The sequence below is a fragment of the Kitasatospora sp. Xyl93 genome (assembly GCF_055383135.1).
The window spans coordinates 7137672-7193504 of the sequence record NZ_AP029185.1; the positions used below are offsets into that span (position 1 = coordinate 7137672).

The window sequence follows — 55833 nt, forward strand, 5'->3', positions numbered from 1 at the left end:
GGAACGGCGGCAGCCGTTCCCACTCGGCATCCGTGAGATCTCCCCGCCCCATGCCCGGAACAACGAGCCGGGCGAGTGGTAGTCACATGATCGACCGGCCGGACCCTAGGGCGTGTCTCGTAATTGATCTTGGCGGGGGTCATTGCTCCTCGGCTCGCAGCCACAGGATCAGCGAGGCGAGGACGACGCCGGCCCGGTAGCGGTTCGCCAGCTTGTCGAACCTGGTTGCCACTGCCCGGAATTGCTTCAGCTTGGCGAAGCACCGCTCGACGACGTTCCGCCCCTTGTAGGCGGCCTTGTCAAAGGCCGGCGGTCGCCCGCCGCGGCTTGCGCGGCGGGCGCGGCCGGCGATCTGGTCCCGGCGTTCGGGGATGGCCGCCTTGATCCGTCGGCGCCGCAGCAGGTGGCGGATCTTCCGGGAGGAGTAGGCCTTGTCGGCCACGACCCGGTCGGGTCTGGTCCTTGGCCGCCCGCTCCCGAGACGTGGGACGCGGATGGCGTCGAGGATGGCGGGCAGCATCGTGCAGTCGGCCGTGTTGCCCGTGCTCAGGACGATCGACAGCGGCAGGCCCCGGCCGTCGACCGCCAGGTGGATCTTGGTCGTCAGTCCGCCCCGGGACCGGCCGAGCGCCTCGCGGTGCGCAACTGTTGCCGGATCATCCGATTCGTCCTCGGACTGGCCCCCTTTTTGCGGGCGCCGGCCGCGTGCTGGTGGGCTCTGGCGACCGTGGAGTCGATCGAGACCGTCCACTCCACGGTGCCCACCGCGTCGTTGCGGACCTGGATCTCACGCAGGAGTGTGGCCCAGGTTCCGTCCTTCTCCCACTGGGCGAAGCGCCGGTAGACGGTCTGCCACGGACCGTACCGCTCGGGCAGATCGCGCCACGGGGCACCTGTGCGCAGCCGCCACAGCACCCCGTTGACCACCTGCCGGTGATCCCGCCAAGGACGCCCGGCACCATCCCGCTGCGGCAGCAACGGCTCAATCCGAGCCCACGCAGCATCCGTTATCTCTCCTCGACCCACCACAAGATCAATTATGAGACACGGCCTAGACGAGTAGTTCCGAAGTCGGTCAGTGGTCGTAGGCGATCAGTGAGCGGGTGACGGGTTGGCCGGTGGTCCGGTTGTGCCAGATCGCGCAGGTCATCGCCAGCAGCCGCTGGCCGACCCGGGCGCCGACGCCTTCGATGGTGCGGCCGCCGTGTTGTTCGAGTCCGAGTTGGCCTTTGAGCGTGTCGTTGACGGACTCGATGAGCTGGCGGACCGACTTCAGCAGTCCCTCGCCCGGGCGAGGGGCGAGGTTGCGGTACGACGGTCGCAGCAGCTGGATGCCGTACTGGTCGAGGAAGCGGTCGAGTTCGGCGGAGACGTAGCCCTTGTCGGCGAGGATCAGCAGGCCGGGCCGCTCGCGCACGAGACCGGGCTCGGTCTCGACGAGCGCGGCCAGGACCTCGCGCTCGTCGACCTTGGGGTTGGCGAGGGCCCAGGTGACGGGCAGGCCGGCCGGGGTGCACACCAGGTGCAGCTTCAGGCCCCAGAACCAGCGCGAGTGGGAGCGGCTGTAGCCGTAGCCGGCCCAGCCGGCCAGCGCCGAGCGGCGGACGGTGTCGCGGGAGCGGCCGCACTCCACGGGCGTCGAGTCGGTGATCCACACCGGGTCGCCCCACAGGTCGGTCGCCCGGGCCAGGTCGCGCACGGCCTGCTGGAGCAGCGGCCGTGCCGCGCGCAGGCGCTTGTTGTAGCCGGGCCTGCCGGGCAGGTTCGGGAACATGCCGCGCAGATGGGCCTGGGCGAAGCGGATCCAGCGGGCCTCTGAGTGGAAGCCGAGCAGCACCTGGGCCACGGCCAGGCAGACCAGTTCGGAGTCCGTCAGCAACGGCGGGCGGCCCAACCACCGCGTTCGGGGCAGGTGATCATCGATCTGCACGTAGAGTGCCGTCAGGAGGGTGTCCAGCTCTTCGGTCGTCACAACCCGATGCTGGACACCCTTCCTGCATGCCCGGAGCAGAACCGGCAAACCCAGCCCACTTCGGAACTACTCGTCTAGTCCCTCCGCTTCCCGCGGCCGGGCGGCGTGCTGAAGCAGCAGTCCCCGCAGAGCCCGGCCCCCGGGCCCACCCGGTAGTAGAGGCAGCAGCTGGTCCGCCGGAACGCCGTGCCGCGCGCCCCGGTGCGCAGGGTGCCCGATCCGGCCAGCGGCGGACGGGCCAGCAGCTCCGCGACCAAGGTCCGGGCGGCACCCGGCGCATGGGCGTCCAGTACCCGCAGCGTTCCGGCCAGTGCGGAGGCGGCGTTGCCGAGCAGCAGGCGCGGCGAGAGCGGGGCGGCGGCCCGGACGGCAGCCGCCAGCGGCTCCAACTGGCCCGTCAGGACGAACTGGTGGAGCTGGTCGGCGAGCGTCCCGGCGGCCGGGTGGGCGGGTTCGGCCGGGGTCCACAGGTCGAGCGGGCCCTGGTCCGGGATCCGGACCCAGGCGTGCTCCAGGGTCGGGACCGTACCCAGCAGGACGGCCGAGCCCAGCCCCACCGACCAGAAGCGGGCCGCCAGCCCCAGATGCAGGATCGAGGCGGCGACCCGGAGTTCGGCGGTGCCGAGCCGCTGCGCCACCACCCGCAGCCGCGCCGCCAGCGGCGCGTCCGGCCCGGTGCCGTACAACTCGGTCAGCGGTCGGAAGCCCTCGGGCGGCCCTCCGGCCGGGGAGGTGTCCAGCGCGAAGTACGGTCCGACGGCGGCGAGTCGGGAGAAGTCGGGCGGTCGCCGGTTCGGTGCGGGGTTCAACGGCCGTCCCCTGTTCGGTCGTTGAACCCCGCTGCCGGTGGTGGGGCGGTCTGGCGGTCGAGGGACAACGGGGCCTCCGGATCTGCGGGCACTCGGGCGGTGGTGAGCGGCTCCCGCTCGTCGCCTCGCCCGCTGCCGGAGAGGAGCCGGGCAGGCCCGGTCGGCCGGGTGTCAGCCGCGCACGGAGAAGTCACCACTGGTCGTGCGGATGAACGGTACCGTGCCCTGGCAGTCCGACACCGGCTGGCCGAACGCGCCCCAGACCCAGCCCATCCGGTCCCCGTGCCGCCCGTTGTCCTCGATCGAGAGCGCGACCTTCTGGCCGACCAGCTCCAGGCCCGGGAACCAGGGCGCCTCGCCCTTGGTGATCACCCCGGTGGCGATCGCCTCCCGGCCGCCGACGGCCAGGCAGCTGATGTCGCCCTCGAAGTCGGCGACCAGCCGGCCGTCGGTGTGCACGTGGCGGACGTGGAAGTGGCCCGCCGTGCTGGCCGGATCGGTGTTGGTGGTGGCGCGGGCGTCCACCGAGATCCTCACCGGGTCGCCGTCGAAGCCCTGGAAGGCCGCGGTGAGGACGGTGTTGCCGGTGCCGCGCACGCTCACCGGTCCGAAGTCGCCGGCCGTGGACGCCTGTTCGGCGGCAGACGTCGGTGCGGTGCCCGCCGGTTCGGCGACGGCGGCCGGTGCGGTGGTGGCGGCCGTCGCGGCCAGCAGGAGGAGCGAGACTGCGGCGGTGGCAAGGCGGCGGTTCATGGTGGTTCGTGTCTCCTTCGGCGCGGTTGTTCCGACGTCACCGAGCATGCTCCGGCCCGGCCGCGCGGACCTCCCGCTGCGGAGGGGAGTTGAGGGGCGGGCCGTTCCTTCCCGAGGAGGAGATCGTCTCCCCCTGGAGAGCTGCCCGTCGGACCGGCCGGGGGCCCGGCCGGGGGGAGCCGCCCCGTAGGCTCGACCGGGTGCGTACCGACTTCCCCCTCGTCAGCCCCGACTCCGCCCGACCGCGGCAGCGGCCGCGGCCGGCCCGGCTCCGCCGGCGCCTCGCCGCCGGGGCCGCGCTCGCGCTGCTGGTGCCCGTCGTGCTGGCGCAGCCGGACGCCCGGGGGGCGGCCGTGCTGCTCGCGCTGACGACGGTGTTCGCCGCGGTGGTGGCGCTGCTGCCGTGGCCCGCCGGGCGGATCGCGCTCGGTGCGGCAGCCGGGGCGGTGGCCGGGGTCTCGCTGCTGGTCGACCTGGTCTACCTGGGGCCGTACCGGCTGCCCGCGTTCTGGCTGCCCTTCGAGTGGCTCGCCCTGCTCGGACTGCTCTTCCGGGCCGTCCGCCGGCTGCCCGACCGCTCGGTGGCGGTGGTCGGCGGGTTGGTCGCTCTCGCGGCCCTGCTGCTGCCGCTGCGGTTCGCCCTGAGGGTGCCGCACGGTGGCGCCGCCGGGCCGGTGGGCGGGGTGCTGATCTCGCTGCTGCCGCTGCTCGGCGTCGCGGGCACGGCCCTCTACCTGCGCGTCCTGGACGCCCGGCGGGAGCGGGCGGTCGCCCGGGCCCGGTGCGAGCAGCGGCTGGAGGTGGCCCGGGGGCTGCACGACTTCGTCGCGCACGAGATCACCGGCATCGTGCTGGAGGCCCAGGCCGGCCAACTCCCGGGCCAGGAAGCGGAGGAGACCGCCGCACTGCTGCGCCGGCTGGAGGAGGCCGGGCTGCGGGCCCTGGACTCGATGGACGAGATGGTCGGCGCCCTCCGCGAGCCGAGCGGCCAGGGCGGCGAGGGCGGACGGGACGGCGGGCCGACCGGGCGCGCCGACGGTGCGACGACGCGCCGCCTGGGCCTGGCCGACCTCCCCGAGCTGGTCGCCCGGTTCGGCGCCACCGGCGGCTCCGGCGCCCTGCGTGCCACGGCCGAGCTGGCGCCCGGCACCGCCGGCCGGCTCTCCGCCGAGGCCGAGGCGACCGCCTACGCCGTCGTCCTGGAAGCCCTCACCAACATCCGCCGGCACGCCCCGCGGGCCACCGAGGTCACCGTCCGGGTGGCCCCCGGCGAGGACGGCGCCGTGGAGCTGACCGTCACCGACGGCGGCGGCCCCGCCCACAGGCCGCTGCTGCGCCGCCCGGGCGCCGGCGGCACCGGCCTGGCCGGACTCGCCGCCCGCGTCGCCGGCCACGGGGGCTCGCTGACCGCCGGCCCGGGCACCCCCGCGGGCTGGCGGGTCGACTGCTCCCTGCCGGGACTGTCGGGACCGCCGGGACCGCCGGGACCGCCGGGACTGCCGGGACCGCCGGGACTGCCGGGCCGCTGAGGCGTCGCTCCGAGCCCGGCCGCCGCCGCTTCCGGGCACGTCGGGACGTCAGTGCCCCCGGCCGCCGCCGCGGATGCCGCGCGGACGGGTCAGGGTGAAGCGGTCGACCGGGACGAGGTCCCCGTACGGTCCGCTGACGGAGTAGTAGGTGACGCCGATGGTGGTCTGCCCGTCGCGGCCGCCCGGGTCGACGTCGAAGGACGCGAAGCCGTAGGGGTTGTCGGCGTCCCGGAAGGCGGACCAGGGGGCGTCCTCGATCACGTACACCGGTGGGCGCTTGCCGGTGGCCGGGTCGGCGGCGCCGACGCCGGTGATCACCCGGGCCTTGGCGGGGCTGAAGAAGAGCTGGTTGGACGGGGCCGAGGTGCCGCCGCCGCCGATGACCATGTGGACGGTGCCCTTGGTGGTGTCGATGGTCTCGGTGCCGGTGGAGACCGGGATCGGCGTGCGGGTGTCGGTCGGCTGCTGGCCGCGGATCGGGTGGGAGCGCTCGTAGTGGTGCTCGTGGCCGCAGACCACCAGGTCCACGCCGTACTTGTCGAACAGCGGCACCCAGGTCTCGCGGATCCCGAGGTCGGCGCCGTTGAACCTGTCGGCGGTGGAGACCACCACCTGGTGCATGCAGACCACGATCCAGTCGATCCCCGGGTCCGCGTCGGCCGCGATCAACTCCCGTTCAAGCCACCGCTGCTGGGCACCGCCGGAGTAGCCGTGGACATAGCTGTTGCCGCCGTCCTGGTAGGCCACGTCGTCGTTGTTGAGGCTGATCACCCGCACCGAGCCGGCCGTGAACGAGTACCACAGGCCGCGCGTCTCGGCGTCCGAGCGGGCGTCCGGCAGCTCGAAGTAGGCCTGGTAGGCGCCGAAGCCGATCGGGCCGTTGCCCTTCTCGTTCTCGTGGTTGCCGGCCGCGGGCATCCAGGGGCGGTGGCGGGCCGAGCGGCTGTTGTTCTCGAACCAGTCGGACCAGGTGCGGACCCGGTCGGTGGCGATGTTCGCGTAGCAGAGGTCGCCGTTGAGCAGGTGGAACAGCGGGGCGATCCGCTCGACCCCGGCGGTGGTGTCGCCGGCGGCGGGGCTGCCGAGGTTGTCGTTGACGTAGCCGTTGGCGGTCTTCCGGCCGAGGGTCGGGGTGCCCTGGTCGCCGAAGCTGGTGAAGGTGAAGGCGGACCGGCCGCGCGGGGCGGTGCGGACGGTGCCGAGTTCGGGGGTGGCGCCGTCGTGGACGGCGGCGTAGACGTAGTCCGTGTCGGCGTGCAGTCCGGCCAGCCGGGCGTGGTGCACCTGGACCTCGGTGCCGGAGGCGGCGTCCCGGTAGGTGCGGGTCGCGGCCCGGACCGTCCGGCCGAAGCCGCTGTTCGAAGTCCCGTACATCACGCGCGGGTTGCCGACGGACGTGGTGGTGTGCCAGGAGACCACCACCTCGCGCGAGGCGTCCGAGCCGAACTGGAGGTGCAGGCCGGCCACCCGCGGCGCGCCGGAGCGGCCCGGCCGCTGCCAGAGCACCGGGGAGGCGGCGGCGGGGGTGGCCGGGATGCCGGAGAGGGACACGGCGCCGCCGAGGCCGACGCCGGTCGCACCGGCCAGGAGGCCTCGCCGGCTGACGGAGGGACGTCCACTGGAATCGTTCATGGCGGCCAGCCCACCGGACGAAGGTGAACCGCGCCGGTTCCGTCGCGTGAACTTTCCCGTCCGGCGGCCGTGCGCCACACTGCTGGACGTGACGAGTACGAACGGCGAGGTCCCGCGGGTGATCCGCACCCTGATCGCGGACGACCAGGAGGCCGTCCGGCGCGGTGTGCGGCGGATCCTGACGGCCCAGCCGGACATCGAGGTGGTGGGGGAGGCCGCGGACGGGCTGGCCGCGCTGGAGCTGGCGGCCCGACTGCGGCCGGACGTCGCCCTGGTGGACATCCGGATGCCGCGGATGGACGGGCTGGAGCTGACCCGGCGGCTGGCCGGGCCGGGGGCGACGGAGCCGGTGCGGGTGGTGGTGCTGACCACCTTCGACCTGGACGAGTACGTGTACCCGGCCCTGCGGCACGGGGCGTCCGGCTTCCTGCTGAAGCGTTCCGGCCCGTCCCTGCTGGCCGAGGCGGTGCGGGCGGCGGCGGACGGGGAGAGCCTGATCAGCCCGTCGGTCACCGTCCGGCTGCTGCGGCACGTGACGGCGCCGCGCCGCCCGGAGCGCTGGCAGCCGGCGCCGGTGGTGCCGCTGACCGAGCGGGAGGTGGAGATCGCCGGGCACGTCGCGGCGGGCCGCACCAACGCGGACATCGCCGCCGAGCTGTTCATCTCACCGGGGACGGTGAAGACCCACGTCGCCAGCATCCAGCGCAAGCTCGGGGTGGCGAACCGGGTCGGGATCGCGGTGCACGCCTGGGAGATGGGCTGGGCGGGCGCGCGCTAGCCGAGCGGCGTGCACGCCGGCACGGGAGAGCCGCCGGGAGGGGGCGTCCGGTCGGGAAAAGGGCGCGCACCGCAGGGCGCGCGGACGGGCGCGCGTCCACGGGGCCGAGGGGATGCTCCGTGGACGCGCGGAACCTGCGAGGCGGGGGTGGCCTCCGGACGTGACGTCCTCCGGCCGGTAGTTCGATCGTCGACCGAGGTAGTTCCAGCGGCAGACCCTGATCCGTCTCGATCCGTCGCCACTGCCTCCTGCGGTCGAACTTCCTTCAGCTACCTCGCAGGTCCATCTCCCATGATGCGCCTCCCACGGGCTGTGCACCAGGGGTGAACGGCGCGAATCGGAACAATTTTCGCAACTCCGGCCGTGGTGCTCGCCGTCAGGGGCTCGGCCAGCCGTCCACGAAGCTCAGCGTCCGCTGGTACGGCCCCTCGGGACCGGTGCTGCGGTACTCCTCGGTGCTGCTGCCGGTCCGGACGGTGCGGTCCCCGTCGTGCCGCCGCGCGGTGGGGCGCAGGGTGTGGTCGACGGTGGAGCTCCCGGTGACGTGGCCGCCGGTCGCCGCGGTGGCGTCGCGGTGGTAGCCGAGGACCATGGCCGTGGTCTGGTCGGTGTTGCCGGCCGCGTCGCGGCTCACCCGGTAGCTGACGTCCAGCGGTTCGCCCTCGTGCACGGTGGTGGTGCGGTGCGGGCCGCCGCCCCAGGTGGCGGTGGTGCGGGTGAGGTCGGTGCCGTTGTGCAGGGTGATGTCGTTGCCGCCGTCGCGCAGCCGCTGGGCGGAGCGGAAGGCGAGTTCGTCGCGGACCTCGGTGGTGATCCGGCCGTGCGAGGTCTGCACCCAGCCCCGGGCGAGGTCGTTCCGGGCGGCGGTGACCGTCCAGTCGCCGCTGCCGCCGCCGTGGTCGGCGAGATCGGTGGCGACGGCGGCCTCCGGGGCGACCCGGTGCTCGGTGAGCTGTCCGGTGGTGCGGGCGGCGCCGTGGTCGGTCTCGGCGAACAGGTTGACCTGGCCGGTCCAGACGTCGTTGCTCTGCGCCTCGGCGGTGTTCACCACGACGCCCACGGTGTGCGGCCGGCCGTCCAGCAGCAGCCCGACGTACGGGGTGAGGTCGAGCCGGTAGGCGGGCAGGTCGAAGGCGAAGACGCCGGGCACGGGCCGCCAGAGCAGCGGGTCCCAGCCGCCGGTGTAGATCACCGGGTACGGCCAGACCGCGCCGGCCACCCGGCCGTCCACGGTCAGCCGCAGCTCGCGGAAGGGGCCCTTGCCGCAGATGCCGGTGCCCGGGTTGGCGGCGGCGAAGGCGTCCGGCGCGGAGGCGTACGCGAACTCCTCGCAGGCGCCGCCGCCCCGGGTGTAGACCTCGGCGGTGAGGCGTTCGAGGTTCTGCGGGAAGGTGAGGTCGCGCCCGGCGGCGGGGGCGGCCTGGGTGAGCCCGAACGGTCCGGTGGTGAGCAGCCGGTCGGCGGTGCGGGCGGCCGGCCGGCGGTCGTCCGCGGTGTAGAAGGTCAGGCTCGCGCTGATCGTGAAGACACCGGTGTAGGTGGCGTCGGTGACGTTGGCGAGGTCGAAGGAGAACTCCTGCGGGCCGTCCGCGAACAGCGGGGCGTAGCGGGTCACGTCGCGCTCGACGCTCCAGGCGATGCCGTCCTTGGACGGCTCCGGGGTGGAGGAGAGCAGCACCTGGACGCCGCCGACGCGGACGCTGAAGATCCGGTCGAACTGCCGCCCGGCGACCTGTCCGTGGAGGTCCAGGACCACCGCCGACCACGGCCCGGCGCAGTCGGCGGGCGGGGTGAGGGTGGCGTTGTACGGGGTGTCCGGCGGGTTGCCGTACCCGTTGCGGAACGCGCGCTCGTGCATCACCTCGACGGTGCAGGAGCGGGTGTCGGGGCGGGTGAGCGGCTTGGTGGCGGTGACCGGGTCGTGGTAGTCGGTGCCGTAGTCGGCACGGGCCGGGCCGGCGGCGGTGAGGGTGCCGGCCAGGGTGAGGACGGCGGCGCCGATCAGACCGGCGGCGCGGCGGAGCAACGGGCCCAGGGCCAAGGCGGGTTCCCGGGGTCGGGCGGCCCGCGGGGGTGCCGCGGGTCGGTCGGATGATCCGGGAATCCTTCCGGGGGTGGCATGTCGGCGTCAAGGATTTCGGGTCCAGCTCGTCGGCCTCTGGATTCCGGTGTGAACCGTCCATACGCTGAGCCCGTTGCCCCTCCGCAGCGGCACCCTCACAGAGAGTTCGCATCATGACCGGACTTCCGCCCAGCACCGCTCCCGCCGTCCAGGTCTCCGAGGAGGTCGCCCGGGCCGTCGCCGACGGCCGGCCGGTGGTCGCCCTGGAGTCGACCATCTTCACCCACGGGCTGCCGCGGCCCCGCAACCTGGCGGTCGCGCTGGAGGCGGAACAGCGGTTGCGGGCGGCGGGCGTCGTCCCGGCCACGATCGGGGTGCACGCCGGGGTGCCCACGGTCGGGCTCAGCACCGGGCAGATCACCGAACTGTCCGCCGCCGACGGCCTGGACAAGGTGAGCCTGCGCGACCTCCCGGTGGTCGCCGCGTTCGGCCGGCACGGCGGCACCACCGTCGCCGCCACCGCCTTCCTCGCCCACCGCGCGGGCATCCGGGTCTTCTCCACCGGCGGCCTCGGCGGGGTGCACTTCGGCGCCTCGGAGAGCTTCGACGAGTCGGCCGACATGACCACCCTGGCCGCCACCCCGGTCACCGTGATCAGCGCGGGCGTGAAGTCCATCCTCGACATCCGGGCCACCCTGGAGCGCTTCGAGACGTACAACGTCCCGGTCATCGGCTACCGCACCCGCAAGTACCCCGGCTTCTACGTCACCGACTCCGGCCACGAGATCAACTTCAGCGTGGAGTCGCCCGAGCAGGCCGCCAGGGTCATCGAGTCCCGTGACCGGCTCGCCCTGCCGCAGGCCGTACTGATCGCCAACCCGGTCGACCCGGCCAAGCAGTTGCCGCCGGAGGAGCTGGACGGCATCCTGGCCCGCGCCTGGGCCGAGGCCGAGCGCCAGGGCGTCACCGGCAACGCCTCCACGCCGTTCCTGCTCGACTTCATCCAGCGGGACACCGGCGGGCGCAGCCTGGAGGTCAACGTCGAGGTGTACCGGGGGAACGTCCGGCTGGGCGGGGAGATCGCGACCGCGCTGGCCGTGAGGTCGTCGGGGGCCGCGGGGGCCGCGCCGGGTGGCCCGTCGGGCGCCCCGTCGGACGCCTCCGGCGCGGCCCCGGCCGTCGCCGCCGAGACCGGGGCCTGAGTCGTGCTGGGGGTGCTCGGCGACCTGGTCGAGGACATCGTGGTCTGGGCCGACGGCCCGCTGCGGCACGGCACCGACTCCGGCGCCCGGGTCTTCCGGCGGCGCGGCGGCAGCGCGGCCAACGTCGCCTGCTTCGCCGCCGGGCAGCACCCGGCCCGCTTCCTCGGCTGCGTCGGCGAGGACGCGGCGGGGGACGGCGTGGTCGCCGAACTGACCGGCCACGGCGTCGACGTACGGGTCTCCCGGCGCGGCCGCACCGGCAGCGTGGTGGTGCTGATCGACCAGGACGGCGAGCGGACCATGCTGCCCGACCGGGGCGCCGCCACGCTGCTGGAGCGGGTCCCGGACGCGTGGCTGACCGGACTGACCCATCTGCACGTCCCCGCCTACTCCTTCGACGGCGAGCCGGTCGGCAGCACGGCGGTGGACGCGCTCGCCAGGGTGCGGCGGGCGGGCTGCACCACCTCGGTGGACGCCTCCTCGACCGGCATGCTGGAGCGGTTCGGCCGGGAGCGCTTCCTCGCCCTGCTGGCCGGATTGGCGCCGACCTTCGTGTTCGCCAACCGCTCCGAGTCGGAGTTCCTCGGGCTGCTGGTGGCCGGCCTGCCCGGGCCGGAGCGGGCCCGGCTGGCGGCCACCACGGTGGTCACCAAGGCGGGGGCCGAGGCGACCGCCGTCGACGTGCCCGGCGAGCCGCTGGTCATGGTGCCGGTGCCGCCGGTGGCCGAGGTGCGCGACCTCACCGGGGCCGGGGACGCCTTCGCGGCGGGGTTCCTGGCCGGGTTCCTGGACACCGGGGACCTCCGGCACGCGGCCGGGCTCGGGCACCGCAGCGCGGCCCGGGTGCTGGCCTCGCCCGGGGCGTCCTGCGACGCCGAGTGACGTTTCGAGGTGCGCGGCGGCTCCTGCGGGCGGGCGGCTCCGGCGGGCCGGGCGAGCAGGGCTACTTCGGCACCGCGTCCTTGCGGAGGAAGCGCTTCAGCTTCTGCCAGGTCCAGGCGTTGACCACGTCCTCGGCGGTGAGCCAGCCGCGCTGCGCCGTGCCGATGCCGTAGCGCGGGTAGGCGAGGTGGCCGGTGGCGTGCGCGTCGCTGTCGATCGTGAAGCGCACGCCGTGCCGCCTGGCCCGCAGGACGTCCTCGTCGCGCAGGTCGAGCCGCTGCGGGGAGCTGTTGATCTCGATCGCGGTGCCGGTGCGCGCGGCGGCCTCGAACACCGCGTCCAGGTCGACGTCGATCGGCCCGCGCCGGCCGATCCGGCGGGTGGTGAGGTGGCCGATGACGTGCACGTACGGGTTCTCGCAGGCGCGGATCAGCCGACGGGTCTGGGCGGCCCGGTCCAGGGCGAAGTGCGAGTGCACGGAGGCGACGCAGACGTCGAAGCCGGCCAGGAACTCGGGCGGCCAGTCCACCCCGCCGTCCGGGCCGATGTTCAGCTCGGTGCCGTGCAGCAGGCGCAACCGCTTGTGCCGGTCGGCGAGTTGTCGTAGCCGCTCGCGCTGGGCGAGCATCTTCTCGTCCGTCATCCGCTGCATCACCAGGTCCGGGGCGTGGTCGGTGACGGCGAAGTAGGAGTAGCCGCGGGCGGCGGCGGTGTCGATCATCTCCTCCAGGGTGGCCAGCCCGTCGGTCAGGTCGGTGTGGGTGTGCAGGTCGCCGCGCAGGTCGGACTCCTGCACCAGGTCCGGGAGCCCGCCGTCCAGCGCGGCCTCGATCTCGCCCCGGTCCTCGCGCAGCGGCGGCGGGATCCACGGCAGGCCGAGCGCCGCGTACACCTCCTCCTCGGTCTCCGAGACCACCTTGGCGCCGCCGTCGACCTCGAACAGCCCGTACTCGGAGAGCTTCAGCCCGGCCCGGACGGCCATCGTGCGCAGCTTGATGTTGTGCGCCTTCGAACCGGTGAAGTAGACCAGCGCCGCTCCCCAGTCCTCCTCCGGCACGACCCGCAGATCCACCTGTACGCCCTGGGTGGTACGGACCGAGGTCTTGGTGCTCCCGCTGCCGATCACCTCGGAAACATAGGGGAGTTCGGTGAGCGCGGCCATCAGCGGGGCGGAGTCCTCGGCGGTCGCGAGCACGTCGATGTCGCCCACCGTCTCGCGCATCCGGCGCAGCGAGCCCGCGTACGCGCAGCGGGTGCAGCCGGGGACGGCGGAGAGCACGGCGACCAGCTGCTCGGCCAGCTCGGTGGCGGTGTCCAGCAGGGTGCGGCCGCCGGACTGCCGCATCAGCTCGATCCCGTGCAGGATCTTCTCGCCGCTGCGCTCGCCGAAGCCGGGCAGGTCGGTGAGCTTCTCGGCGCGGGCGGCCGCGGCGAGTTCGTCCACCGAGGAGATCCCGAGGTCGCGGTAGAGGGCCAGGGCGCGCTTGGGCCCGACGCTGGGGACGGCCATCATCTCCCGTACGCCGGACGGGATCCGGGCGCGCAGTGCCTCCAGGGCCGGAACGGTCCCGGTGGCGAGGTACTCGGCGATCTTCTCGGCGGTGGACCTGCCGACGCCGGGGATCTGCTGCAGACCCTTGACGTCCAGGCCGGCCAGGTCCTCGGGGTGGCCGCCGACCGCGCGGGCGGCCTTCTCGTAGGCGCGGGCCCGGAAGGCGTCCCCGCCGGTGATGTTGATCAGGTCGGCGTACTCCTGGAGCAGTTCCCTCACCTGGTCGTTGAGCCGGGGCATGGGGCAAGTCTAGGGTCGGCGGGGCGGGGGCGCCGGGTTTGCGCCCGGTGCCGGGGTACTCCCGCGGTCGTACGCGTACGGCCGTGCGCGTTGACGTGCGCGGTCGGGCGTACGCGTTCAGGTGTATGTGGTCAGCCCGTGCATGTTCAGGCGTATGTGGTCAGCCCGTGTGTGTTCAGGCGTACGTGTTTCGTCGTACGCGTTCAGTCGTACGCGACGGTCAGCAGCAGGACCACGGTCAGCCCGCCGCCGGGGGTGGTCTCCACCGCGAGCCGACCGCCCGCGGCCACCACCAGGCTCTGCAGGGCGGGCCCCGCCGGGCCGTCCGCGATCAGCCACTCGCGTGCCTCGGGCAGCTCGTGGGCGCCCCGGTCGGAGACCCGGATCTCCACCCGGCCGCGGGTCGCCGCCGCCCGCCCGGGTGCCCGGCCGGACGCCCGCGGTGCGGACGCGCCGCCCGCCACGTCGGCCCGGACCAGCACCCGGCCGCCCAGCGGGCTGCGCCGGATCGCGTGGTCGACCAGCCCGGCGAGGGCGGCCTCCAGCCGTCGGGCGTCCCCGGCCACCACCGGGAGCCCGGGCGCCACCCGGACGGTGACGGCCGCCGCCCGGCCGCCGCCGCGCACCACCCGGCGGACCACGTCGGCCACCTGGACGTGCCGGGCCGTCGGTTCGCAGCCGGCCTGCCGGCCGGTCCACCGCAGGCGCTCCAACTCGGTGCGGGTGAGCGCCCGCGGCGCGGCCATCGTGCCGGACGGGAGGGGGCCGAGACCGTCCTCGGCCTCGGCGGTCGCCGACGCGCCCGCCCGTCCGGACCCGCCCCGGCGCCCGGCGGCGCCCGCGCCCAGGCCCGAGCCGACGGTGCCGCCGAACGCGCCGAGCGCCCGGGCCCCCGACGCGACGTAGCCCCAGAGCCTCCGGTGTGCCATCGCCTGCCCCTCGTGCTCCCCGGCGGCCGTCACCGAATCCGCGGCCGACCGGGACGGGCCGACTTGCGGGCCCTCCCTGACAGCCTGCGCCTCGGCCGCCCGGGTGACAATCCCGCTCCGGGCCGCGGTCCGTTCCGGGGCCCCCGCCGAGCGGCCGGTCGGGCACCCGCCGAGCGGCGGGGCCGGGGAGCCGCGGTGTAGTACCGATCGACGAACCGCAAAGATTCCTTCGCAAAAACCCCTTTGCAAAGAAGCCTTTGCGGTCTAGCCTCGTGCCATGACCGAAGAGCACGGCTGGAAGCACAGTGACGACCGGCGCGCCATCGCCCTCACCGCCGAGAGCATGCGGGCGATGGCCCACCCGGTGCGCCTGCGGGTGGTGGGGCTGCTGCGCAAGTACGGCCCCTCCACGGCGACGCGGCTCGCCGCGGAGCTGGGGATCAACTCCGGCGCGACCAGCTACCACCTGCGCCAGCTCGCCGCCGCGGGCTTCGTCGAGGAGGACGAGGCGCGCGGCAACGCCCGCGAGCGCTGGTGGCGTTCGGCCCACCGGGTCACGGTCTGGACGGTGGACGACATGGCGGACGACCAGCTGGGCGAGGCGGCCGGCTACCTCCGGTCCGTCCTCGCCTCGCACACCCTGGCGGCCCAGCGCTCGCTGGACGCCTTCGAGGCGATGCCGCGGGACTGGCGCAAGGCCGTGAACCTGAGCGACCTGGTGCTCCAGCTGACGCCCGGCGAGGCCGAGCGGCTGTCCGAGGAGCTGAGCGAGGTGATCCGGCGCTACCGCTGGGTGGGCGCCGAGGGGCCGGTCCCGGAGGGGTCGGAGCAGGTGTCCGTCGTCGTCCACGTCCTGCCGGACCTGCGCGACGACACCGACGAGGGGGGAGCCACATGACCGGAAGCACGACCACCACCACGAGATCCGCCGCGGGTACCGCCGTCGACGAATCCGGACGAAGCTACCGGCCGCTGGCCGGCGTGCTGACCGCCACGGCCGTCTCGGTGACCGGCACCCGCGTTTCGGCCGTCGCCCTGCCCTGGTTCGTCCTGGCCACCACCGGCAGCGCCACCATGACGGGCCTGGTCGCCTTCGCCGAGATGGCGCCGTACGTGGCGGTCAAGGCGCTGACCGGGCCGGTGGTGGACCGGCTCGGGCCGCGGGCGGTGTCCTGGACGACGGACGCGGTCAGCGCCGTCACGGCCGGGCTGGTCCCGCTGCTGCACGCACGGGGGCTGCTCCCGTTCTGGGTGCTGCTGGTGATGGTCGCGGTGATCGGGGCGATGCGCGGCCCGGGGGACTTGGCCAAGTCCGTCATGGTCCCGGAGGCGGCCGACCACGCGCGGGTGCCGATGGAGCGCGCCACCGGGCTGTCCGGCGTCACCGAGCGGCTGGCCTCCACCGTCGGCCCGGCGGTCGGTGGCGGGCTGGTCGCCGCGACGGGCCCGCTGGCCGGCCTCGCGGTCAACGCGGGCACCTTCGCGCTCGGGTCGCTGATCATCGCGGTCGCGCTCCCACGCGGCATGGGGCGCTCGGCGGTGCCCGCCGCTCCCGCCGGTCCGTCCGAGGGGGAGCGGCCCGCGGGCTACTGGGGGATGTTCCGGGAGGGCTTCACCTTCCTGCGCTCGGAGCCGCTTCTGCTCACCGTGATCGTGATGATCGGGATCACCAACCTGATCGACGCCGGGTTCGTCACCGTCCTCGTCCCGGTCTGGGCACGGGAGTCCGGCAACGGCCCGGCCGCCATCGGGCTGACCGCCGCCGTCATGGGCACCACCGCCGTCGTCGGCAGCCTGATAGCGGCGGCCGTCGCATCCCGGCTGCCCCGGCGGACGGTCTTCTTCACCGGCTTCCTGCTGTGCGGCGCGCCGCGCTTCCTGGTGCTCGCCCTGGGCGCGCCGATGTGGCTGGTGCTCACGGTCTTCGCGATCGGCGGTTTCGGCTCCGGCTTCCTCAACCCGATCCTCGGCGCGGTGCTCTTCGAACGGGTGCCCCGCCAGTTGCTGGGCCGCGTCCACGCCCTGAGCGACTCCCTCGCCTGGGCCGGCATCCCGCTCGGCGGGCTGGTCGCCGGCGCGGCGGTCGCCATGGTGGGGCTGATACCCGGCCTGATCGCGGCCGGAGCCCTGTACTTCGCCACCACGACCCTGGCCGGGCTGCGCCCCGAGTGGCGCGAGATGGACCGCCTCCGGGGGCGCGCGGGCGGCACGGGCGGCACGCCCGTCGATCCGGACCCGGAGCATGGCGGGTAGGGCAGGCCCTCGGGGCGGTCAGCGGGCCCGACCGGCGGCGCGGGCGGGCACGTCCACCGGCCGGTGGCCCGCCCAGTGGAGCAGCAGCAGGCTGGCCAGGGCGGCGAGGGCGCACCAGGTGGAGACGAAGGCCAGGCCCCAGAGCAGGGCGCAGGCGACGGCGCCGGCGCCGACGAGGAGACCGAGACGGCGGAGCAGGTGGTCGCCGCTCACCAGGAGGGAGCCGACAGTGGCGAGGAGATAGCCGGCCAGCAGGAGCGCCGGGTACGGGATGCCGAGGGCGTAGCGGAGGGTGTGGCCGCGCACGGCGGCCGTCACCGGGTGGGAGCCGACGGCCACGGCCAGCGGAACGGCGACCACCGCCCCGAGCATGGTGAGCGCGGCGAGCGCCCGTCGTCGTGGCCCGCTGGTCGCGCACCACACGGCGGCCGGAACCAGAACGGGCAGCAGCGGCAGGGCGACCAGCGCCCAGGCGGTGCGGGCCGCTCCGGCGAGGCCGTCCGGCAGCCCGCCGTCCGTACCGAGCCAGACCAGCGCCTCGATCAGCTGGTGCGTGCCCAGCACCACGGGGAGCGCGGCGAGCGGCAGGCGCTCGGGCCGGCCGGCCCGACGCGCGCGGACCAGGCACGCCACCCCGACGCCCGCGACCAGCCCACCGGCCACGGCGTCCGCCTGCGCGCTCCAGCACATCGCGGCCTAACCGGTGCTCCCGGGGCGGTCGTCCTCCGCGGACCCGCCCGGCGGCTTCTCCTCCGCCCCGTCCTCGGACTTCTCCTCCGCCCCGTCCTCCGGGGACGCCCCGATGCTCTCCAGGGTGTCGCCGATGGTCCCCGGCATCGCCGGATGGCGTCCGATCACGATCACCCCGGTCACGATCGCCACCAGCCCGACGGACTGCCAGACCAACGCCCCCGGGGTCACCCGCAACCGGTCGCCGAGGAAGCCCACCGCGCAGGCGATCCCGGACAGCGGCTGGGCGGCGGTCAGCGCCGGCAGGGACATCCGCAGCGGCGCGGCCTCGAAGGCGCTCTGCACCAGCAGCAGTCCGACCACACCCGCCACCACCACCGCGTACGGCTGCCAACTGCGCAGCACCGCCGCCAGGCCGTCGTGGTCGAGCCGCTGGGTGGTGGTCCGGGTCAGCGCGTCCTGGAGGCCGTAGAGCAGTCCGGCGGCGAGCGCCAGCAGGGTCGCCTCCTCGAACAGCGGCAGCCGCCGGGCCAGCGAGACGAGCAGCACGACCAGCCCCATCACGGTGCCGACCACCAGCCAGTGCCGAAGCTCCCCGGCGGGCGGCCCGCCGCCGGTCGGCTGCCCGGCCACGATGAAGGCCGTCACCCCGAGGGCCAGCAGCAGGACCCCGGCCCAGCCGGAGCGGCCCAGGGTCTGACGGGTCAACACCCGGGCCAGGGCCATGGCGAAGATCAGATTGGTGGCCAGCAGCGGCTCGACCAGCGACACCTCGCCCTGGTTGAGCGCGAGCGCGGAGAGGATCAGCCCGCTGACCATGAACCCGGTGCCGAGCAGCCACTGCGGCATCCGTACCAGGTCCAGCAGCAGCCGCCAGCGCAGCAGATCGGAGCGCGGGGCTTGCTGTGCCGCGTGCTGCTGGAGGACGAAGCCGAGCCCCAGACAGCAGGCCGCACTGAGAGCGAGGAGGAAGACCGCCACGGAGGGACCACCCGGTTGTCGCTGCCCGCGCCGCGCCGACGGGTCCGAGAGGTGGGTCGGGCGTCGCGGCCGCTCCCGTCAGCCTACCGCCGGGCCGGTGCCCGGGCCGATCGCACGACACGCGCGCGGCGTGGTCGGCACCGCCCCGTCCGGCAGCGCTTGCCGCCACCGGCGGGACAGGCGCACGCTGGTGTGAGCGGCCGCCACGGGTCACCGTCCGTGCCGGTCCGGACCGGCGTGACGGGGGCCTGCGCCAGGAGGTGTGGCATGCACAACCAGTGGGACGTGGAGCTGAGCTTCGAGGAAGACGGCGTGCACACGACGTGTGAGGCCAGGCTGACCGGCGCCAGGGCGCCCGGCCTGAGCGCCCACGGCGAGTCCGTGAAGAGCGCGGACGACCGTCCGCTCGCCAGGATCGGCGAGGAGGTCGCGGCCTCCCGGGCCCTGGAGGAGCTGTCCGCCAAGCTGCGGACCCAGGCCACCGGGGAGATCGACGACGAAGGGCGACGCCCGGATTACCTGATCTACTGAGTCCACCGGTGCCGCGCCGGTTACTCCAGCTCGTGCGGGCTGCCGGACGTACGGTTCTGGTGGCCGCCGCGGCGTTCTCCGTCCGCCAGGGCGGTCCTAACGGCGCCACCAGGGGTCGCGCAGCACGTCGTCCGGGTCGACGGCGCAGTTGGTGCCGCTGACCACCTCGCGGGCGGGCACGTCCCAGCCGACGACGCCCGCGGCCTGCCGGTCCAGCTCGACCAGCCGGGCCCGCTGCGGTCCGCCGCCGGTGTCGACGTCGCACACCAGCACGCTCGTCCACGACCGGCCGTCAAGGGCGGCGACGACCGAGAGCGCCGGAAGCACCACCAGGGAGAGCAGCAGCGCCGCGACCCTGACCGCCTCGACGGCCCGGGCCCCCAAGGCCACGGCCGGCTTCCCGGTGCGGCGGCCGGTGGCGGTCGAACGCGCGCCGGTCCGGTACTCGGCCACCACGCCGAGCCGCAGCAGATAGCCCAGCACCCCGGCCGCCACACCCCACCACAACCCGTTGAACGCCCCGACCACCACCCCCAGCGCCCCCGGCACGATCGCCGCCCGCGCCGCCGTCTCCGCCAGGGCCCGCCCCTGGTGCCGGGCGGCCCCGCCGTGGGCGGCCCGGTAGGCGTAGCCGATGTAGGAGAGCACCGCGGCCAGTACGACCGCCAGCACCGGCTCGGCGAAGAACATCCCGATGACGACGTCCACCCAGTTCGCCGGCCCCATCGCCAGCAACGCGTCCCGAGCCGCGTCCCCGCCCCCGAGCGTCCACGCCAGCTTCAGCACCGGAACGGCGAACACCACCGCCGGCGCCATCACATGAGCCGCACTCACCTGCGCCGCCCCGCCGCCCCGCATGGTCTCGGTCATCCGGCAACGCTACGCACGCCCCGGCGCCCCCCGAGCCCCCGACACCGCCCCGTGCACCTCGTGGCCTAACCCCCAGCGGCCCACCGCCGGCGCCGTCACATGAGCCGCACTCACCTGCGCCGCCCCGCCGCCCCGCGTGGTGCCGGTCGTCCAGCAAGGCTACGCACGCCCCCGACGCCCCGGGCCCCGCCAGCGCCCGGTGCACCCAACCGCCACGCCCCGGCTCCTCCGGTGCAGTAACGCCCCCGTGCATGGTTGGCCGTGGCCTGCGAGCGGTCGGCTCGTTGGGCCGTCCGTGGTGGGGATCGCGACACGCACACTGATCGTCTCGGAGCGTGGGATCACGGCCCTGTCGCAGGCAGTGATCGCTGACCGGGTGGCCCAGTTGGGGCCGGTCTGGTCGGCCCGGCGTGACGCAGAGCCGCTCGACCGGCCGCGGCGGCGGGCGGTCGACGCGCCGGAGCGAAGTACAAACTCGTCTTCGTCGACCGGCTCCTGGCCACGCTCGTCCACCTGCGCCACGGCGTGGACCGCTCCACCATCACTCGCGCCATCGGTGAGATTCGGCCCTGCTCGCCGAGCGCGGCTGCCGCATCACTCCCGGCCTTCGGCATGGGCCTCCGCCGACGTGATCGCACACCTGGGCGCGACCGGGCAGACCGGGATCATCGACGCGACCGAGATCCGGGTGCGGCGTCCGGCCGCCAACCAGCCCGGCCGGAGCCGGTACGTCCCGGGAAAGACCCGGATGAACGTCATGAAGGCCCTGGTGGTCACCGACGACCGCGGCCGCGTCCTGTTCCGCGGCGAGGTACGGGCAGGGTCGCCGACATCACCCGGGCCCGCGATGCCGGCCTGGTCGACCTGCTCGCCGGCACCGTCCACCCGGAGATCCTCGCCGACGCCGGCTACCAGGGCCTGGGCGCACAGACCTGCGGCCAAGTGGTCACCCTGCCAGAAACGCCGCGGCAAGTACCTCGAGCAGGACCAATGGCTCATGGCCCACCACGAACAGGACCGCTTCGAACACTCCTCACACCGCATGCCGGTCGAGCACGGCACCGCCCACCTCAAGAACTGGCGGCCCCTCGCGCGACACAATGGCCGCCGCGACCACCTGCCCGACACCGTCCGAGCCATCGCCGGACTTCTCTCGAACCAACAAGCTGCACCCAAGTACCAGTTCGCGGCGCTCCGGCGGGTCGAGCCGCATGATCAGCAAGCCCATCCATCTGCCGAGCACGGGCCACGGCTCACCATGCACGAGGGCAGAGGGCGCGGGGTCGTGGTCCCGCCGCTTCGGATGGGGGCCTTCTCCGGAACGTATCGCCCGCATCCTGCTGCTGGCCGGCTGTTGCCCGCGTAGGAAGTCGGCCAGGCCGACTTCCTACGTCAGCCAGTCCGGCGGGTCGACCTCTTGCGGGGCGCGGGGTGTTGGTTGTTGTGGGTGTGGCGGGCCGGTCTGTCCTTGTGTGGCGCGGTCGTGTCGACGGGGCGTGCGGTGTGGGAAGTCGGGAGGGCCGACTTCTCGCGCGGGCAGTGAGCTGTTGGTTGTTGTGACGGCGGCCTGTCGGCCTTGCGGTGTCCGGAGGCGGGGGCCGTGGTGTGGGACGTCGGCCCGGCCGACTTCTTATGCGGAGGGTGCTGCGGGTGTGGCGGGGCGCGGGTGAGCACCCGGGGGATCAGTCCGGAGATCTCGGCCAGCTCCGGCTTCCCCATCCCCTGGCTGGTCACGGTGCCCGTGCCGAGCCGGATCCCGGAGGGTTCGGCGACCGGCGCCGGGTCGTACGGCAGCGCGCACTTGCCGAGCAGCAGCCCCGCCGCCGCGCGGTGGTGTGCCGTGGTGTGAGAAGTCGGGAGGGTGCTGCGGGTGTGGCGAGGTGGTCTGCGGTTGTGTGGTGCGGTCGTGTGGGTGGGGCGTGTGCGCGAGAAGTCGGTAGGGCCGACTTCTCGCGCGAGGTGCGGAGTGTTGGTTGTTGTGGGGTGGTTGGGGGTGGTCCGGTCGCCGGGTGGCCTGCCCGTGTGATGGCGGGTGGTGGCGGGGAGTGGTGTGGGAAGTCGGCCTGGCTGGCTTCTTATGCGGGGACGGGTGTGACGCCGGTCTGTCGTCGGGTGGCGCGCGGTGAGCACCCGGGGGATCAGTCCGGAGATCTCGGCCAGCTCCGGCTTCCCCATCCCCTGGCTGGTCACGGTGCCCGTGCCGAGCCGGATCCCGGAGGGTTCGGCGACCGGGACCGGGTCGTACGGCAGCGCGCACTTGCCGAGCAGCAGCCCGGCCACCGCGCAGAGGTGTGCCGTCGTTGGGAAGTCGGCCAGCCGGGCTTCTCATGCGGAGGGTGCTGCGGGTGTGGCGGGGCCGGTCTGTCGTCGCGTGGCGCGCGGTGAGGACCCGGGGGATCAGTCCGGCGATCTCGGCTAGCTCCGGCTCCCCATCCCCTGGCTGGTCACGTGCCCGTGCCGAGCCGGATCCCGGAGGCTTCGGCGACCGGCGTCGGGTCGTACGGCAGCGCGCCCTTGCCGAGCAGCAGCCCCGCCGCCGCGCGGCGGTGTGCCGTGGTGTGACAAGTCGGGAGGGTGCTGCAGGTGAGGCGAGGGGGTCTGGCGTTGTGCGGTGTGGTCGTGTGGGTGGGTGTGCGCGTGAGAAGTCGAGCGGGTCGACTTCTCACGCGAGGTACGGAGTGTTGGTTGCTGTGGGGATGGCTGGTGGTGGTCCGGCCGCAGGGTGGCCTGCCCGTGTGATGGCGGGTGGTGGTGGGTCGAGGTGTGGGAAGTCGGCCTGGCGGGCTTCTCATGCGGGGGTGCTGCGGGTGTGGCGGGGTCGTGTGCGTGGGGCGTGCCCTGTGGGAAGGGGGGTGGGTCGACTTCTCGCGCGAGGTGCGGAGTGTTGGTTGTTGGGGGCCTGGTGGGGTGGTCTGGCCACCGGGTGGCGTGCCCGTGTGATGGCGGGGGTAGTGGGTTGTGCCGTGGGAAGTCGGCCTGGCCGACTTCTCGTGCGGGGGCGGGTGGTCTGTCGTGGTGCGGTGCGGTGCGGTGCGGTCGTGTCGGTGGGGCGTGGGGGAAGTCGGGCGGGCCGACTTCTTGTGCGGGGGTGGGATCAGGTGTGGGGGGTGGGGCTGAGGAAGGTGGTGAGGCGGGGGTTGAGGTCGGGGGCGGCGGCCATGGGGAGGTTGTGGTGGGAGGCGCCGGGGAGGATGGCGACCTCTGCTGCGGGGAGGGTGCGGCGGGCGGTTCGGGCGATGTGGTGGGGGTCGTGGGTGCGGCTGTGCTCGGCGAGGAGGGTGAGGACGGGGGTGGTGAGGGTGCGGAGGCGTTCGGGGGTGGGGCGGGGCCCGGTGATGACGCGGGAGTCGGGGAAGTCGGCGTAGCCGAGGGCGTAGAGCTCGCGCCAGGCGGGGTCGAGGCCGGAGGTGCCGCCGGTCTCCCAGTCGAGGAAGGCACGGGCGCGGGCCGGCGTGCGGTGGGGGAGGAAGAGCGGGACGGCGCGCAGCAGGTAGCCGGGGCGGAAGCCGGCGAAGCACTGGGTGGGGTCGAGCAGGGCGAGCCGGCCGACCCGGTCGGGCGCGTGCAGGGCGTACTCCAGGGCGATCCAGCCGCCGTACGAGTGGCCGCAGAAGTCGGCCCGGGAGACGCCGAGTCCGTCGAGGACGGCGTCCAGCCAGCCGAGCAGCCCGGGGACGCCGTCGAGGGCGGCGCCGTCGTGGACGCTGCGGCCCGGGTCGCCGATGAGGTCGACGGCGAGGACGCGGTGTCCGGCCTCGGCCCAGGCGCCGGCGTTGGCGAACCACATGGTGGAGGTGGCGCCGCCGCCGTGGAGCAGGACGAGCGGGCGGCCGTCGGCGGGACCGCAGGCGTTGATCCGGGTGGTGCCGTGGGCGGTGCGGACGGTGAGCGCCTCGACCGGGACGGGCCAGCGGGCGAGCAGGGCGTCGTAGGCGGCGAGGAAGGGAGCGGTGCGGGCGGACATCCGGGCCTCCGCGGGTGTGGTGTGATGGCGGCCGAGACGGCCGGGCCACTCGGTGGACAAGTATCACGTTGAACAAGTATCTCGCTGAGCGAGAGAATAATGGCACATGCCTACCCGAGGAAGGACGACAGGGTGTCCGAGGTTGTGGAGCCGATGCGGCTGGTCCACCTGCTGCGCGGTCTGACGGTCGAACTCGATCTGTTCGGCGCCGAGTTCGCCGCCGCCAATGGTCTGCACCCGACCGATCTGCGGGCGCTGATCCACCTGCTGGACGCGGCCCGTGCGGGGGAGGTGGTCACGCCGGGCCGGCTCGGTGAGGCGCTGGGGCTGAACTCGGCGGGCACCACCGGTCTGGTGGACCGGCTGGAGCGGCTCGGGCTGATCCGGCGCGAGCGGGACCCGGAGGACCGGCGCCGGGTGCGGCTGCTGGTGGAGGAGCGGGCGATGGAACTGGGGGAGGGCTTCTTCGGCGGGCTGATCGGCGATCTGGTCGCGGCCATGCGGCAGTTCGAGCCGGGGGAGCTGGACACCGCCCGGCGCTTCCTGGCGGCCATGACCGGGGTGGTGGCGGCCGCCAGGGAGAAGTGACCGGCCGGAACTACGCGGGCCCGAGGGTCCAGCTGATCACCGAGAGCGTCGCCATCGACGTCAGCGTCGACCAGAGCACCGCGTCCCGGGCGAGGGCGGTGCCCTGCTGGTACTCGCGGGCGTAGGTGTACACGTTCTGCGCGGTGGGCAACGCGGAGAACAGCACCACCGTGAGCAGTTGGTGGGCGGGCAGGTGGAGCACGGGGCCGGCCACCACGAGTGCGACCAGGGGCTGCGCCACGGTCTTGAGTGCGACCGTCAGCCCGACCTCGGGGCGGCGCGGTCGCCCGTCCGCCGGCGGGCGGTTGTGCAGCGAGATGCCGAGGGCGATCAGGGCGGTCGGGACGCCGGCGGCGCCGAGCAGTTCGCAGGAACGATTCAGCTCGGCGGGCAGGTGCATCCCCGTCGCCGAGGCGACCGCGCCCAGCGCGGTGGCCAGCAGGATCGGGTTGCGGACGGGCAGGGTGAGCAGCGCCCGGCGGCCGGCCGCGCCGCCGTCCAGGACGGCCAGGACGGCGGGGGTGACCAGCAGGATCTGGAACAGCACCACGGGTGCCACGAAGGAGGCGTCGCCGAGGACCTGCACGGCCACCGGGATGCCGAGGTTCGCCGAGTTGACGTAGCCGGAGGCCATCGCGCCGATGGCCAGTTCGCCGGGCTTGCGGTGGAACAGCAGCCGCCCGGCGAGCAGCCCGAGGCCGGTCGCGACCACGGTGCCGGCCGCGAAGGCGAGCATCGAGGCGTTGGCGAAGCGGTCCAGCGGGGTGCGGGCGATCATCAGGAACAGCGCGGCCGGCATCGCCACGTGGAAGACGAACCGGTTGAGCACCGTCTCGGCCTGCGGTCCGAGCAGCCCGGTGCGGCCGACGACGTAGCCGACGCCGGTGAGCGCCCAGATCGGCGCGAAGGCGGACAGCAGGGGGTGCAGGGCTGGCATGGTTCCTCGGATCGCTCGGACGGATCTGCCGGTTCGGCGGGGGTCTCCCGTCGGGGGCGTCGACTCCCGAGCGTGGTGACCCCCCGAAGCCCATGAACCCCCGGGGCAGTAAACCAGTGGCCGTCGGCGGGGTGATCAACGGGCCGGGCGCGGCCCCGCCACCCGGCAGGATCGTCCAGGCCGGTCGTCCGTACGGGGGGAGGGCCGCCAGTGCCGACCGCCCGGGCCTACGATGAGCCGATGGACGACCACTACCTGAGCCTGTCCGAGGTGGAGACGATCGCGCGCCGGGCCCACCGGGGGCAGGTGGACAAGAACGGCCACCCGTACGGCGAGCACATCGCGGCGGTCGCCCGGGGGACGGCGGCGCGCGGCGGCAGTGCGGCGCAGATCGCGGCGGGCTGGCTGCACGACACCGTCGAGGACGACCGGCTGAGCCGGGAGTGGCTGGCCGGGGCCGCGCTGCCGGCGGAGACCAAGGCGATCGTGGAGGCGCTCACCCGGCGCCCGGACGAACCGGTCGAGGAGTACGCCGCGCGCATCCTGGCCACCCCGGGCGCGCTGCTGGTCAAGCGCGCGGACCTGGCGCACAACTCCGATCCGGCCCGCCTGGCCACCCTGGACCCGGCGACCGCCGAGCGGCTGGTCGCCAAGTACGCGCGGATGCGCGAGCTGCTCGGGCTCACCGGCGAGCTGTAGTCCGCGACGGGGAGTCCGCGACCGGGAGACCGCGACCGGGAGTCCGCAACGGGGAGTGCGCGACCGGGAGTCCACGGGCAGCCGTCGACGACCAGGAGACCACGAGCCGGGCCGCCGGAGAACCGCGAGAGGGCCCGGACCACGCGGGTCGCGCGGGTCCGGGCCCTCTCGGGCACCCCGGTGGTCCCTGTCCGACCCCCGGGGTGTGGGGGGAGTGGTCAGGTGACGGGAGGAGGCAGGTGAGCCGACGGGGCCGGCTTAGTACCAGTGGTTGGCCTGCCAGAAGGCCCAGGCGGCGTTCGGGCTGCCGTAGCGGGTGTTCATGTAGTCCAGCGCCCACTTGATCTGGGTGGCGGCGTTGGTCTTCCAGTCCGCACCCGCCGAGGCCATCTTGGAGCCCGGCAGCGCCTGGGCCAGGCCGTACGCGCCCGAGCTCGGGTTGGTCGCGGTCACGTTCCAGCTGGACTCGTGGGCGATGATCTGGCTGAAGGACGACAGCTGGTTGGCCGGGACGATCTGGGCGGCGACGGCCTGCGGGGAGGCGGTGGCGGCGTTCGCGGTGGCGGGCAGGACACCCGCGCCCAGGGCGGTCAGACCGGCGGTGCCGGCGAGAATCGCGGCGGAAGTGCGCATACGGAGCTTGAAAGCGGGCATGAAGAACAAGACCTCAATCAGGTTGGGCCGGGTCACACCCCGCCCTGGACCACGGCCGGACAGGGGCCGGAACGGTCGCGGGGCGTGACTCGGCAGCAAGCCGTTCACCGGCGGGACAGGAGCCGGTGCGGCTGACGACGGAAGCCATTGTTGGCAGACCGGATCGGCCGTCGCCAAGACCCCCTCGTTACGACCCGCGGTCGTACGCGGCGGGGCGCCGTGGATTCGAAGGGCCGGTTGCGCGGAGCGCGCCGACCGGCGCTGAGCTGCGCGAACGCGAGGAGTGCGGGAACGGGTCGGGTGTTCGGCGGGTGTCTACTACGGTCCGTCGTTGGGCTTGATCACGTGTGAGCGCACTCACCGCCCGGGGGTAGGCGGCCGTCACTCGGCGACCCGGGGGCGGCACTTTGGGTGCAGGGGATCAAGCCCGCGCTGAGACCGGCGCCACACTTCGCGCTCTGACCGTCGCGGCCGGCCTCGCGGCCGCCGCCGTCCTCGCCCTCACCGGCGCCACCGCCGCGTCGGCCGTCGACTGACCGGGCCCCACCCCCGGCGCGAACGTCACGGCCAACGGGTGGCCGTAACCCGGCCCGGGCAGCGGCGCGGAGCCCGGGCCGTCGGCTGACCGCACGCTGGGGCAGCCGTCGCCGGATGGCACCGACCGGGCCCGCCGCCGAGTGGCCGTGAAGACGAGAAGAGGCGCCCGTCCGGACACGTCCGGACGGGCGCCTCGCCGTTCTGCCCGGGAGGAACCGGGCTCCTTCTCAGATCCGGCAGCGGGCGGACCGTGCTTGCGGCCCGGCGGTCGAAGGCGGGCAGGCGCCGATCCGATGGTCGGGGAAGCGGCTAGCGCAGGTCGCCCAGCCGCCGGTGCCGGACGGCCCGGGCCGTGAGCCGGTCCGCTTCGGTGGCCGCCGCCAGGGTGTCGAGCGCCGCGCCGACGGCCTGCCCGAGCCGGGTGCAGAAGGCCTCCGGCTCCTCTGCGGCGTCCGGCAGCTCCGGGACCACCTCGTCGACCAGCCCGACCTCCGCCAGGTGGTGCGCCCCGATCCCCTGGGAGCGGGCCAGCTCGGCGGCGTGGGCGCCGTCCCGGTGGACGATCGCCGAGGCGCCCTCCGGCGGCAGCGGCGCCAGCCAGGCGTGCTCGGCGGCGATCACCCGGTCCGCCGGTAGCAGCGCGAGCGCCCCGCCGCCCGAACCCTGGCCGAGCAGCACGGCCAGGACGGGCGTGCGCAGGGCGAGCAGGGTGGTCAGGCAGTGCGCGATCTCCACCGCGATGCCGTCCAGCTCGGCCTGGGCGGACAGCTCGGCGCCGGCCGTGTCCACCACGGTGACCAGCGGCAGCCCGAGCTGTTCGGCCCACCGCGCGGTGCGCCGTACGGCCCGCAGGTCGGCGGCGGTGAAGGGGCGCTCGTGGTCGGGGGTCCGCCGCTGCTGCCCGACGACCAGGACGGGCCGGCCGCCGAGCAGGGCCAGCGCCCGGACCAGTGCGCCGGCGCGTCCGCCGGGGGCGTCCAGCAGCACCAGTTCCTCGGCGGTGTGCCGCAGCAGCTCGCGGGTGCCGGGGCGGTCGGGGCGCCGGGTGCGGCGGACGGAGTCCCAGGCGTCGGGGCGCTCGGGGCCGGCCGGAGCGGTCGCGGGAGCGGGGGAAGTGGAAGGGGCCGGAGGACCGGAAGGGGATGGAGGAGTGGAAGGGGATGGAGGAGCGGAAGGGTCTGGAGCAGCGGAACGGGACGGCGGTGCGGCGGTGAGGACGGCGAGCGTGCGGCGGAGCAGCTCGCGCAGCTCCTGCGGCGGGACGACGGCGTCCACCAGCCCCTGCCCGGCGAGCGTTTCGGCCCGCTGGACGTCCGGCGGCAGCTCCACGCCGCGCAGCTCCTCGTACACGCGCGGGCCGAGGAAGCCGAGCCGGGCGCCCGGCTCGGCGAGGACCAGCTGGCCGAGCGTGCCCCAGGAGGCGAAGACCCCGCCCATGGTGGGGTTGCGCAGGTAGGTGAGGTAGGGGAGGCCGGCGGCGCGGTGCGCCTGGACGGCGGCGGTGATCCGCAGCATGCAGAGGAAGGCCGCCGAGCCCTCCTGCATCCGTGTCCCGCCGGAGACCGGCAGGGCGAGCAGCGGCAGCCGCTCGGCGGTGGCGCGCTCGACGGCGCGGGTGATCCGCTCGGCGGTGGCGACGCCGATCGAGCCGCCGAGGAAGCCGAACTCGGAGGCGACCAGGGCGACCGGGCGGCCGTCGATCAGGCCCGCGCCGGTGAGGACGGCCTCGTCCAGGCCGGTGCGCTCGCGGGCGCGGTCGAGCGAGGCGCGGTAGTCGGGGTCGGTCCGGTCGACGGCCGGCGGCTCGTCCCAGCCGCGGAAGCCGCCCGGGTCGACCAGCAGGCCGATCAACTGGTGGGCCGTCAGTGCCGTGCCCGAGCCCGTACCCATGCCCACCCCGTCAGAGATCGTTCCGGTCCGCGTCCGCCGTGATCCGCCGCGCGACGCGGCGCTCTGTCCGGCACTCTATGCGGCACGGTTCGGGCGGGACAGCTCCGGCATGAGTTCGATGACGGTCGATCCCTGTGCCGGACATGCGGTCCGTGGGCTTCCTGTGGACGCCGGGCGCGCGTCGCCCGCGTCGCCCGCGTCGCCCGTACGACGTCAGGGACGCGTACGGAAGCACGGGCCCCGCGTCAGAGCGGCGTCAACGGGGCGGGACCGCAGGGGCGCGGACCGCTTTGCTGAGGTGCATCGGCGGAACGCCGTCCGGTGCGCCGGCACGAGCGCCTTCGGGCGTACGGGCCTTCGGGCGTATGGGCCTTCGGGCACACGGCACACGGGCACGCAGGCGCGTGGGCGGGCGGAGAGGCAGGGGCGGGGCCATGACGGACAGTGGTGCGGGACAGGGCCGGATCGTGGTCGGCGTCAGCGGCTCGCTGGGCAGCCTCACCGCACTGCACCGCGCGGTGGCCGAAGCCCGCCGGACGGAAGTCGAGGTGCTCGCGGTGCTCTGCTGGACCCCGCCCGGAGACGAGCTCGGCTACCGCCGCACCCCCTGCCCGCCGGTGGTCGACGCCGGTCGCAACGCCGCCGTGGCCCGGCTGCGGCGGGCCCTCGACGAGGCCTTCGCCGGACGCCACGCGGGCGTCCGGCTGCGCTGTCAGGCCGTCCGCGGCGACACCGGCCACACCCTGGTGCGGTGCGCCGACCGGCCCGGGGACCTGCTCGTGCTCGGCGCCGGACGGGAACGCGGCCGCCTGGCCCGACTGGTGCACCCGTCCGTCACCGCCTACTGCGTCCGGCACGCCACCTGCCCGGTCCTGGCCGTCCCGCGCCCCCCGCTGCAGCGCGACCTGGAGGCGCTGGAGCACGGCCACGGGCTGTGGGAGCCGGCGGGCGGTCGCTAGGACCGCAGTCGCCACAACCGCAACGGTGCTCAGGACGGCAGCCCGGCCGCCTCGGCGAGGACGGCGGCGGTCCGTCGGCCGGCGGCCAGGGTGGCGGGGTCCGTGGCCGGGAGGCAGCGGCGGGCCTCGGGGCGGTAGACGGTCATCACCACACCGGCGTGGTCGGTGGGGAGTTCGAGGGTGCGTACCGCCGACATCTGCCTTGTCAGAACAGCGCTCAACTGCCGGGTGTGCTCGACGGCCACGACGTCGTCCGCCGTGCCGTGGACCAGCCGGAGCGGGACGGGGGAGGGGGCCTGCGCCAGGTGGTCGAGCGGGGCCCCGCCGGTGGTGACGGCCCTGGTCGAGTAGGGGGACGCGATGCCGACGGCGGCGGTGGGGCGCAGCTCGGCGGGGGTGTCCGGGTGGGTGGCCACGGCGATCGCCTCGCGGCCGCCCATCGACCAGCCGGCCAGGACGAAGCGGTCCGGGTCCCCGCCGTGCTCGGCGGCGATCCCGCGGGCGCGGGCCAGCGAGGCGAGCAGTTCGGCCCCGCCGCCGTCCGGCTGCTCGGCGCTCCAGTCCGGGACGAGCACCAGCAGTCCCAGCCCGGCGGCCTCCTGGGCCAGCGGCCGCAGCACGTCGCGCTCGTTCGGGCCGCTGCCGTGCCAGAGCAGCACCACGGGGGCCGGCCCGACGGCGTCGGCGACCGGACGGTGGACGTCCATCAGCCGCCCGGCCGCGTACGGGACGACGGCCGGACCGGCCTCCGGCCGAGCGTTCGTCATGCGGGCTTCCCCTCCGGTTCGGCGAATGATCACGGAGCTGGTACTGTACTTCTCGTCGCGAGGGAGTGATTCCTCGTCAGGCGTCAGTGGTGCTACCAGAGCACGTCCTACTTTCAGTAGGAAGAGTCCGTGCGACCCGGGCCTGGCGCTCCGAGATCGGACAGGGTCCGGTGCCGTGGAAACGGCGCCGGGCCCTGTCCGCGTTTCCGGGAGCGGGACGACGGCCCCGGAACCCGGGAGACCGCCGGGCGCTCAGGGCACCGGGCGGTCGGGAGGCCCCGAGGGACGCCCGGAGGAAACACCGGGCGCTCAGGACACCGGGCGGTCGGAGCCCAGTTCCCGCGAGATCCGCAGGCCGACCTGGGCGACCACCGGGCCGAGGGCGCGGACCCGGGCGGCGGTCATCCGCGAGGTGAGGCCGGAGACGGACAGCGCGGCGGTGACCTCGCCGGTGTGGTCGAAGATCGGGGCGGCGACGCAGCGGACCTCGGGCTCGTTCTCGCGGTCGTCGATCGAGTACCCGCGGGCGCGGATGCGGGCGAGGTCGGCGCGGAGCCGGGGCTCGTCGGCGATGGTCCAGGCGGTCACCGGGCGCAGGCCGGCCGCGACCACCTCGGCGACGGCCTCCTCGGGCAGCCAGGCGAGGATCGCCTTTCCGGTCGCGGTGCAGTAGGCCGGGGCGCGGCTGCCGACCCGGGAGGCCATCCGGACGTTGGTCTCGTCCTCGACCTTGTCCAGGTAGACGATCCCCGGCGCCTGCCAGACGGTCAGGTGGACGGTCTCGCCCGCCTCGCGCTGGAGCCGGCGCAGGTGTTCGGCGGCGACGCTGCGCAGGTCGAGGGTGGTCAGGTAGGCCTGGCCGAGCCGCAGCGAGCCGTGGCCGAGCCGGAACCAGCCGGTCTCGCGGTCCCGGTCGAGCAGGTGCTCGTCCAGCAGGGGGCCGGCCAGCCGCAGCACCGTGCTCTTGTTGAGGCCGAGCCCGTCGGCGAGTTGGGCGAGCGGGACGCCGCGCCCGTCGCCGTGGTCGCGGACGTAGCCGAGGACGGCGAGCGCGCGGCGCAGCGAGGAGGACTGGTTGCGTTCGGTCGCGGGCTTCTTGGGCGCCGTCTCCGTCATGGGTCCGTTCCCCTGGTGATCGTTCTGCCGGTGTTCCCCCGCTGGTCGGCGGCGGTTGTCAGAACGTACCCGTTCGCGGCCGGACAGCCGCATCTTCGATACAACGTTGTGCAGTGCAAAACTTTGGCCAACTCCCTCTTGTTGGCGCCGATCGCGCCCGCCTAACGTCCCTGCCATCGAGCAGGCGACGTCGCCCCACCCGAGCGCTGCGCCCTGCCGTACCCCCACCACTTCACCCACCATCGGCCCCGGTCAGGGCCTGCTTCGACGTGCCCGTCCCCAGCGGCGGACGTCTCGGCGGCAGCTGTCGGGAGGGGAGGTCTCCACCATGCGACTCATCGGACGGTCCGCCGCGGCCGTCGTGCTCGCCGCCGGCTGCCTGGCCGCCACCGCCTGTGCCCCCGGCACCGCCTCGCCGGCGGGCGACAAGGCCGCCGACGACCGGACCGGCACCCTGCAGGTCTGGCTGTACAACGAGGCGGGCAACGCGGCCAAGGAGGCCGTGATCGCCAAGGCGGTGACCGAGTTCCAGTCCTCCCACCAGGGCGTCACCGTCAACGTCAGCTACATCGACACCGACGCCTCGGCCCGCGCGGCGAAGATGAAGGGCGCGTTCAACGACCCGAACAGCGCCCCCGACCTGGTCGAGTTCGGCAACACCGACCTGCCCGGCTACGTCGCCGCCGGCGGCCTCGCCGACATCACCGCCGAGCTGGACAAGTGGCAGGACAAGGGCGACCTCGACCCGGCGATCGCCAGGACCGCCGTCGTCGACGGCAAGACCTACGGCCTGCCCTGGTGGGTCGGCGTGCGCGCGCTGTACTACCGCACCGACCTGTTCACCGAGGCCGGCCTCACCCCGCCGACCTCGTACGCCGAACTGGTCGCCGCCAACCAGAGGATCCACGCCGCCCACCCGGACACCTTCGGCATCGCCGTCGGCGGCAAGTACACCTTCGCCGCACTGCCCTTCGTCTGGGACGCGGGCGGCGACATCGCCACCAAGGACGGCTCCTCGTTCAAGGCCGCGATCGACTCGCCCGCCTCGCAGGCCGGGATCAAGCGCTACACCGACCTGTTCGGTGCCGACGGCTGCCCCGCCCAGCAGTGCGCGGACCTGACCGGCGGCAAGACCGTCGACCTGTTCGCGGCCGGCAAGTCGGCGATGGCGGTGCTGCTGAACTCCAACCGCGGCAAGGTGGAGGCGGGCGCGGTCAAGGGCAGGTACGGCGTGGTGCCGCTGCCCGGCGAGAAGCCCGGCTCGATCGCCCCGGCCTTCGCCGGCGGCAACAACCTGGGCGTGATGAAGGCGGCCAAGCACCGCACGCTGGCCGTCGAGTTCGCCGAGCTGCTGGCGGGCCCCACGTACCAGGAGCAGATGTACGACGCGATGGGGAACCTGCCGACGCTCAAGTCCGTCAGCGGCAAGGTCGCGGCGAAGGACGCGTTCCTGAAGCCCTTCACCGACACCATCGCGGCCGGCACCAGGTTCGTCCCGCTCGACCAGGCGTGGGCGCAGATCGACGCCCAGGCGGTGATCCCGACGATGCTCCAGCAGGTCGTCACCGGCAAGGCGGACGTGGCCAAGGCCTCGGCCGACGCCGCCGCGCAGGTCTCCTCGGCCTTCGCCGCGCGCTGACGCCCGACAGAGAGACAGGTCCGCACGTGTCCGTATCCACCCCGACCGCCCCGGCGCCGCCTTCCCCGCAGAGGCGCCGAGGGGGCAGGGCGCCGGCCGCACCCCCGGGCGGTCGGCGCCGGCGGCCCCCGCTGCTGCTGCTCCTTCCGGCCGCGGTCGTCCTGATCCCGCTGGTCGCCTACCCGATCTACCAGCTCGGCCTGCTGTCCGTCCTGGACTTCGGGCAGGCCCAGGCCTCCGGCGGAGTCCCGACCTCCTTCGTCGGCTTCGGCAACTACACGAGGATCCTCGAGGACGAGCAGTTCTGGACGGTGCTGTTCCAGACCATCGGCTTCGCCGCGTTCTGCGTGGTCGCCACCCTGGCCGTCGGCGCCGCCCTCGCGGTGCTGCTCACCAAGGTCGGCCGGTGGCCGCGGCTGGTGCTGACCACCGCGGCGATGGCCGCCTGGGCGGCGCCGGCGATGACCGGTTCGACGGTGTGGAGCTTCCTGTTCGACACCAACCTCGGCCTGGTCAACCACACCCTGGAGGGGCTCGGGCTATCCGGCTTCCACGAGTTCAACTGGTTCTACGACAAGTGGACGGCGTTCCTGATCGTCGGCGCCGTGGTGGTGTGGCACTCCTACCCGTTCGTGATGGTCACCCTCTACGCGGGCATCCGGGCCATCCCGGAGGAGATCATGGAGGCCGCCGCCCTGGACGGCGCCAACACCTGGACCACCTTCCGCCGGATCACCGCGCCGATGCTGCGCCCGATCCTGACCATCGTGGTGATCCAGTCGGTGATCTGGGACTTCAAGGTCTTCACCCAGATCTACGTGATGACCGAGGGCGGCGGCATCGCCGGCCAGAACCTGGTGCTCAACGTGTACGCGTACCAGAAGGCGTTCGCCTCCTCGCAGTACGGGCTGGGCGCGGCGATCGGCGTGATCATGCTGCTGATCCTGGTGATCCCGACGGTCCTGTACATCCGCACCCTGCGACGGACGGGGAACGAACTGTGAGCCCGGTGAACTCCCTTGCCGTGGAACCGACTCGGGATTCCGACGGCCCCCGGGCCGGTGGCGGCCGAACCGGTCGCGGCCGGCCCGGCGGCCGGGGCGACCGCGGCCGGAACACCCGGGGCCGGTGGCGGCTGGCCGCCAACACCGGTGCGGTCCTGCTGGGCGTGGTCACCGCCTTCCCGATCTTCTGGATGGTGCTCTCGGCCTTCAAGCCCAAGGGCGAGATCCAGTCGCTCGACCCCAGGCCGTGGACCGCCCACCCCACGCTGGAGAGCTTCCGCCAGGTGCTCAGCGTGGACGGCTTCAGCCGCTACTTCGTGAACAGCCTGGTGGTCGCGCTGTCGGTGGTGGTGCTGTCGGCGGTCGTGGTCTTCCTGGCGGCGGTGGCCGTGACCAGGTTCCGGTTCCGGTTCCGCACCACCATCATGGTGATGTTCCTGATCGCCCAGATGATCCCGGTCGAGGCGCTGACCATCCCGCTGTTCTTCATGTTCCGCGACGCCGGCCGGTTCGCGCCGGGCATCGGGCTGAACACCCTGGCCTCGCTGGTCCTGGTGCAGCTGGCGTTCTCGCTGCCGTTCGGGATCTGGATGATGCGCGGCTTCGTCGCGGCCGTCCCGGTGTCGATCGAGGAGGCCGCGCAGATCGACGGGGCCGGCCGGACCCGCATCCTGTGGCGGATCCTGCTGCCGCTGGTGGCCCCGGGCCTGGCCGCGACCAGCGTGTTCTCCTTCATCGCGGCGTGGAACGACTTCGTCTTCGCCAAGACCTTCATCATCAGCGCCACCCAGAACCAGACGCTGCCCTCGGCGCTGCTGGTCTTCTTCAAGCCGGACGAGAACGACTGGGGCGGCATCATGGCGGCGTCCACGCTGATGACCGTGCCGGTGCTGATCTTCTTCATCGCGGTGCAGCGCAAGCTGGTCTCCGGGTTGGCGGGCGCGGTGAAGGACTGACCTCCGCCGCCCGCCGGGCCGCCCGGGAGTCCCGCTGCCGGGCCGGGACTCCCGGGACCGGCCTGGGCCGCCCGGCCCCGGGCGGCCCAGGCCCAGGGTGGCTCAGGAGACGAAGCCGACGACGTCGCCGCCCTGCCGGCTCCGGGCGAGCCGGAGCCAGCCGACGACCTCGGCGACGGCCTCGGCCACCTCGCGCTCCGGCGCCGGGGGACGACCCTCGCGCTCGGCCCGTTCGAACTGCGCCAGGGCCCGCCGGCAGTCCTCGGCCGACCAGGTGGCGCAGGACGGCACGTCGCAGTGGGGCAGTTCGGCGGGGAGGCCGCCGCCGTACTGGAAGTCCGCGACCGAGACCGCGGTGATCCCGTACGCCTTCAGGCCGTCGTCGACGACCTCCAGCCAGGTGCCCCGGAACGGGCCGAAGGAGTCGACCTCCAGCGGTTGCCCGACCAGCCAGCACAGCCGCCGGTAGGCGTAGCCGTACTGGAAGGCGTGGCCCTCGTCCCCGGAGAAGGGGCCGCCGTGCACCACGGCGCGCAGCGCCGCCAGGGCGGTCGGAGCGCCCTGCGCGATCTCGTCGGCGAAGTGCTCGTCGGACCGGTCCAGGGACGGGCCGAAGTACGCGAGGGCCTCGTCGACCGCCCCGTCGTTGCCGCTGCCGACGCGGCGCCGGAGCTCCGCGGGGTCGACCAGGTACGCGCGCAGGAAGGAACTCATGCCAGCACGGTAGCGGTCGCAACGGACAGCCGGACGGGCGGGGCCGATCGCCCCGTGCGGTGCCGGTGCGGGGCGAACGGACTTTCCGGGCAAGCAAATTGACTGACCGGAAGGGGTGGCCGCGCCCGGCACGCGGGCGTGCGGGCGCGGTCCGGGTTCAGGCCGCCGCCGCGGCGTCCCGGGCCGGGACGGCGACCAGCACGAACTCCGCGCCGGCGTCGTCCCGGACCAGCGCGGTACGGCCGAACGGCGCCGGCGCCGGCCCGGTGACGACGGTGCCGCCGAGGGCGCGCAGCCGGTCGGCCGTGCGGTCGGTGTCCTCGGTCGCGAAGTGGACCAGCCAGCGCGCGCCCGTACCCGTGGCCGGGTCGGCGGGGCCGATGCTGCACGCGGGCAGTCCGGCCACCCGGGCGAGGGCGTGGCCCGCCCGCGGCCGGTCGTAGCCGTAGCCGAAGACCCGGTGGTAGAAAGCCCGCGCGGCGTCCGGGTCGGGGGAGAGGTGTTCGTTCCAGGCGAGCACGCCCGGCTCGTCGACCAGGCCGGCGCCGTCGATGGTGCCGGCCTGCCAGAGCCCGAAGCGGGCGCCGAGCGGGTCCACGGCGAGGGCGGCGCGGCCCTGCTCGGGCACCTCGTACGGCTCCCGGGCGAGGCGGCCGCCGGCGGCCCGGACGGCGGTGAGGGTGCGAGCCGGGTCGGGGCAGGCGAGGAAGGTGGTCCAGGCGGCGGGCGGGTCGGTCGGCCGGGCCCGTACGACGCCCGCGACCTGGGCGCCGTACCGGGTGGCCACCGCCTCGGCGGGGCCGGTCGGGACGAACTCCCAGTCGAACAGCGCACCGTAGAAGGCCTGCGCCCGTGCGGTGTCCGGCGTCGTGAGCACGACCCAGCACGGGACTCCGGCGTGGTAGACGCCCGGCTTCGGCATGCGGCCTCCTGACGAGCCCGGTGGCCGGTGCCCGGCGGTCGGTTCCGGGCGGTCGATGCCCGGCGTTCGGGTCCGGATGTTCGGCGCCCGGTGGCTGTGGGGTTCGTGCCACCGGCCCACTCGCCAGCCTCCGTGCCCGGCGGGTGCACGGCAAGCCGGGGGTCAGGACACCCCCTGCGGCCGGAACTGGATGCTGATCCGCGGGCCCACCGGGCGGGCCGTCTTGGGGATCGCGTGCTCCCAGGTGCGCTGGCAGGAGCCGCCCATCACCACCAGGTCCCCGTGGCCGAGCGGGTGGCGGACGACCGTCGCGCCGCCGGACCGGGGCCGCAGCGCGAGGGTGCGCGGCTCGCCGACGGAGAGGATCGCCACCATGGTGTCCTCGCGGGCGCCGCGCCCGATCCGGTCGCCGTGCCAGGCCACGCTGTCCCGGCCGTCCCGGTAGTAGCAGAGGCCGAGGGTACGGAACGGCTCGCCCAGTTCCTGGGCGTAGTGCCGGCTCAGCGCGGCCCGGGCCAGGCCCAGCACCGGGTGCGGCGGCTCGGCCTGCGCCGGGTAGGAGGCCAGCAGGCGCGGGACGTCGACCGTCCGCTCGTACATCTCGCGGCGCTCGGCCCGCCAGGGCACGGTGGCGGCCAGCTGTTCGAACAACTCGTCCGCCCCGTGTAGCCAGCCCGGGAGCACGTCCAGCCAGGCGCCGTCGCCGAGCGGCTGCCGCCGCAGGCCGTCGAGCGGGCCGAGGCGGATGCCGACGCGGTCCGCGTCGTCGAACAGCGAGGGCTGGAGGTGGACGGTGCCGTGCATGGGACCAGCCTACGCCTTCGTTCGAACACCTGCTCGAACAAGGGGTGGCCGACGTCGAAGGTCGCCCGGCGGTGGGGCCGGGGCATGGATATGCCGGGCGATGCAAGGCCGAATTCAGTGAATGCCTTCGATTTGCAGGCCTAATGGGGATAGTGGCAACCTAATCGCAGACATCAAAGAGCTTTGGCATCGGAAAGTGAAGGATCATGTCGGACGGCGCCCGCGTCATCGTCGGAGTCAGCGGATCACTGCACAGCCTGACCGCCCTGCACCGGGCGGCCGAGGAGGCCCGGGTCCGGCAGGCCGTCCTGGTCCCGGTGCTCGCCTGGACGCCGGTCGGCGGCGAGCGCAACTACCGCGCCCGGCCGTGCCCGCCGCTGCTGCGCGCCTGGCAGGAACTCGCCGAGGCGCGGATGGAGAGCGCGCTGGAGCAGGCCTTCGGCGGCCTGCCGATCGGCGTGGCGGTGCGGCCGCTGGTCGTCCGCGGCGAGGCGGCGGCGGTGCTGACCGGGCTCGCCGACCGCCCCGGCGACCTGCTGGTGGTCAGCACCGGGGAGCAGGGCGGTGTCCGCGCCAGGGTGCGCGGGCTGGCGCGCCGCTCGGTCACCCGGCACTGCCTGAACCGGGCCCGCTGCGGGGTGCTCGTCGTCCCGCCGTCCACCCTGCACGAGGACCTGCGCGCGCTGCACCGCGGCATCGACCTGCGGGAGCTCGCCACGGCCTGACGGGCCGTCACATGCGGTGCACCATGCGCCCGTCGACCACCGTCAGGGTGGGCCGCAGCTCGCGCAGCGCGTCCACCGGGCAGTCCAGCGGATCGACCGGCCACAGCGTGAGGTCGGCGAACGTCCCCGGCCGCAGGCTGCCGCGCAGCGCGCTCTCGCCGGTCAGCCGGGCCGCGTTCACGGTGTGCAGCGCGACCGCCTCGGCCCGGCCGATCGCGTGCTCCGGCCCGACCACCCCGGCCGTGGTGCCCCGGGTGGTCATGCCCCACACCGACACCATCGCGCCGTACGGGCCGACCGGGAAGTCCGAGCCGCCGGTGATCAGCGCGCCCTCGTCCAGCCACTCGCGCAGCGGGAAGAGCGCGGCGGTGCGCTCCTCGCCCCAGGCCCGCTGCTGGGTGAGCGCGCCGTCGTGCAGCAGCGGGTGCTGGACCGTCACCGGGATGCCGAGCGCGATCGCCCGGGCCCGCTGCCCCGGGCGGGCCAGGCCGCCGTGCTCGACCACCAGCGTGCCGGGCGGCAGGCCCGGGCGGCGCTTCAGCAACTGCTCGAAGACGTCCAGCAGCACTCGCAGCCCGCGGTCGCCCCAGGCGTGCACCCCGACCCGCCAGCCGCGCTCCACCACCCGGTCCACCGCCGCGAGCAGCTCGACCGGCTCCCAGAGCAACCGGCCGTGGTAGCAGGGCTGCCCCTGGTACGGCTCCTCCACCGCGGCCGCCTCGAAGCCGCCGTCGATGCCGAACTTGACGCCCCAGAGCCGCAGCCGGTCGTCGTCCCGGCCGGCGGCGCGCCAGTCGTCCATCCGGTCCAGCAGCGCGTCCACCTGCTCCGGCGTGCGGGCGGCGAAGCCGGAGACCAGCGCCCGGACCCGGACGGCCAGGGCGCCCTCGGCCCGGGCGGCGTCCAGCACGTCGAGGTCCTCGACCGGGACCAGGCAGTCGCGGACCGTGCCGATCCCGCAGGCGGCGTAGTCGGCGGAGGCGGCGCGCAGGCCCTCGATCCGCTCGGCGAGGGTGGGGCGCGGCAGCACCCGTTCGACCGGCTCGACCGCCCGGTTGATCAGTCGGCCGGTCAACCGCCCGTGCTCGTCGCGCTCGATCACACCGCCGGGCGGCGCCTCGGTGGACTCGGTGATCCCGGCGAGTCGCAGGGCGGCCGAGTTGAGCACCATGTTGTACGCGCCGCGGCGCACCAGCACCGGGTGCTCGGCGGTAGCCGCGTCCAACTCCGCGGTGGTGGGCATCCGTTGCTCGGCCAGCAGCACCTCCTGCCAGTTGACCGTGGTGCGGATCCACTCCCCGGCGGGGGTGGCGGCGGCGCGCTCGCGGATCAGGCCGAGGAACCCGGCGAGGTCGCGGGCCCGGTGGACCGGCACGCCGTGGACGCTGTGCCCGGCCAGGATCAGATGGGTGTGGGTGTCGTCGAAGGCGGGCAGCACGGTCGAGCCCGCGGCGTCCACCACCTCGGTGGCCGGGCCGATCAGGGCGTCCAGCCCGTCGGGCGCGGCGGAGAGGGCGGTGATCCGGCCACCGGTGACGGCGACCGCCCGGCGGGGCGGCTCGCCGGGCACCAGGGTGTGCACGGCGGCGGCGCGGATCAGCAGGTCGGCGGGGGCGGTGGCGGTCATCGCGGCTCCTCGGGGTGGGGCAGCCCGGTGACCTTCTCGACGTACCGAAGGCTGGGCTCGGCGAGCAGTCCGTGCAACTCGGTGAACACCGCGCGGGCGGGCACCGCGTTCCAGTCGGCGGGCAGCAGCTGGGCGGGCAGCCCGGGGTCCAGGTACGGCAGCCGGCGCCACTGGGTGAGCATCGGCACGTAGTCGCGGAACGCCTCGGCGGGGTCCACCGGCGACCGTCCGCGCAGTTCCTCGGCGGCCGGGCGCCAGGTGTCGGCGAACGCCGCGTACTGTGCCTCGATCGCCGGGAGGTCCCACCAACTCGCCACCGCCGCAAGCGGATCAGCGAAGCCGGCGTACTCGGCGGAGAGGAACAGGTGGACGTAGGCGCTCAGCCCGAGCCGGTCCAGCAGCCGGCGGGCGTCCGGAAGCAGCCGGGCGGGCGCCAGCCAGACCCCGGGGGCGGCGTTGCCGAAGCCGAGCCAGCTCAGCCGGGAGCGCAGCTGGTGGCGGTGGGCGCGGGCGGACTCGGGCACCGAGAAGACCGCCACCACCCAGCCGTCGTCGAGTGCGGCGGGCTCCAGGCTGTGGAAGATCCGTCGGTCGCCCTCCTCGAACACCGGCTCCATCGCCGGGGCCAGCCGGTAGCCGGTCCCCGCGCGGCGCTCCTGGAGCAGGGTGCCGGCCTTCTTCAGCCGGGACGTCGCCGAGCGGACGGCCGGGCCGTCGACGTCCAGCTCGGCCAGCAGGGCGATCAGGTCGGCGATGGATATCCAGCCGCCGAGGCGGCGGACGAACTCGCCGTAGACGGTGTGGATCAGGGAGCTCGGCCGGGGTGTGCTGTCGGACATGCGGGCCCTCCTCCCCGGCGACTGGTGGCGATCATAACGAGAGTGCCGGTCCGGGGGACGCGGATTCCCGCGTTCCCGAGGCGCCCATGGGTCAGGGCCCCACGCGCGGGGCGGGCCGCGCCACGCGTCTGGCAGGCGGCCACGCGCAGGGCGGACCGCTACGCACAGGGCAAGCGGCAGCGTGCAGGGCAGGCTGCAGCGCGCGCAGGGCGGGCCGCAGCGCGTAGGCGGGCCGCTCCGCGCAGGCGCGCCGCTACGCGTAGGCCCCGGAGAGCAGGTGCCCGGCCCCGGGCGCGAAGGCGGGCAGCCCGAGGGCACGCAGGAGCTGGTGCGTGGTGCAGACGGCGGCCGAGACCACCGGCTTGCCCAGCTGCTGCTCGGCCTCCTCGACCGCGGACAGCGAGGGCAGCTGCACACAGGCCGACAGCACCACAGCGTCGGCCTCGGTGTACGCGAGGCCGCGGGCGATCGCGGGCAGCCGGGCCGGGTCGTGGGCGGCGACCTCCAGGTTGTCGGCGATCTCCAGGGCGGCGTGGTCGAGCACCTCGATGCCCTCCGCGGCGAGGTACTCGACCACCGTCCGCGCCAGCGGCCGCAGGTACGGGGTGACCATGGCGACCTTCGCCGCCCCGAGCTCGTGCAGCCCGGCGACCAGGGCGCCGGCGCTGGTGACGACGGGCGCCGGGGCGCCGTTGCGGACGGTGCGCAGGTGCAGTCGCCGTTCGGCCTCGCGGTGGTAGCCGGGGCCGGTGGCCATCACCGCGACCAGGCAGGCGTAGCCGATCACGTCCATCCGGGCGTCCGAGAGCTCGGTGGCGCAGCGGTCGGACTCCCCGTCCATGGAGCGCAGTTGCTCGGGGGTGACCCTGGTCATCCGCATCCGGCTGGAGTGGAAGGTGAACCGCTCGGGGGCGACCGCCTCGCGGGCCCGCAGCAGGGCGGGGACCTCGGTCTCCATGGTGACGTTGGAGCTCGGGACGATCTGGCCGATCCGGTAGGTGGTCATCGGGTGGACGGTCCTTTCCGGTCCGGGACGGGTCAGCGGGCGTCGATCACCGGGTTGGCGAGCGTGCCGATCCGCTCGACGGTGGCCTCGACCACGTCGCCTGGCTGGAGGAACTGCGGGGGCACCATCCCGGCGCCGACGCCCGAGGGGGAGCCGGTGGCGATCACGTCGCCCGGTTCCAGGGTGACGCCGGAGGAGATGTCGGCGATCAGCCGGGCGACGCCGAACAGCATGTGGCGGGTGTTGGAGTCCTGCCGGAGCTCGCCGTTGACCTTCAGCGAGAGGTCGAGCCGCTGCGGGTCGGGGATCTCGTCGGCGGTCACCACGACCGGGCCGAACGGCGCGTAGCTGTCCTGGCCCTTGGAGAAGAACCACTGGCCGGAGCGCCGCTGGTCGCGGGCGCTGATGTCGTTGACGATGCTGTAGCCGAACACGTACCGCAGCGCGTCCGCCTCGGCCACCCGGAAGGCCGGTGCGCCGATCACCACGGCGAGTTCGCACTCCCAGTCGAGCTGCTTGGTGAGGTCGGCGTTGTGCAGGATGGGGCCGCCCGGGCCGGTGACGGCGGTCGAGGGCTTGTCGAACAGCACCGGCCGGTCGGGCAGTTCGCGGTCGGTGTCCAGGGTGCGGTGCGACTCCGCCACGTGCTCCACGTAGTTGAGGCCGACGCCGACGATCTTGCCGGGGCGCAGCGGTGCGCACAGCGCGACCTCGGCGAGCGGCCTGGTGGGCGGGTCCCCGGCGAGCAGCTCCCGGGCGGTGGCCAGGGCCGGTTCCCCGGCGCGGATCAACCCGAGGAGGTCGGGGGGCAGTTGGGCACCGGCGGCGGTGGCGAGGGCGGTCAGGTCGGCGACCCGGTCGCCGTCCAGCCGGGCGCCGAGGCGCGGGGTGCCAGCGTGGCCGGTGCCGTCGGCGTTCCCGGCGTCGTGGGTGCGGAAGGTCAACAGGTGCATGGCGGTGGGGCTCCTGGTCAGGCGGTGGTGGTGGGCTGCTGCCCGTCCGGGTGGGCCTCCTCGCGGTGGAGGCCGAGCGCGTGCATCACCGGGAAGTCGTTGAAGGAGAACAGGCAGGCGTCCTCGCCCTGGTCGAGGTTCGCGTGCTCGTGCCACGCCCAGGACGGGACGACGAAGATGTCGCCCTGCTGCCAGGCGAAGCGCTGTCCGGCGACCACCGAGACTCCCCGGCCCTTGGCCGCGGTGTACACCACCGAGCCGGTGTGCCGGTGGGCGCGGGTGGCCTGGCCCGGGCGGAGCAGCTGGAGGTGGGCGGACATGGTCGGCATCACCGGGCCGCCGGTGACCGGGTTGGTGTACTCCATGATCACGCCGTCGTACGGCGATCCCCCGGTGGCGCGGGCGAGTTCGCGCAGCGCGTGGTAGCTGGGCTCCCAGGGCCAGCCGAACAGCGGCGAGTAGGGCCTGCTCCACTTCTCGGCGCCGTACGGCAGCAGGTTGCCGCCGTAGCTGAGCAGCGAGGAGTTGATGACCGGCCCCGGCCGCTGGTACAGCTCGGGGTGGACCTCGTAGAAGTTGGCGTCGAGGGTGTTGACCAGCGGGATGTCCAGGCCGTCCTGCCAGATCACCGGGGCGTCGTCGGCCTCGTTGCCGTGCTCGTGCCAGGTGTTGTTCGGGGTGATCGCGAAGTCGCGCGGGCCGACCCTCAGCTTCTGCCCGTCCACGATGGTCCAGGCGCCGGTGCCCTCGTGGACGAAGCGCAGCGCGGAGGCCTGGTGGCGGTGCGCGGTCATCGCCTCGCCGGGGCCCATGATCTGCAGGCCGGTGTACAACAGGCCGACGGCGGCGCTCAGTTCGCGGCGGCCGGGGTTGACCAGCATCACCACCCGGCGCCCGGCGTCGTCGGCCTTCACCAGCGGCAGCGCCTTGCGCACCAGCGGGCGGAGGTCGGCGTAGCGCCAGAGCACCGGGACGGACTTCGGCTGGGGGTACCAGGGCTCGATCTCGTTCGCGACCGTCCACAGGGCGCCGGCCTCGTGCGCGGCCAACTCCTTGTAGTAGGCGAGCAGTTCGGGGCTGTCGGTGACCCGGGCCCGGCCGATCCGGTCGTCGTCGAAGGATTCGTGGTCGTCGGAGCCGTCGCGGTGGTCGCGGTGGTCGTCGTGGCGGTCGGGGGCGGGTTCGGGGCTGGTCATGCCTCCTCCTCGGGGAACACCAGCGGCCGCAGCGGGCGCTTGTCCACGTGCAGCCGGAAGACGTCGAAGCGGTTGTAGTGGCCGACGATGTCGTGCATCTGCCGGGGCCGGACGCAGTGGCCGAGGTCGATCTCGGCGTAGACGATGCCCTCCTCGTCCACCAGCGGTTCGGTGACGGGGCGGCCGTCCGGGCCGAAGATCCCGGACAGGGCGCTGTGCGGGCGGGCGAGCTGCTTGCGGACCTGCGGGTCGTCGCCGGCGATCAGGTCCACCATCTCGGGGGAGACGGTGGAGCAGGACACGACGGAGAACACCTTGCCCTCGAAGCAGTGCGCGGCGGTGCGCAGCGCGATCGAGTCCGCCATGTCGTAGTCCTCGGGGCCCACCGGCAGCGCGATGTAGCAGGCGGCGTGGACCAGTTCGCCCTGGGCCAGCAGGGTGAAGCGGGCCAGTGGGTTGGTGTTCTCGCCGCAGGCCAGCGCGCCGAGCGGGCCGACGGCGGTGGGGTGCACCGTGAGGGTGGCGCCGTCGCCCTGCGCCCAGGTCAGCTTCTCCGCCCAGGTCGGCATCAACTTGCGGTGCGCGCTGAGCAGTTCGCCGTCCGCGTCGATGACCAGCACGGTGTTGTACAGCGGCCCGAGGCCTGGCCGGCCGCGTTCGTTGATCCCGATCACCAGCACCACGCCGGCCTGCCGGGCGGCGGCCCGCAGGGTGTCGACGTACGGGCCGGGGACGTCCACGGCGGCCCGGTACAGGCGCTCGTACCAGGGCGAGCCCTGCACCGGGTTCATCGTCCAGTTCCAGTACGGGTAGCCGGGCACGAAGACCTCGGGGAAGACGACCAGTTCGGCGCCGTGCCCGGCCGCCTCCTGGATCAGCGCGACGGCCTTGTCGACGGTGGCGGCGGGGTCCAGGTAGACCGGGGCGGCCTGGACGGCGGCGGCGGTGAAACGGGGCAGGTGGGGCACGGTTCTCATCACTCCTCGGGGGTATCGCCGGGGCGGGGTGGTGACCAGCGGCGGTGGACGGGCGCGGGCGGCTCGCGCAGCAGGTGCAGGCGCGGGGCGACCCGGTCGGCACTCGGACCCGGTGGCCTGCGGCTGCCCGCCCGCCAGGGCTCGGGCCATCGGGCGCCGGGCCCGGTGTAGCCCCGCTCGGCGGCGGCGTGCAGCGTCCAGAGCGGGTCGTACAGCTGGGCGCGGCCGACCGCGACCAGGTCGGCCCGCCCGGCCAGCAGCACGGAGTCGGCGTCGTCGGAACTCGAGATCGCGCCGACCGCGACGGTCGGCAGCCCGGTGGCGGCGCGGACCAGCTCGGCGAAGGGCGTCTGGTAGCCGCGCCCGTACGGCGGCCGCTGGTGCGCCACCACCTCGCCGGTGGAGACGTCCAGCGCGTCCGCCCCGGCGCCGGCCAGCGCGCGGCAGATCGCCACGGCCTCCTCCTCGGTGGTGCCCCCGGGCGCCCAGTCGCTCGCCGAGATCCGCACCAGCAGCGGCCGGCCGGCCGGCCAGACGGCGCGCACCGCCGACAGCACCTCCAGGGGCAGCCGCAGCCGGTGGGCGAGCGGGCCGCCGTACCCGTCGGTGCGGCGGTTGGTGAGCGGGGAGAGGAAGGAGGAGAGCAGATGGCCGTGGCCGAACTGGAGCTCCAGCACGTCGAAGCCGGCCCGGGCGGCCCGCTCGGCGGCGGCCGCGAAGTCCGCTGTGACGGCGGCCAGTTGGATGTCGTTCGCCTCGTGCGGCAGTGCGCTGTCGGCGTCCCATGGGATGGCCGAGGGGGCGAGCAGCGGCCAGCCCTCGGCGAGCGGGCGCCCGACGCCGTCCGGCCCGGGGGCGGCGGTCGCGCCCCGGCGGCCGGCGTGGGTCAGCTGGATGCCGAGCGGGGTGTCGCTCACCGCCCGGACAGCGTCCACGAGTTGACGCCAGGCGGCCTCCTGGGGGTCGGTCCACAGGCCCGGGCACCGGTCGGTGGCCCGGCCTTCGGGGCCGACCGCGGTCATCCCGGCGATCACCAGCCCCGCGCCGCCGAGCGCGTGCGCGGTCAACTGGGCCCGGTCGAAGCCGCTGGGCAGCGTGTCGGGGGAGGTGAAGGTGGCGAGCGGGGGCACCACGACGCGGTTGCGCAGCTCCAGCGCGCCCAGCTTCAGCGGCCGGAACATCGGCGGTACCCCGGGCGAGCCGCCGAAGGCGGTGTCCACGGCGTCCACGAAGGCGGGGTCGCGGGCCCGCAGGTTGCCGTAGGTGACCCGCCGGCTGCGGGTGAGCAGGTTGAAGGCGAACTGGTCGACGCCCTGCCCGGTGCGCCGACCGATCGTCTCGAACCACTCCAGGCTGGCCTGCGCGGCGCGCTGGGTGGACTCCACCACCGGGCGGCGCTCGGCCTCGTAGGCGGCCAACGCCTCGTCCAGTGACGGCTGTTCGCTCAGCGCGGCGGCCAGGGCGAGGGCGTCCTCCAGGGCGAGCTTGGTGCCCGATCCGATCGAGAAGTGCGCGGAGTGCGCGGCGTCGCCGAGCAGGACCACGTTGCGGTGGCGCCAGCCGGCGTTCCGCACCGTGGTGAAGCGGATCCAGCGCGAGGCGTTGGGGATCAGCCGGTGGCCGTCCAGGTGCCCGGCCAGCAGTTCCGCGCAGCGCCGCACGCTCGCCAGGTCGCTCTCGCCGCGCGCCGACTCCCGTGCGGCCAGGGCCTCGAAGCCCGCACGCCGCCAGGCGTCCGCGGCCGCCTCGACGATGAAGGTCGAGCGGGTGGCGCTGTACGGGTAGGCGTGCACCTGGAGGACGCCGAAGTCGTACCGCTCGACGATGAAGGTGAAGGCCTCGAAGACCTTGTCGGTGGCGAGCCACATGTAGCGGCAGTGGCGCTCGTCCAGGTCCGGGCGGAAGCTCTCCGGGTAAGCGGCCCGGGTGCCGGAGCGGATGCCGTCGGCGGCCACCACCAGGTCGTACCCGGCGGCCAGCCGGTCGACCGGCGGGGCCGGGGTGCGGTAGCGCACCTCCACCGCCAGTTCGGCGCAGCGCTCTCGCAGGACGGCGCGCAGCCGGTTGCGGTCCAGGGCGGCGAAGCCGTGGCCGCCGCTGGTGCGGACCTCGCCCGCATAACGGACGTCGATGTCGCTCCAGCGGGCGAACTCGGCGCTGATCGCGGCGAACACCCGCCGGTCGGCCCGGGCGATGCCGTCCAGGGTCTCGTCGGAGAAGACCACGCCGAAGCCGGTCTCGTCCTCCGGGGCGTCCCGTTCGAAGACGGTGATCTCCCGGTCGGGCGCCAACTGCTTGGCCAGGGCGGCGAAGTAGAGCCCGCCGGGACCGGCGCCGATCACCGCGATCCGGGCGGTGTCCGGTGCCGGGCTCATGCCAGCACCTCGGGCCGCTGCGGCCCCGACTCCGCCAGCGTGCGGCGGACCTGCGCGGGCCACGGCTCGCTGCCCCCTTCGTGCGGCGCGGAGTGCACCACCGACATCCGCCCGCTCGCGGCCAGCCCGTGCGGCCCGTGCACCTCGAAGGCGTAGTGCAGCGAGGAGCCGCCGACCCGGACCACCCGCAGCTCGGTGCGGACCAGGTCGCCGAACCAGAGCCGCTCGCGGTAGTCGGCCTCGAAGTGCACCCGGGGGATCCGCCCGAACAGGTCGGCCAGCCCGAGGCGGTGCAGCAGCGCCGCCTCCGCCGCCTCGGCCCAGCGCTGGACGGCGGAGAAGTGGTAGTGCCCGGCGGCGTCGGTGTCGGACCACTCCACCCGGCGCTCGACCGCGACGCTGGCCGGGATCGGCGCGACGCCGTCCGGGGCGGGCGCGACGCCGTCCGGGACCGGCACGACGCCGGACGCGGCGGGCGCGGCCCGTCGGCGCAGCTCGGCGCGGTGCAGCTTGCCGGTCGCGGTGCGCGGCAGCTCGGGCACGAACTCGACCGCCCGCGGGTACTTGTACGGCGCTATGGTGCGTTTGACGTGCTCCTGGAGCCCGCGCGCCGTCTCCGGACCGGCCGGGACGCCCTCGCGCAGCACCACGTACGCCTTGACCACCGCGCCGCGCCGCTCGTCCGGCGCGCCGACCACCGCGCAGTCGGCCACGTCGGGGTGGGTGGCCAGGGCCTGTTCCACCTCGGGCCCGGCGATGTTGTAGCCGGCCGAGACGATCATGTCGTCGTTGCGGGCCCGGAACCAGAAGTAGCCGTCGCCGTCCCGGACGTAGGTGTCGCCGGTGACGTTCCAGCCGTCGCGGACGTAGTCCAGCTGGCGTTCGTCGTCCAGGTAGCGGCAGCCGGTCGGGCCCTTGACGGCGAGCAGTCCGGGCTCGCCGTCGGGCACCGGGCGGCCCTGCCCGTCCAGGACCGCGGCCCGGAAGCCGGGGACGGGCAGGCCGGTGGAGCCGGGGCGGATGTCCTGGTCGGCGGCCGAGACGAACACGTGCAGCAGCTCGGTGGCGCCGAGGCCGTCGATCAGCCGCTGCCCGGTGGCCGCGTGGAAGGCCTGCCCGACGGCGGCGGGCAGCGGCTCGCCCGCCGAGACGCAGCGCCGGACCCCGGCCAGCCGGTCGGCCAGGCCGGCGGCCAGGATCGCCCGGTACCCGGTCGGCGCCGTGAACAGCACGCTCACCCGGTGCCGGCGGACCTGCTCGGCGAGCTGCTCGGGGGTGGCCTGCTCCAGCAGCAGGATGGCGGCGCCCGCCCGCAGCGGGAAGACCAGCAGGCCGCCGAGGCCGAAGGTGAAGCCGAGCGGCGGGGTGCCGGTGAAGAGGTCCTCGGGGGTGGGGTGGAGCAGGTGGCGGGAGAAGGTGTCGGCGATGGCGAGCACGTCGCGGTGGAAGTGCAGGGTGGCCTTGGGGCGGCCGGTGGTGCCGGAGGTGAAGGCGATCAGCGCGACGTCGTCGGCGGCGGTCGGGACGGCCGGGAAGCCGGCGGCCTTGGCGGCGCTGCGGGCGGTGAGGTCCTCGGGGCCGGGGCCGCCGTAGCGCAGGACGCGCAGGCCGGGGGTGCGCGCCCGGTGCAGCTCGTCGAGGAAGCGGTGGTCGCAGAGCGCGAGAACGGGCCGGGCGATCCGGTGCAGCTCGGTCAGCTCGGCGGCGCGCAGCAGCGGCACGGTGGTGACGGCCACCCCGCCGGCCTTCAGGACGCCGAGCCAACAGGCCGCCAGCCAGGGGGTGTTGGGGCCGCGCAGCAGGACCCGGTTGCCGGTGACGAGGCCGAGGTCCTCGGTCAGCAGGCGGGCGATCCGGTCGGCGTGGTCGCGCAGTTCGCCGTAGGACCACCCGCCGGTGGGGGTGAGCAGGCAGCGGCGGTCCGGGCCGAGGCGTTCGATGGTGTCGTCGAGTAGGGCGGCGGCGCTGTTCAGGCGGTCGGGGTAGATCAACTCCGGGAGTTCGAAGAGGAGTTCCGGCCACTGCTCGAAGGGCGGGAGGTGGTCTCGACAGAACGTGTCCACGTGCGCTGAGGGGGAGAGCTCCATGGGCGGGCACCTCATCGTGCGAGCGGGGAGTGAGGCCAGTATGGCGCGTCGGTGACGCCAGTCAAGAGAGCGATACATGCATTCGGGCTACGGCCCTGTCGGCCGCTCCCCGGGCGGGGCGGCTCCCCGTGGGCGCGATTCCGGGGCAGGGTCCGGCCGGTCGGGCCTGGACCGACGACGGGTGGGCCCAGCCGCACTCTTCACCCTGACCGGGGCGTCGAGAGGTGCCCGGGCTGCCGGTGCTGATCCTCTCCGAGCGCGCGGAGCAGCGGTGCGCCCGCGCGTTGCCGGCCGACGGCGCCGGCGGCATCAACCACTTCCTCAAGGAGAGCGTGTTCGACGGCGACCGGTTCGTCGGCGCCCCGGAACGGGTGGGCCCTGACCGTACGGCCGTGTTCCGCGACTGCCGCTCGGTCAGCCCGCCGCACCCCGGGCGGAGGCGTCCGGGGTGCGGCCGTCCTGGGCCTGCCGGGCGCGGTCGGCGACCAGCCGGGCGAACACGGTGAGGCCGGGTGCGGTGAGGGCGGCGCCCGGCCCCTCCTCGCGCACCAGGAGCAGTACGCCGCCGACCCGGACCAGCGCCACCGCCGACGAGGAACCGTGGGTACGGGTGGCGCTCCGGTCGCCGACCTGCGGGACGGCCACCGCCGTGGACTCCTCGCCGCCGGTGCGTTCCAGCGTGCTGTCGAAGGCCTTGGCGGCGGCCTCGGGGGAGGCGAAGGCGACCGCGCTGAACTCCACGCTCTGCACCGAGGCCGCACCGAACGTCACCGTGGCGTACGCGAGTTGTTGGTCGCAGGCGTCCGACAGCAGGCACGGCAGCTCACCGGCCGTGCCCGTCCCCGACCGGGGCCCCCGCTGCACCCGCCACCCGCGCGGCATCGCCCCCTCGTCGGGCAGCACCCCCCGCACCAGCGCCGGGTCGCCCAGCGGCGGCGCGGCGTGCGCCAGGCCCGGCCCGCCCGGCTTCAGCAGCGGGCGCGAGCCCAGGTGGACGCCGAGCGCGACCAGCGCGGCGACCAGCACCAGGACGAGCGCCACCACGATCCCGGCGCTGCTCCGCCGGGCGGCGAGCGCCCGGGCGCGGGCGGCCGCGGGGCCGGTCCGCAACTGGACGGTGGTCGGGCCCTTCGGCGGCGGCGCGGACGCCGGGCCGACCCGCAGCTGCACGGTGCCGGGCTCGCTCCGCAGCTGGACGGTCGGCGGATCGCCCGGCTTCCCGAGCCCGGTGGTGGCCAGGTACTGCGCGAAGGCCTGGTCCGCGGCCAGCAGTTGCGCGACGGCGGCGGTCAGCAGCGCCCGTGCCCGGACGTCGCCCGGGTTCGCCTCCGCCGCCGCGAGCGCCCGGGCCCCCTCCGGCACCATCCGCAACCGCGCCCGCACGACGTCCGCCACCGCCCGGTGCGGCCCGTCGCCCAGCAGCGCCGCCACCGCATCCGGTGCCAGCCCCCGGCCGTCCCCCATGGCAACTCCCCCTGCCGCACGAGTGGTCGCCCCCACGATCCCGGACCGCCCCCCGGTTCGTACCCCCGCCGAACGGAACGGAGACGCAACTGCAACCCCGCCCGGACGAACCCGCCCGGCCGGGGCCGTCCCCGGTCCGCGTGGAACGGCGGGCGGCCGGGCGGGACGACGGCTGGGCGGGACGGCGGGCGGGGGTCAGCGCAGGTCGAAGACCAGGCGGGCGGAGACCTTGCCGCTCAGGACCTCGTCGAAGCAGGCGTTCACGTCCTCGAGGCGGCGGGTCTCGCGGATCACCCGGGTGCGGCCGAGGGCGTGCAGCCGGAAGACCTCGGCGAGGTCCTCGCGGGTGCCGACGATCGAGCCGATCACCTTGGCGCCGTTCAACACCGTCTCGAAGACGGGCAGTTCGAGCTTGCCGGCGGCCGGGAGGGCGACCAGGACGAGGGTGCCGCCGCGGCGCAGGGCGCCGTAGGCGGCCTGGAAGGAGGCGTTGCTGACGGCGAGGGCGATCGCGGCGTGGGCGCCACCGAGGGCCTGGACCTCGGCGGCGACGTCCTGGGTGCGGGCGTCGAGGACGTGGTCGGCGCCGAGGTCGCGGGCGAGGGCGAGCTTGTCGTCGGTGACGTCGACGGCGATGGTCTCGGCGCCGAAGATCCGGGCGTACTGGAGGGCCAGGTGGCCGAGCCCGCCGATGCCGGAGACCAGCACCCGGGTGCCCGGTCCGGCGTCGGAGACCTTGAGCGCCTTGTAGGTGGTGACGCCCGCGCAGGACAGCGGCGCGGCGTCCAGCGGGTCGATGCCGTCCGGGACGGGGACGACGTAGTCGCCGTGGGCGAGGGCGTACTCGGCGTAGGCGCCGTCCACCGAGTAGCCGCTGTTGTGCTGCTGGAGGCAGAGCGTCTCCCAGCCGGTGACGCACTGGTCGCAGCGTCCGCAGGCGTCCGCGAGCCAGGGGATGGCGACCCGCTCGCCCACCCGGACGTGCCGGACCCGGCTTCCGGCGGCCTCGACGATGCCGACGCCCTCGTGACCGGGGACGAACGGCGGGGTGGGCTTGACCGGCCAGTCACCGTGGGCGGCGTGGATGTCGGTGTGGCAGAGGCCGGAGGCCTCGATCCGGACCCGGACCTGGTGGGCGGCCGGCTCGGGTACCGGACGGTCCTCGACGGCCAGGGGCGCGGCGAAATCGCGGACGACGGCGGCCTTCATGCGCTGCTCCTCAACCATGCGGACGGGTGGTGCCGGCGGGCTGCGGAGGGGACGCAGCCCGCCAACAGCTTCACCCGAAGGGGTGAGCGCCGCCGCTGGGGCTAGCCCGACCGGGTGAGCGCCGGTCGAGGAGAAGCGGGGGCGTGGGGCCGGTCGCCCAGCTCACCGGCATGGACATGTACACCGCCGCTCAGCTCACCGGCATGGACATGTACACCGCCCGCCGCCCGTAGCAGGCGGGCACCGGCACCTCCCGGTGCGCCCGGTAGCCGAGCAGCCGCAGCAGGATGTCGGCCCCGCGCACCGCGACCATCGAGATCCGCTCGTACCCCTGCTCCTCCGCCCGCTCCCGGAAGTGCCGGATGAACCCCAGCGCGACGTCCCGGCCGCGCAGCTCCTCGGCGATCACCAGGTCGTGCACGTGCAGGTTGTCCGACGCGTACGCCGTCGCCTCCGGCCGGTCCAGGTCGGGGCAGCGCAGCGGCGGGTACGGCAGGCTCAGCAGGTAGCCGCGGACCGTGCCGTGCTGCTCCAGCACGAAGCAGGTCTGCGGCGAGCTGAGGGCGCGCGACCGGAGCGCCTCCCGGCCCTCCGACAGGCCGTCGGCCGCGTAGGCGTCGTGTTCCAGCGCGACCACGGCGTCCCAGTCGCCCTCGGCCAGGAGCCGGATCCGGAACTCCTCGCTCACCAGGCCGCGACCTCGGACGCGGCGCCGAGCCCCTCCGCGCGGGCGGCGGCCACCATCCCCGCCCAGGCCTCCACCAGCACCGCCCAGCGCTCGGCGTCCTCCCGCGCCTCGTCCAGGAGCTGCTGCCGCTTTCCGGCCACCACGTCCGCGAGTTCGGCGTACTTGCCGCCCAGCTTGCGGTAGGAGCGGTCCAGGACGTCCAGGCAGTGCTCGTTCCCGGCCCGGTCCCAGTCGACGCTGCCGCGCACCAGGTCGAGGATCGGCTCGACCTTCAGCCCGTGCCGCTCGTCCAGCAGACCGCGGCCGAGGTCGATCATCCCGCCGTAGACCGGGTACAGGTACAGCATCGAGAGCAGGAACTTGACGAACCGCAGCTGGTAGGCGACGAAGCCGGCGCCGGTGCGGCGCTCGGGCGTGTAGTAGTTGACGATGTGGCGGTTGTGGACGACGCCGGGCATCCGGGAGTGGACCAGGGCGTGCAGCAGGGCGTAGTCGCTGCCGATGGTCTCGATCGAGGGCAGCAGCGGCAGCACCTCGTAGGCCCGGTGGTCCAGGGCGATGTTGCACATGTAGACGTCCCAGATGTCGGGCACGCCGAGGACGGACTCGTCGGTCCCGAACGGCTCGGAGCCGGCGCCCTTGAAGGAGACGTCGACCATCGCGTCCCGGTCCTCCTCGGACCACACCGGCGGGGTCCACAGGCGCACCACCTCGCGGTAGACGGCCGGGTCCAGCTCGTGGATCTCGCTGATGTCCACGTTGAGTTCGCCGATGAAGGAGCCGCTGACCAGCATCACCGGCTTGTCGGCGTCGGCCGGGTCGAGCTCGGAGCGGGACACGCCGGCCGCCGCCTCGCCGGCCGGCCGACCGATCGAGAGCAGCTCGTGGTGGATCGGGAACACCTTCTGCCCGTCGACGACCTGGAAGTCGGCGTCGTCGTTGCGCAGGTGCGTCGAGGTGCAGCCCAGGGCGGCCGCGCCCAGGAAGAGCCGGTTGACGCAGGAACCGTACGCGACGGCCCGCGGGAGCATCAGGTCGAGCAGCAGGTCGGGGTCGGCGGCGCCGGTGCGCTCGGCCACCCGGCGCAGGAAGTCCCGCTGCCGCGCCTCGCCGAGGTGGTGGACGACCACGCCGGGGGTGGGTTCCAGCGCGGCCACGGCGGCCGCGTTCTCCGCGAACCGGGTGGCGTCGGTGGTGTCGAGGACGAGGAGGTGCACCTCGACCCCGAAGTGCGCGACGGCGTAGGCCGCCTCCTCGGCGAGCTCCGTGATGGTGTCGGGGCAGGACCGCATGGTGGGCAGGGCGAGGCAGACTCTTTGCATGGTGCGGGTTTCTCCATCGGGTCGTCAGATTCGGTTCCACAGCGGTCGGTTGGGCGCGACGAGAGGCCCCGGGAACGGGCTGGCGCCGGTCCGCCGGACCACCGTGGACTAGACCACTTGTGATGTCAACGATTGACAGCGGGGCCCTGGCGGGGGTGGAATGCGCCCCCTCCGCGCGAACGGCCGCCCCCGCACGGGCGCCCGAATCGCACGCGGGCGCGAGCGCCCCCTGTGGAGTCGAACGGCCGCGCGGGTGCGGGGGGTTCACCACCCCGCATCCGCGCCCTCGGGGTCAACCCGCGAGCCGTTCCTGCCGATACCGGAAGTGATGCCCTCACGCCGTTCGGAGGAGAGCGCAATGCCCGAACCGTGGCTGCCCGGTGCCGAGATCCACGACCTCGGCGACCACGCACCGACCGACCAGCAGTACCCGCCGAAGGCCATCGCCCACATCACCTGGGACCGCAACGCGACCGCCGCCGCCCCGCAGGACTGGTGCTCCTACGAGGACCTGGTCGGATACTTCACCGGCAGCGGCGCCGGCAGCGCGCCGCACCTGGTCTGGGACCCGTTCAGCGGCCGCACGGCGCAGCTGTTCCCGGCCGACTCCCGCTCGAAGAGCCTGCTCAGCCCCGCCGAGAGCCCGACCCGCACCAACCGGGCCGGGCGGGTGGTGATCCAGATCGAGGCGGTGTTCTTCCCCTACTGCCGCTACCGGGGCGTCGTCTACCCCCGGCTGGTCGACACCCCGTGCGCGGGCTGGGACCGGATCCACGCCTGGGTCTCCTCCTGGGGCGTGCCCGACGCCTGGCCGATGGGCCGGCCCGGCGACTTCTCCGGCCGCCGCGACGAGCAGGTCTGGGAGACCCGCGGCGGCTGGTACGCCCACGCCCACGTGCCGTACAACGACCACACCGACCCCGGCTCCTGGCCCGACTTCACGGCCGGGCCCGGTTCCCCCGGCGACCCGCCCTCGCAGCAGCAGCCGGTGCCCCCGGCCGCGCCCGCCCGCTACCAGGTCAGCATCAACGGCCTGCCGTACGGCTACGGCGCCCAGGGCTACCAGGTGACGGCGGTCGGGCGGGCGCTGGTCTCGCACGGCTTCGGCGACCACTACCGCTCCGGCCCGGGCCCGAACTGGACGGACGCGGACACCCGGAACTACGCGGACTACCAGGCGAGCCTCGGCTACTCCGGGCAGGCGGCGGACGGCGTCCCGGGCGAGGGCTCGCTGCGCCGGCTGCTCGGCTACCTGCCCGGCCGGCGGACGGTCTCGGTGGCCCACCTGGTCGCGGCCGCCAGGACCGACCCGGGGGCCGAGCAGGGGCACCTGACGTACCCGGCCGAGGCGGCGATCGTGGAGCAGGCCCTCGTCGACGAGGGGCTGCTCGAACAGCGCTGGGTGGACGGCTCGTTCGGCAGCCGGACGGTCTCCGCGTACGCGGCCTGGCAGCGGCGCTGCGGGTACGAGGCGGGGGCGGCGGACGGGGTTCCCGGCCAGGCCTCGCTGCACCGGCTGGGTTCGGCGCACGGGTTCTCGGTGACCGACT

48 protein-coding genes and 2 pseudogenes (2 of these 50 running past the window's edge) are annotated in these 55833 nt (G+C 74.5%); 16 read left to right on the forward strand and 34 right to left on the reverse strand.

Going from position 1 to position 55833, the window contains the following annotated elements:
- From ACZ5GH_RS30960 to ACZ5GH_RS30980, 5 genes and pseudogenes are all read right to left on the reverse strand, one after another.
- Positions 1–52, reverse strand: a pseudogene (locus ACZ5GH_RS30960) (transposase); its annotated part reaches 134 nt to the left of the window's first position; the annotation flags it as partial.
- 87 nt (positions 53–139) lie between these two features.
- Positions 140–1026 (reverse strand): IS5 family transposase gene (locus ACZ5GH_RS30965; protein ID WP_464336903.1). Its coding sequence is split into 2 segments (ribosomal slippage): positions 140–672 and positions 672–1026, totalling 888 coding nucleotides; the frame shifts between segments, so codons are not numbered across the junction.
- A 49-nt stretch (positions 1027–1075) separates the two neighbouring features.
- Complete coding sequence (locus ACZ5GH_RS30970; protein WP_464333288.1) at positions 1076–1972, reverse strand: IS982 family transposase; 897 nt, start codon at positions 1970–1972, stop codon at positions 1076–1078.
- Between the two features lie 74 nt (positions 1973–2046).
- Positions 2047–2781 carry a (2Fe-2S)-binding protein gene (locus tag ACZ5GH_RS30975; RefSeq protein WP_464335924.1) on the reverse strand — a complete coding sequence of 245 codons (735 nt, stop codon included), beginning with the start codon at positions 2779–2781 and terminating at the stop codon, positions 2047–2049.
- 171 nt (positions 2782–2952) lie between these two features.
- Positions 2953–3534 (reverse strand): hypothetical protein, encoded by a 582-nt coding sequence (locus tag ACZ5GH_RS30980; protein WP_387760074.1) that lies wholly within the window; start codon positions 3532–3534, stop codon positions 2953–2955.
- Between the two features lie 200 nt (positions 3535–3734).
- On the opposite strand from ACZ5GH_RS30980, the gene ACZ5GH_RS30985 reads away from it, so the two are divergent.
- Positions 3735–5063 (forward strand): sensor histidine kinase, encoded by a 1329-nt coding sequence (locus ACZ5GH_RS30985; RefSeq protein ID WP_464335925.1) that lies wholly within the window; start codon positions 3735–3737, stop codon positions 5061–5063.
- 48 nt (positions 5064–5111) lie between these two features.
- Here ACZ5GH_RS30985 and ACZ5GH_RS30990 read toward each other — a convergent pair whose 3' ends face one another.
- Entirely contained in the window at positions 5112–6695 is a 1584-nt protein-coding gene (locus tag ACZ5GH_RS30990; RefSeq protein WP_387760071.1) for a purple acid phosphatase family protein, read from the reverse strand.
- 88 nt (positions 6696–6783) lie between these two features.
- Between ACZ5GH_RS30990 and ACZ5GH_RS30995 the strand changes: the two genes are divergently transcribed.
- On the forward strand, positions 6784–7473 hold the full coding sequence (locus ACZ5GH_RS30995; protein WP_464335926.1) for a response regulator: 690 nt from the start codon (positions 6784–6786) through the stop codon (positions 7471–7473).
- Between the two features lie 376 nt (positions 7474–7849).
- Here the strand turns inward: ACZ5GH_RS30995 and ACZ5GH_RS31000 are convergent, their stop codons facing one another.
- The gene (locus ACZ5GH_RS31000) at positions 7850–9514 is read right to left on the reverse strand and encodes a peptide-N4-asparagine amidase (protein ID WP_464335927.1); all 1665 of its coding nucleotides are present in this window, start codon (positions 9512–9514) and stop codon (positions 7850–7852) included.
- A 194-nt stretch (positions 9515–9708) separates the two neighbouring features.
- Between ACZ5GH_RS31000 and ACZ5GH_RS31005 the strand changes: the two genes are divergently transcribed.
- Both ACZ5GH_RS31005 and ACZ5GH_RS31010 read left to right on the forward strand, forming a co-directional pair.
- Positions 9709–10737 carry a pseudouridine-5'-phosphate glycosidase gene (locus tag ACZ5GH_RS31005; protein WP_387760066.1) on the forward strand — a complete coding sequence of 343 codons (1029 nt, stop codon included), beginning with the start codon at positions 9709–9711 and terminating at the stop codon, positions 10735–10737.
- A gap of 3 nt (positions 10738–10740) precedes the next feature.
- Positions 10741–11619 carry a carbohydrate kinase family protein gene (locus ACZ5GH_RS31010; protein WP_387760064.1) on the forward strand — a complete coding sequence of 293 codons (879 nt, stop codon included), beginning with the start codon at positions 10741–10743 and terminating at the stop codon, positions 11617–11619.
- A 61-nt stretch (positions 11620–11680) separates the two neighbouring features.
- Here ACZ5GH_RS31010 and polX read toward each other — a convergent pair whose 3' ends face one another.
- Both polX and ACZ5GH_RS31020 read right to left on the reverse strand, forming a co-directional pair.
- The gene (polX, locus tag ACZ5GH_RS31015; RefSeq protein ID WP_464335928.1) at positions 11681–13411 is read right to left on the reverse strand and encodes a DNA polymerase/3'-5' exonuclease PolX; all 1731 of its coding nucleotides are present in this window, start codon (positions 13409–13411) and stop codon (positions 11681–11683) included.
- A gap of 203 nt (positions 13412–13614) precedes the next feature.
- Positions 13615–14340 (reverse strand): histidine kinase, encoded by a 726-nt coding sequence (locus ACZ5GH_RS31020; RefSeq protein WP_464335929.1) that lies wholly within the window; start codon positions 14338–14340, stop codon positions 13615–13617.
- A gap of 277 nt (positions 14341–14617) precedes the next feature.
- Between ACZ5GH_RS31020 and ACZ5GH_RS31025 the strand changes: the two genes are divergently transcribed.
- Entirely contained in the window at positions 14618–15238 is a 621-nt protein-coding gene (locus tag ACZ5GH_RS31025) for a helix-turn-helix domain-containing protein (RefSeq protein WP_387760058.1), read from the forward strand.
- Complete coding sequence (locus tag ACZ5GH_RS31030; RefSeq protein WP_464335930.1) at positions 15235–16593, forward strand: MFS transporter; 1359 nt, start codon at positions 15235–15237, stop codon at positions 16591–16593. Before ACZ5GH_RS31025 ends, ACZ5GH_RS31030 begins: the two co-directional genes overlap by 4 nt.
- An 18-nt stretch (positions 16594–16611) precedes the next feature.
- Here ACZ5GH_RS31030 and ACZ5GH_RS31035 read toward each other — a convergent pair whose 3' ends face one another.
- Entirely contained in the window at positions 16612–17283 is a 672-nt protein-coding gene (locus ACZ5GH_RS31035) for a DUF6629 family protein (protein ID WP_464335931.1), read from the reverse strand.
- Positions 17284–17289: 6 nt separating this feature from the next.
- Positions 17290–18264 (reverse strand): DMT family transporter, encoded by a 975-nt coding sequence (locus ACZ5GH_RS31040; protein ID WP_387760054.1) that lies wholly within the window; start codon positions 18262–18264, stop codon positions 17290–17292.
- A 267-nt stretch (positions 18265–18531) separates the two neighbouring features.
- Between ACZ5GH_RS31040 and ACZ5GH_RS31045 the strand changes: the two genes are divergently transcribed.
- On the forward strand, positions 18532–18795 hold the full coding sequence (locus ACZ5GH_RS31045) for a dsRBD fold-containing protein (protein ID WP_387760053.1): 264 nt from the start codon (positions 18532–18534) through the stop codon (positions 18793–18795).
- 96 nt (positions 18796–18891) lie between these two features.
- On the opposite strand, the gene ACZ5GH_RS31050 is transcribed toward ACZ5GH_RS31045, so the two are convergent.
- On the reverse strand, positions 18892–19665 hold the full coding sequence (locus ACZ5GH_RS31050) for a hypothetical protein (protein ID WP_387760052.1): 774 nt from the start codon (positions 19663–19665) through the stop codon (positions 18892–18894).
- Positions 19666–20293: 628 nt separating this feature from the next.
- Between ACZ5GH_RS31050 and ACZ5GH_RS31055 the strand changes: the two genes are divergently transcribed.
- Positions 20294–21031 (forward strand): hypothetical protein, encoded by a 738-nt coding sequence (locus ACZ5GH_RS31055; protein ID WP_464335932.1) that lies wholly within the window; start codon positions 20294–20296, stop codon positions 21029–21031.
- 1728 nt (positions 21032–22759) lie between these two features.
- Here ACZ5GH_RS31055 and ACZ5GH_RS31060 read toward each other — a convergent pair.
- Positions 22760–23629 (reverse strand): alpha/beta fold hydrolase, encoded by an 870-nt coding sequence (locus ACZ5GH_RS31060; RefSeq protein WP_464335933.1) that lies wholly within the window; start codon positions 23627–23629, stop codon positions 22760–22762.
- Positions 23630–23782: 153 nt separating this feature from the next.
- On the opposite strand from ACZ5GH_RS31060, the gene ACZ5GH_RS31065 reads away from it, so the two are divergent.
- Positions 23783–24217, forward strand: coding sequence for a MarR family transcriptional regulator (locus ACZ5GH_RS31065; RefSeq protein WP_387760611.1), 435 nt, complete (start codon positions 23783–23785; stop codon positions 24215–24217).
- A gap of 10 nt (positions 24218–24227) precedes the next feature.
- On the opposite strand, the gene ACZ5GH_RS31070 is transcribed toward ACZ5GH_RS31065, so the two are convergent.
- Entirely contained in the window at positions 24228–25154 is a 927-nt protein-coding gene (locus tag ACZ5GH_RS31070) for an AEC family transporter (protein WP_464335934.1), read from the reverse strand.
- Positions 25155–25394: 240 nt separating this feature from the next.
- Here ACZ5GH_RS31070 and ACZ5GH_RS31075 point away from each other — a divergent pair, with 240 nt between their 5' ends.
- A complete protein-coding gene (locus ACZ5GH_RS31075; RefSeq protein WP_464335935.1) occupies positions 25395–25853 on the forward strand; it encodes an HD domain-containing protein in 459 nt (152 codons plus the stop codon).
- Positions 25854–26111: 258 nt separating this feature from the next.
- Here ACZ5GH_RS31075 and ACZ5GH_RS31080 read toward each other — a convergent pair whose 3' ends face one another.
- Both ACZ5GH_RS31080 and ACZ5GH_RS31085 read right to left on the reverse strand, forming a co-directional pair.
- Positions 26112–26486 carry an aggregation-promoting factor C-terminal-like domain-containing protein gene (locus ACZ5GH_RS31080; protein WP_387760568.1) on the reverse strand — a complete coding sequence of 125 codons (375 nt, stop codon included), beginning with the start codon at positions 26484–26486 and terminating at the stop codon, positions 26112–26114.
- Between the two features lie 867 nt (positions 26487–27353).
- Positions 27354–28934 carry a carboxyl transferase domain-containing protein gene (locus ACZ5GH_RS31085; protein WP_464335936.1) on the reverse strand — a complete coding sequence of 527 codons (1581 nt, stop codon included), beginning with the start codon at positions 28932–28934 and terminating at the stop codon, positions 27354–27356.
- Between the two features lie 434 nt (positions 28935–29368).
- Here ACZ5GH_RS31085 and ACZ5GH_RS31090 point away from each other — a divergent pair, with 434 nt between their 5' ends.
- The gene (locus ACZ5GH_RS31090) at positions 29369–29893 is read left to right on the forward strand and encodes a universal stress protein (protein WP_464335937.1); all 525 of its coding nucleotides are present in this window, start codon (positions 29369–29371) and stop codon (positions 29891–29893) included.
- Positions 29894–29922: 29 nt separating this feature from the next.
- Here ACZ5GH_RS31090 and ACZ5GH_RS31095 read toward each other — a convergent pair whose 3' ends face one another.
- Positions 29923–30660: an alpha/beta hydrolase family protein gene (locus ACZ5GH_RS31095; protein WP_464335938.1), complete on the reverse strand. Its 738-nt coding sequence runs from the start codon at positions 30658–30660 to the stop codon at positions 29923–29925.
- 309 nt (positions 30661–30969) lie between these two features.
- Entirely contained in the window at positions 30970–31776 is an 807-nt protein-coding gene (locus ACZ5GH_RS31100) for an IclR family transcriptional regulator (protein WP_387760572.1), read from the reverse strand.
- Between the two features lie 328 nt (positions 31777–32104).
- Between ACZ5GH_RS31100 and ACZ5GH_RS31105 the strand changes: the two genes are divergently transcribed.
- Genes ACZ5GH_RS31105 through ACZ5GH_RS31115 form a run of 3 tightly spaced genes read left to right on the forward strand, consistent with a single transcriptional unit; the run spans position 32105 to position 35375 of the window.
- Complete coding sequence (locus tag ACZ5GH_RS31105) at positions 32105–33415, forward strand: extracellular solute-binding protein (RefSeq protein ID WP_387760573.1); 1311 nt, start codon at positions 32105–32107, stop codon at positions 33413–33415.
- A 26-nt stretch (positions 33416–33441) separates the two neighbouring features.
- The gene (locus tag ACZ5GH_RS31110) at positions 33442–34419 is read left to right on the forward strand and encodes a carbohydrate ABC transporter permease (RefSeq protein WP_401115933.1); all 978 of its coding nucleotides are present in this window, start codon (positions 33442–33444) and stop codon (positions 34417–34419) included.
- A gap of 20 nt (positions 34420–34439) precedes the next feature.
- Positions 34440–35375 (forward strand): carbohydrate ABC transporter permease, encoded by a 936-nt coding sequence (locus ACZ5GH_RS31115; RefSeq protein WP_464335939.1) that lies wholly within the window; start codon positions 34440–34442, stop codon positions 35373–35375.
- Positions 35376–35477: 102 nt separating this feature from the next.
- Here the strand turns inward: ACZ5GH_RS31115 and ACZ5GH_RS31120 are convergent, their stop codons facing one another.
- From ACZ5GH_RS31120 to ACZ5GH_RS31130, 3 genes are all read right to left on the reverse strand, one after another.
- A complete protein-coding gene (locus ACZ5GH_RS31120) occupies positions 35478–36089 on the reverse strand; it encodes a DUF7691 family protein (RefSeq protein ID WP_387760576.1) in 612 nt (203 codons plus the stop codon).
- A 157-nt stretch (positions 36090–36246) separates the two neighbouring features.
- Positions 36247–37011, reverse strand: coding sequence for a VOC family protein (locus ACZ5GH_RS31125; RefSeq protein ID WP_387760577.1), 765 nt, complete (start codon positions 37009–37011; stop codon positions 36247–36249).
- A gap of 162 nt (positions 37012–37173) precedes the next feature.
- Positions 37174–37815, reverse strand: coding sequence for an alpha-ketoglutarate-dependent dioxygenase AlkB (locus ACZ5GH_RS31130; RefSeq protein ID WP_464335940.1), 642 nt, complete (start codon positions 37813–37815; stop codon positions 37174–37176).
- A gap of 206 nt (positions 37816–38021) precedes the next feature.
- On the opposite strand from ACZ5GH_RS31130, the gene ACZ5GH_RS31135 reads away from it, so the two are divergent.
- Entirely contained in the window at positions 38022–38540 is a 519-nt protein-coding gene (locus tag ACZ5GH_RS31135; protein WP_464335941.1) for a universal stress protein, read from the forward strand.
- 7 nt (positions 38541–38547) lie between these two features.
- On the opposite strand, the gene ACZ5GH_RS31140 is transcribed toward ACZ5GH_RS31135, so the two are convergent.
- The 13 genes and pseudogenes from ACZ5GH_RS31140 to ACZ5GH_RS31200 form a co-directional block, all read right to left on the reverse strand.
- Positions 38548–40167 (reverse strand): amidohydrolase, encoded by a 1620-nt coding sequence (locus ACZ5GH_RS31140; RefSeq protein ID WP_464335942.1) that lies wholly within the window; start codon positions 40165–40167, stop codon positions 38548–38550.
- Positions 40164–41006, reverse strand: coding sequence for a PaaX family transcriptional regulator (locus ACZ5GH_RS31145; RefSeq protein ID WP_464335943.1), 843 nt, complete (start codon positions 41004–41006; stop codon positions 40164–40166). Before ACZ5GH_RS31145 ends, ACZ5GH_RS31140 begins: the two co-directional genes overlap by 4 nt.
- Before the next feature lie 253 nt (positions 41007–41259).
- The gene (locus tag ACZ5GH_RS31150; protein WP_387760582.1) at positions 41260–42012 is read right to left on the reverse strand and encodes a maleate cis-trans isomerase family protein; all 753 of its coding nucleotides are present in this window, start codon (positions 42010–42012) and stop codon (positions 41260–41262) included.
- 32 nt (positions 42013–42044) lie between these two features.
- Positions 42045–42965: a fumarylacetoacetate hydrolase family protein gene (locus ACZ5GH_RS31155; protein ID WP_464335944.1), complete on the reverse strand. Its 921-nt coding sequence runs from the start codon at positions 42963–42965 to the stop codon at positions 42045–42047.
- Between the two features lie 17 nt (positions 42966–42982).
- Positions 42983–44161: a cupin domain-containing protein gene (locus ACZ5GH_RS31160; protein WP_387760584.1), complete on the reverse strand. Its 1179-nt coding sequence runs from the start codon at positions 44159–44161 to the stop codon at positions 42983–42985.
- The gene (locus ACZ5GH_RS31165) at positions 44158–45138 is read right to left on the reverse strand and encodes a carbon-nitrogen hydrolase family protein (RefSeq protein WP_387760585.1); all 981 of its coding nucleotides are present in this window, start codon (positions 45136–45138) and stop codon (positions 44158–44160) included. Before ACZ5GH_RS31165 ends, ACZ5GH_RS31160 begins: the two co-directional genes overlap by 4 nt.
- Positions 45138–47513: an oxidoreductase gene (locus tag ACZ5GH_RS31170; protein ID WP_464335945.1), complete on the reverse strand. Its 2376-nt coding sequence runs from the start codon at positions 47511–47513 to the stop codon at positions 45138–45140. The genes ACZ5GH_RS31165 and ACZ5GH_RS31170 overlap by 1 nt, the downstream gene beginning before the upstream one ends.
- Complete coding sequence (locus tag ACZ5GH_RS31175) at positions 47510–47971, reverse strand: acyl-CoA thioesterase (RefSeq protein WP_464336904.1); 462 nt, start codon at positions 47969–47971, stop codon at positions 47510–47512. Before ACZ5GH_RS31175 ends, ACZ5GH_RS31170 begins: the two co-directional genes overlap by 4 nt.
- 3 nt (positions 47972–47974) lie before the next feature.
- Positions 47975–49600: pseudogene (locus ACZ5GH_RS31180) on the reverse strand (AMP-binding protein); the annotation flags it as partial.
- A gap of 414 nt (positions 49601–50014) precedes the next feature.
- Entirely contained in the window at positions 50015–51064 is a 1050-nt protein-coding gene (locus tag ACZ5GH_RS31185) for a hypothetical protein (RefSeq protein WP_464335946.1), read from the reverse strand.
- Between the two features lie 195 nt (positions 51065–51259).
- On the reverse strand, positions 51260–52273 hold the full coding sequence (gene adhP / locus ACZ5GH_RS31190; RefSeq protein WP_464335947.1) for an alcohol dehydrogenase AdhP: 1014 nt from the start codon (positions 52271–52273) through the stop codon (positions 51260–51262).
- Positions 52274–52463: 190 nt separating this feature from the next.
- Positions 52464–52961 (reverse strand): GNAT family N-acetyltransferase, encoded by a 498-nt coding sequence (locus tag ACZ5GH_RS31195; RefSeq protein ID WP_464335948.1) that lies wholly within the window; start codon positions 52959–52961, stop codon positions 52464–52466.
- Positions 52958–54283: a DUF6271 family protein gene (locus tag ACZ5GH_RS31200; protein ID WP_464335949.1), complete on the reverse strand. Its 1326-nt coding sequence runs from the start codon at positions 54281–54283 to the stop codon at positions 52958–52960. The genes ACZ5GH_RS31195 and ACZ5GH_RS31200 overlap by 4 nt, the downstream gene beginning before the upstream one ends.
- A 358-nt stretch (positions 54284–54641) precedes the next feature.
- Here ACZ5GH_RS31200 and ACZ5GH_RS31205 point away from each other — a divergent pair, with 358 nt between their 5' ends.
- Positions 54642–55833 carry the 5' portion of a peptidoglycan-binding protein gene (locus ACZ5GH_RS31205; RefSeq protein ID WP_387760591.1) on the forward strand. Its footprint extends 2 nt past the window's final position, so 1192 of the gene's 1194 nt are visible here — the first part of the coding sequence; the start codon lies at positions 54642–54644; only part of the stop codon is in view: it crosses the right edge, with 1 base visible at position 55833.

What these genes read in the sequence shown, in the direction of transcription:
- ACZ5GH_RS30980 (WP_387760074.1), bottom strand. Translation starts at nt 3,534, where the DNA reads ATGAACCGCCGCCTTGCCACCGCCGCAGTCTCGCTCCTCCTGCTGGCC.
- ACZ5GH_RS31030 (WP_464335930.1), top strand. Translation starts at nt 15,235, where the DNA reads ATGACCGGAAGCACGACCACCACCACGAGATCCGCCGCGGGTACCGCC.
- ACZ5GH_RS31200 (WP_464335949.1), bottom strand. Translation starts at nt 54,283, where the DNA reads ATGCAAAGAGTCTGCCTCGCCCTGCCCACCATGCGGTCCTGCCCCGAC.
- ACZ5GH_RS31090 (WP_464335937.1), top strand. Translation starts at nt 29,369, where the DNA reads ATGACGGACAGTGGTGCGGGACAGGGCCGGATCGTGGTCGGCGTCAGC.
- ACZ5GH_RS31065 (WP_387760611.1), top strand. Translation starts at nt 23,783, where the DNA reads ATGCGGCTGGTCCACCTGCTGCGCGGTCTGACGGTCGAACTCGATCTG.
- ACZ5GH_RS31150 (WP_387760582.1), bottom strand. Translation starts at nt 42,012, where the DNA reads ATGACCACCTACCGGATCGGCCAGATCGTCCCGAGCTCCAACGTCACC.
- ACZ5GH_RS31005 (WP_387760066.1), top strand. Translation starts at nt 9,709, where the DNA reads ATGACCGGACTTCCGCCCAGCACCGCTCCCGCCGTCCAGGTCTCCGAG.
- ACZ5GH_RS31165 (WP_387760585.1), bottom strand. Translation starts at nt 45,138, where the DNA reads ATGAGAACCGTGCCCCACCTGCCCCGTTTCACCGCCGCCGCCGTCCAG.
- ACZ5GH_RS31135 (WP_464335941.1), top strand. Translation starts at nt 38,022, where the DNA reads ATGTCGGACGGCGCCCGCGTCATCGTCGGAGTCAGCGGATCACTGCAC.
- ACZ5GH_RS31170 (WP_464335945.1), bottom strand. Translation starts at nt 47,513, where the DNA reads ATGAGCCCGGCACCGGACACCGCCCGGATCGCGGTGATCGGCGCCGGT.
- ACZ5GH_RS31020 (WP_464335929.1), bottom strand. Translation starts at nt 14,340, where the DNA reads ATGGCACACCGGAGGCTCTGGGGCTACGTCGCGTCGGGGGCCCGGGCG.
- ACZ5GH_RS31045 (WP_387760053.1), top strand. Translation starts at nt 18,532, where the DNA reads ATGCACAACCAGTGGGACGTGGAGCTGAGCTTCGAGGAAGACGGCGTG.
- ACZ5GH_RS31120 (WP_387760576.1), bottom strand. Translation starts at nt 36,089, where the DNA reads ATGAGTTCCTTCCTGCGCGCGTACCTGGTCGACCCCGCGGAGCTCCGG.
- ACZ5GH_RS31060 (WP_464335933.1), bottom strand. Translation starts at nt 23,629, where the DNA reads ATGTCCGCCCGCACCGCTCCCTTCCTCGCCGCCTACGACGCCCTGCTC.
- ACZ5GH_RS31070 (WP_464335934.1), bottom strand. Translation starts at nt 25,154, where the DNA reads ATGCCAGCCCTGCACCCCCTGCTGTCCGCCTTCGCGCCGATCTGGGCG.
- ACZ5GH_RS30990 (WP_387760071.1), bottom strand. Translation starts at nt 6,695, where the DNA reads ATGAACGATTCCAGTGGACGTCCCTCCGTCAGCCGGCGAGGCCTCCTG.
- ACZ5GH_RS31130 (WP_464335940.1), bottom strand. Translation starts at nt 37,815, where the DNA reads ATGCACGGCACCGTCCACCTCCAGCCCTCGCTGTTCGACGACGCGGAC.
- ACZ5GH_RS31105 (WP_387760573.1), top strand. Translation starts at nt 32,105, where the DNA reads ATGCGACTCATCGGACGGTCCGCCGCGGCCGTCGTGCTCGCCGCCGGC.
- adhP (WP_464335947.1), bottom strand. Translation starts at nt 52,273, where the DNA reads ATGAAGGCCGCCGTCGTCCGCGATTTCGCCGCGCCCCTGGCCGTCGAG.
- ACZ5GH_RS31075 (WP_464335935.1), top strand. Translation starts at nt 25,395, where the DNA reads ATGGACGACCACTACCTGAGCCTGTCCGAGGTGGAGACGATCGCGCGC.
- polX (WP_464335928.1), bottom strand. Translation starts at nt 13,411, where the DNA reads ATGCCCCGGCTCAACGACCAGGTGAGGGAACTGCTCCAGGAGTACGCC.
- ACZ5GH_RS31145 (WP_464335943.1), bottom strand. Translation starts at nt 41,006, where the DNA reads ATGTCCGACAGCACACCCCGGCCGAGCTCCCTGATCCACACCGTCTAC.
- ACZ5GH_RS31160 (WP_387760584.1), bottom strand. Translation starts at nt 44,161, where the DNA reads ATGACCAGCCCCGAACCCGCCCCCGACCGCCACGACGACCACCGCGAC.
- ACZ5GH_RS31035 (WP_464335931.1), bottom strand. Translation starts at nt 17,283, where the DNA reads ATGTGCTGGAGCGCGCAGGCGGACGCCGTGGCCGGTGGGCTGGTCGCG.
- ACZ5GH_RS31080 (WP_387760568.1), bottom strand. Translation starts at nt 26,486, where the DNA reads ATGCGCACTTCCGCCGCGATTCTCGCCGGCACCGCCGGTCTGACCGCC.
- ACZ5GH_RS31185 (WP_464335946.1), bottom strand. Translation starts at nt 51,064, where the DNA reads ATGGGGGACGGCCGGGGGCTGGCACCGGATGCGGTGGCGGCGCTGCTG.
- ACZ5GH_RS31140 (WP_464335942.1), bottom strand. Translation starts at nt 40,167, where the DNA reads ATGACCGCCACCGCCCCCGCCGACCTGCTGATCCGCGCCGCCGCCGTG.
- ACZ5GH_RS31100 (WP_387760572.1), bottom strand. Translation starts at nt 31,776, where the DNA reads ATGACGGAGACGGCGCCCAAGAAGCCCGCGACCGAACGCAACCAGTCC.
- ACZ5GH_RS31025 (WP_387760058.1), top strand. Translation starts at nt 14,618, where the DNA reads ATGACCGAAGAGCACGGCTGGAAGCACAGTGACGACCGGCGCGCCATC.
- ACZ5GH_RS31155 (WP_464335944.1), bottom strand. Translation starts at nt 42,965, where the DNA reads ATGCACCTGTTGACCTTCCGCACCCACGACGCCGGGAACGCCGACGGC.
- ACZ5GH_RS31050 (WP_387760052.1), bottom strand. Translation starts at nt 19,665, where the DNA reads ATGACCGAGACCATGCGGGGCGGCGGGGCGGCGCAGGTGAGTGCGGCT.
- ACZ5GH_RS31085 (WP_464335936.1), bottom strand. Translation starts at nt 28,934, where the DNA reads ATGGGTACGGGCTCGGGCACGGCACTGACGGCCCACCAGTTGATCGGC.
- ACZ5GH_RS31095 (WP_464335938.1), bottom strand. Translation starts at nt 30,660, where the DNA reads ATGACGAACGCTCGGCCGGAGGCCGGTCCGGCCGTCGTCCCGTACGCG.
- ACZ5GH_RS31125 (WP_387760577.1), bottom strand. Translation starts at nt 37,011, where the DNA reads ATGCCGAAGCCGGGCGTCTACCACGCCGGAGTCCCGTGCTGGGTCGTG.